At 70.7% G+C, this 57,671-nt stretch carries 37 protein-coding genes and 1 pseudogene (1 of these 38 running past the window's edge); 14 read left to right on the forward strand and 24 right to left on the reverse strand.

Annotated features, from left to right (window positions below; translation table 11 throughout):
• Positions 1–733, reverse strand: a 733-nt coding sequence (locus ABT342_RS26965; protein WP_351579059.1) for an NUDIX hydrolase, incomplete at its 3' end; no start/stop codon positions are given.
• Positions 734–905: 172 nt separating this feature from the next.
• Between ABT342_RS26965 and ABT342_RS26970 the strand changes: the two genes are divergently transcribed.
• A complete protein-coding gene (locus ABT342_RS26970) occupies positions 906–1,907 on the forward strand; it encodes an MBL fold metallo-hydrolase (protein WP_351579061.1) in 1,002 nt (333 codons plus the stop codon).
• A gap of 33 nt (positions 1,908–1,940) precedes the next feature.
• Positions 1,941–3,104: a P1 family peptidase gene (locus tag ABT342_RS26975; RefSeq protein WP_351579063.1), complete on the forward strand. Its 1,164-nt coding sequence runs from the start codon at positions 1,941–1,943 to the stop codon at positions 3,102–3,104.
• A 173-nt stretch (positions 3,105–3,277) separates the two neighbouring features.
• On the opposite strand, the gene ABT342_RS26980 is transcribed toward ABT342_RS26975, so the two are convergent.
• The 4 genes from ABT342_RS26980 to ABT342_RS26995 form a co-directional block, all read right to left on the reverse strand.
• Positions 3,278–4,276, reverse strand: a complete 999-nt coding sequence (locus tag ABT342_RS26980; protein WP_351579066.1) for an MBL fold metallo-hydrolase — start codon at positions 4,274–4,276, stop codon at positions 3,278–3,280.
• A gap of 203 nt (positions 4,277–4,479) precedes the next feature.
• A complete protein-coding gene (locus tag ABT342_RS26985; protein WP_351579069.1) occupies positions 4,480–6,105 on the reverse strand; it encodes a hypothetical protein in 1,626 nt (541 codons plus the stop codon).
• 257 nt (positions 6,106–6,362) lie between these two features.
• A complete protein-coding gene (locus tag ABT342_RS26990) occupies positions 6,363–7,172 on the reverse strand; it encodes an AfsR/SARP family transcriptional regulator (RefSeq protein ID WP_351579072.1) in 810 nt (269 codons plus the stop codon).
• Between the two features lie 164 nt (positions 7,173–7,336).
• The gene (locus tag ABT342_RS26995; protein WP_351579075.1) at positions 7,337–8,986 is read right to left on the reverse strand and encodes a penicillin-binding transpeptidase domain-containing protein; all 1,650 of its coding nucleotides are present in this window, start codon (positions 8,984–8,986) and stop codon (positions 7,337–7,339) included.
• A gap of 471 nt (positions 8,987–9,457) precedes the next feature.
• Here ABT342_RS26995 and argJ point away from each other — a divergent pair, with 471 nt between their 5' ends.
• Complete coding sequence (argJ, locus tag ABT342_RS27000; protein ID WP_351579078.1) at positions 9,458–10,639, forward strand: bifunctional glutamate N-acetyltransferase/amino-acid acetyltransferase ArgJ; 1,182 nt, start codon at positions 9,458–9,460, stop codon at positions 10,637–10,639.
• Between the two features lie 40 nt (positions 10,640–10,679).
• Here the strand turns inward: argJ and ABT342_RS27005 are convergent, their stop codons facing one another.
• From ABT342_RS27005 to ABT342_RS27030, 6 genes are all read right to left on the reverse strand, one after another.
• Positions 10,680–11,084: a hypothetical protein gene (locus ABT342_RS27005; RefSeq protein WP_351579081.1), complete on the reverse strand. Its 405-nt coding sequence runs from the start codon at positions 11,082–11,084 to the stop codon at positions 10,680–10,682.
• Positions 11,085–11,158: 74 nt separating this feature from the next.
• A complete protein-coding gene (locus tag ABT342_RS27010; protein ID WP_351579085.1) occupies positions 11,159–15,178 on the reverse strand; it encodes a GDSL-type esterase/lipase family protein in 4,020 nt (1,339 codons plus the stop codon).
• A 325-nt stretch (positions 15,179–15,503) separates the two neighbouring features.
• Positions 15,504–16,988 carry a peptidoglycan D,D-transpeptidase FtsI family protein gene (locus ABT342_RS27015; protein ID WP_351579088.1) on the reverse strand — a complete coding sequence of 495 codons (1,485 nt, stop codon included), beginning with the start codon at positions 16,986–16,988 and terminating at the stop codon, positions 15,504–15,506.
• Between the two features lie 80 nt (positions 16,989–17,068).
• Positions 17,069–18,514 (reverse strand): MFS transporter, encoded by a 1,446-nt coding sequence (locus ABT342_RS27020; RefSeq protein WP_351579091.1) that lies wholly within the window; start codon positions 18,512–18,514, stop codon positions 17,069–17,071.
• 83 nt (positions 18,515–18,597) lie between these two features.
• Positions 18,598–20,133: an L-piperidine-6-carboxylate dehydrogenase gene (gene amaB, locus ABT342_RS27025; protein ID WP_351579094.1), complete on the reverse strand. Its 1,536-nt coding sequence runs from the start codon at positions 20,131–20,133 to the stop codon at positions 18,598–18,600.
• Entirely contained in the window at positions 20,130–21,329 is a 1,200-nt protein-coding gene (locus tag ABT342_RS27030; RefSeq protein ID WP_351579097.1) for an aminotransferase class V-fold PLP-dependent enzyme, read from the reverse strand. Before ABT342_RS27030 ends, amaB begins: the two co-directional genes overlap by 4 nt.
• 225 nt (positions 21,330–21,554) lie before the next feature.
• Here ABT342_RS27030 and lat point away from each other — a divergent pair, with 225 nt between their 5' ends.
• From lat to bla, 4 genes are all read left to right on the forward strand, one after another.
• Positions 21,555–22,919 (forward strand): L-lysine 6-transaminase, encoded by a 1,365-nt coding sequence (lat, locus tag ABT342_RS27035; protein WP_351579100.1) that lies wholly within the window; start codon positions 21,555–21,557, stop codon positions 22,917–22,919.
• Between the two features lie 61 nt (positions 22,920–22,980).
• Positions 22,981–34,128 carry a non-ribosomal peptide synthetase gene (locus ABT342_RS27040; protein WP_351579103.1) on the forward strand — a complete coding sequence of 3,716 codons (11,148 nt, stop codon included), beginning with the start codon at positions 22,981–22,983 and terminating at the stop codon, positions 34,126–34,128.
• Positions 34,129–34,207: 79 nt separating this feature from the next.
• Positions 34,208–35,197 (forward strand): 2OG-Fe(II) oxygenase family protein, encoded by a 990-nt coding sequence (locus tag ABT342_RS27045; protein ID WP_351579107.1) that lies wholly within the window; start codon positions 34,208–34,210, stop codon positions 35,195–35,197.
• A gap of 66 nt (positions 35,198–35,263) precedes the next feature.
• Entirely contained in the window at positions 35,264–36,217 is a 954-nt protein-coding gene (bla, locus tag ABT342_RS27050) for a class A beta-lactamase (protein WP_502965626.1), read from the forward strand.
• 39 nt (positions 36,218–36,256) lie between these two features.
• On the opposite strand, the pseudogene ABT342_RS27055 reads toward bla, so the two are convergent.
• The 4 genes and pseudogenes from ABT342_RS27055 to ABT342_RS27070 all read right to left on the reverse strand — a co-directional run.
• Positions 36,257–36,447: pseudogene (locus tag ABT342_RS27055) on the reverse strand (diaminopimelate decarboxylase); the annotation flags it as partial.
• A gap of 17 nt (positions 36,448–36,464) precedes the next feature.
• Positions 36,465–36,791: an SAV_915 family protein gene (locus ABT342_RS27060; protein WP_502965624.1), complete on the reverse strand. Its 327-nt coding sequence runs from the start codon at positions 36,789–36,791 to the stop codon at positions 36,465–36,467.
• 35 nt (positions 36,792–36,826) lie between these two features.
• On the reverse strand, positions 36,827–37,654 hold the full coding sequence (locus tag ABT342_RS27065; RefSeq protein WP_351579114.1) for a pentapeptide repeat-containing protein: 828 nt from the start codon (positions 37,652–37,654) through the stop codon (positions 36,827–36,829).
• A gap of 128 nt (positions 37,655–37,782) precedes the next feature.
• Positions 37,783–39,018, reverse strand: coding sequence for a cytochrome P450 family protein (locus ABT342_RS27070; RefSeq protein ID WP_351579117.1), 1,236 nt, complete (start codon positions 39,016–39,018; stop codon positions 37,783–37,785).
• Between the two features lie 216 nt (positions 39,019–39,234).
• Here ABT342_RS27070 and ABT342_RS27075 point away from each other — a divergent pair, with 216 nt between their 5' ends.
• From ABT342_RS27075 to ABT342_RS27085, 3 genes are read left to right on the forward strand one after another with little or no spacing between them, the layout of a single operon-like run.
• Positions 39,235–39,531, forward strand: a complete 297-nt coding sequence (locus ABT342_RS27075) for a hypothetical protein (protein ID WP_351579120.1) — start codon at positions 39,235–39,237, stop codon at positions 39,529–39,531.
• On the forward strand, positions 39,525–40,127 hold the full coding sequence (locus tag ABT342_RS27080) for an RNA polymerase sigma factor (RefSeq protein WP_351579123.1): 603 nt from the start codon (positions 39,525–39,527) through the stop codon (positions 40,125–40,127). Before ABT342_RS27075 ends, ABT342_RS27080 begins: the two co-directional genes overlap by 7 nt.
• Before the next feature lies 1 nt (position 40,128).
• Entirely contained in the window at positions 40,129–41,796 is a 1,668-nt protein-coding gene (locus tag ABT342_RS27085) for an IclR family transcriptional regulator domain-containing protein (protein WP_351579126.1), read from the forward strand.
• Between the two features lie 80 nt (positions 41,797–41,876).
• On the opposite strand, the gene ABT342_RS27090 is transcribed toward ABT342_RS27085, so the two are convergent.
• From ABT342_RS27090 to ABT342_RS27125, 8 genes are all read right to left on the reverse strand, one after another.
• The gene (locus ABT342_RS27090; protein ID WP_502965625.1) at positions 41,877–45,770 is read right to left on the reverse strand and encodes an nSTAND1 domain-containing NTPase; all 3,894 of its coding nucleotides are present in this window, start codon (positions 45,768–45,770) and stop codon (positions 41,877–41,879) included.
• 196 nt (positions 45,771–45,966) lie between these two features.
• Entirely contained in the window at positions 45,967–46,329 is a 363-nt protein-coding gene (locus ABT342_RS27095; protein WP_351579132.1) for a hypothetical protein, read from the reverse strand.
• Between the two features lie 168 nt (positions 46,330–46,497).
• Positions 46,498–47,691, reverse strand: coding sequence for a cytochrome P450 family protein (locus tag ABT342_RS27100; RefSeq protein WP_351579135.1), 1,194 nt, complete (start codon positions 47,689–47,691; stop codon positions 46,498–46,500).
• 111 nt (positions 47,692–47,802) lie between these two features.
• Entirely contained in the window at positions 47,803–48,813 is a 1,011-nt protein-coding gene (locus ABT342_RS27105) for a glutathione S-transferase family protein (protein WP_351579138.1), read from the reverse strand.
• Between the two features lie 211 nt (positions 48,814–49,024).
• Positions 49,025–51,085 (reverse strand): phosphocholine-specific phospholipase C, encoded by a 2,061-nt coding sequence (locus ABT342_RS27110; protein WP_351579141.1) that lies wholly within the window; start codon positions 51,083–51,085, stop codon positions 49,025–49,027.
• 232 nt (positions 51,086–51,317) lie between these two features.
• The gene (locus ABT342_RS27115; RefSeq protein ID WP_351579144.1) at positions 51,318–53,120 is read right to left on the reverse strand and encodes an alpha/beta fold hydrolase; all 1,803 of its coding nucleotides are present in this window, start codon (positions 53,118–53,120) and stop codon (positions 51,318–51,320) included.
• 114 nt (positions 53,121–53,234) lie between these two features.
• A complete protein-coding gene (locus ABT342_RS27120; RefSeq protein ID WP_351579147.1) occupies positions 53,235–53,801 on the reverse strand; it encodes a TetR/AcrR family transcriptional regulator in 567 nt (188 codons plus the stop codon).
• A gap of 45 nt (positions 53,802–53,846) precedes the next feature.
• Positions 53,847–54,449 carry a TetR/AcrR family transcriptional regulator gene (locus tag ABT342_RS27125; protein ID WP_351579215.1) on the reverse strand — a complete coding sequence of 201 codons (603 nt, stop codon included), beginning with the start codon at positions 54,447–54,449 and terminating at the stop codon, positions 53,847–53,849.
• 86 nt (positions 54,450–54,535) lie between these two features.
• Between ABT342_RS27125 and ABT342_RS27130 the strand changes: the two genes are divergently transcribed.
• The 4 genes from ABT342_RS27130 to ABT342_RS27145 all read left to right on the forward strand — a co-directional run bounded on the left by ABT342_RS27130 (position 54,536) and on the right by ABT342_RS27145 (position 57,314).
• On the forward strand, positions 54,536–54,949 hold the full coding sequence (locus ABT342_RS27130) for a VOC family protein (protein WP_351579150.1): 414 nt from the start codon (positions 54,536–54,538) through the stop codon (positions 54,947–54,949).
• A gap of 75 nt (positions 54,950–55,024) precedes the next feature.
• On the forward strand, positions 55,025–55,720 hold the full coding sequence (locus ABT342_RS27135) for an ABC transporter permease (RefSeq protein WP_351579153.1): 696 nt from the start codon (positions 55,025–55,027) through the stop codon (positions 55,718–55,720).
• Positions 55,717–56,385 (forward strand): ABC transporter permease, encoded by a 669-nt coding sequence (locus ABT342_RS27140; RefSeq protein WP_351579156.1) that lies wholly within the window; start codon positions 55,717–55,719, stop codon positions 56,383–56,385. Before ABT342_RS27135 ends, ABT342_RS27140 begins: the two co-directional genes overlap by 4 nt.
• Positions 56,382–57,314: an ABC transporter substrate-binding protein gene (locus tag ABT342_RS27145; RefSeq protein ID WP_351579159.1), complete on the forward strand. Its 933-nt coding sequence runs from the start codon at positions 56,382–56,384 to the stop codon at positions 57,312–57,314. The genes ABT342_RS27140 and ABT342_RS27145 overlap by 4 nt, the downstream gene beginning before the upstream one ends.
• A gap of 20 nt (positions 57,315–57,334) precedes the next feature.
• Here the strand turns inward: ABT342_RS27145 and ABT342_RS27150 are convergent, their stop codons facing one another.
• On the reverse strand, positions 57,335–57,671 hold the 3' portion of the coding sequence (locus tag ABT342_RS27150; RefSeq protein ID WP_351579162.1) for a response regulator. The gene runs 317 nt beyond the window's last position; the window shows 337 of its 654 coding nt (coding positions 318–654); its start codon lies off the right edge, out of view; its stop codon occupies positions 57,335–57,337.

Consider the following 57,671-nt stretch of genomic DNA (forward strand, 5'->3'; position numbering starts at 1 on the left):
ACACGGCCGCGGTCTCGGCGGCGGCGAGTTCGCGCGCGATCGTGCGGATCTCGTCGGCCTCCATGTCGCAGGCGGCGGCGACGGCTTCGGGGGTGTCCACCCGGCCCGTGTCCCAGGGGCGCTCCCACCCCGCCAGCCGCAGCAGCCACGCGACGATGCTGGCGGTGAAGCCCCAGACGAAGAGGTTGCCGGTCACGAAGCCAGGGCCGACGTAGCCCGCCGGAAAGCGCAACCGCAGCCGGCCCGTCGGATCGGCGAGGTCACGGACGGGCACCCGGTGCACGGAGACGATCTCGCTGCCGTCGCCCGCCAGGTCGCCCTCGCCGTCCCACCAGCCGAGCACCGGGGTGACCGCGAACCCGCTCCAGGCCACGTACAACGGGCGCAGCGGAGTGACGACGCACACCGCCGCCGGGTCGAGGCCGGTCTCCTCCGCGACCTCGCGCAGCGCGGTGTGCACCGCGTCGTGGTCGTCCCGGCGGACCGAACCACCGGGGAAGCACACCTGCCCGGGATGGTCGCGCAGTTCACCGGACCGCTGGAGGAACAGCAGATCCGGGCCGTCCGCCCCGGCGCCGAAGAGCACCAGGACGGCGGACGCCCGGTCCCCGGGCGGTTGTCGGAAGGCGTAGCGCTCCAGCTCCGGAGCGCTGTCCCGGGCGGCTCGCCGGCCCACGGCGGACAGCCAGGACGGCACCGCGGGCCCGAGCGTACGTGCCTGGTCGAGAGCCACGGCCGCCAGCGTAGGCGAGCCGCCTTTCCCCGGCTCCCGCCCCGACCGGCATTGGCGGGAAACAGCTGTGCCCTTTGCGACACACCGCGATGCGCGCCAGGCGCCGTCACGGCTGGTGAAGGATGGATCACGCTTCGTGTCGATCGCCACCGAGAGTCGAGGTCCAGCTCCGATGCCCAGCCAGCCCACCCGACCGGCGCTCGCCGCCGCCCGCTCCGGATCCCCCGTGCCCGCCACGCGCACGGGTACGAGCAGACGCCTGCTCGTACGCGGCTCGCTGGCGGGCGCCGCGGCAGCCGTGACCGGGGCACCGCGCACGGCCCTCGCACACGGCGCGGCCCGCCGGGCGGCGGGCGTGACCCTGCGGTGGTTCGGGGCCAACGCCTGGGAGCTGAGCTTCGACGGGCGGACCGTACTCATCGACCCCTGGCTGTCGCGCTTCTCCACCACCGGCCCGGACGGGCGGTTCGACCCCGCCACGCCGCTGTTCGTGGACCGCGCGGCGATCCGCCGGCACCTGCGCGCCGCCGATCTGGTCCTGGTCACCCACGGCCACTACGACCACATGGGGGACGTCCCCCAGGTACTGGAGCAATTCCCCGCGGCCCGCGTGGTGGCCACGCAGACCCACGCCCATCTGCTCACCGCCATAGGAGCACCCGCCGACCGGATCATCTGGGCCCGCGGCGGCGAGTACCTGGCCTTCGGCGGCTACACGGTCCAGGTGCTGCCGAGCCTGCACAGCCTCACCGCCGACTACCGCTACTTCGCCCCCGGGACGTTGACGGCCCCGCCCGGCCGGGTGCGCACCGTCTCCGACCTGGTGGAGGGCGGGACGCTGGCCTACCAGGTGACCACCGCCGACGGGCTGAGCGTGCTCAACATCGGCACCGCCAACCTGATCGAGCGTGAACTACGGGGCCTGCGGCCCGACATCGCCGTCATCGCGGTGCCCTACGGCGGGGCGACGCACCGCTACCTGGAACGCCTGCTGGAGGCCCTGGGCGCCCCGCGCGTCGTGGTGCCCACCCACCACGACGAGATGGACACCCCCCTCGACCGGCCGGTCCGCGCGGACGCCCGCGTGCTCCGCTCCTTCCGCGACGCGGTGCACCGCGTCAGCCCTCGCTCCACGGTGGTCGAACCCCGGTACCTTGAGGCGATCGCGCTGTGAAGTGACGGAAGTTCGTTCGGGGAGGGAAAGCGGATGAGCGAGCGCCAGGGGGCCGACGGGGCCGGAGGGCCGACGACCGGGCCGTTGAACGCGCTGACGGACGTGGCGGGCCTGCGCGTCGGCCACGCCGGACGCGCCGGTGACGGCTGGCTGACCGGCGTCACCGTCGTCCTCGCGCCCGAGGGCGGCGCGGTGGCGGCCGTCGACGTGCGCGGCGGCGGGCCGGGGACGAGGGAGACCGACGCCCTGGATCCCCGGAACCTGGTCCAGCACATCGACGCCGTCGTACTGACCGGCGGCAGCGCCTTCGGGCTCGACGCGGCGGGCGGCGTCGTGGCATGGCTGGAGGAGCGGGGCCGCGGCTTCCGGGTGGGGACCGGGCCGTCCCAGGTCGTCCCGGTGGTCCCGGCGGCCGCCCTCTTCGACCTGGGGCGCGGCGGGGACTGGCGGGCCCGGCCGGGGGCGGACCTCGGGCGCGCCGCCGTCGAGGCGGCGGCCGGCACGGCGGAGGGGGCCGCGGTGCCGCAGGGCTGCGTGGGGGCGGGCACCGGCGCGGTGGCCGGCGGGGTCAAGGGCGGCATCGGGACGGCGAGCGTGGTGCTGCCGTCCGGGGCGACCGTGGCCGCGCTGGCGGCGGTGAACGCGGCCGGTTCGGTACTGGACCCGGCCGACGGGATCCTCTACGGCGCCCGGACGGGCCTCGGCGACGAGTTCCACGCCCGCGGCCTGCCCGCCACGCCACCCACCGGGGACCGGCACGCCCGAGCCCAGGACCGGCTGGCGACGGCCCGTCAGGAGACCAAACGGCGCCAGGCGGACGCGGCGCGTCCGCTCAACACCACCCTGGCCGTGGTCGCCACCGACGCGACACTGACCCGCGCGCAGGCGCAGAAGCTGGCCGGCACCGCCCATGACGGCCTGGCCCGGGCGGTCCGGCCGGTGCATCTGCTCACCGACGGCGACACGGTGTTCGCGCTGTCCACCGGCCGTCTGCCCCTGGTGCCGGAGCACACGCGGGCCCCCGCCGAGGCGGCCGGCACCGGATGGGGCGCGCACATGGAGGCCATGGAGCTCAACGCGGTTCTGGCGGCGGGCGCGGACGTGCTCACCCGGGCCGTGGTGCACGCGGTCCTGTCCGCGCGTGGCGTCGACGGTCCCGGCGGCGACTTCCCGTCCTACCGCGAGCTGTACGGCTGACCGGCCGGTGCCGCACCCGGGACCCCGCGTGCCTTGAACGCCCGTGTGCCCCGGCGGCGCTCGGTGGTGCCGCGCCCCGGACCCCGCGTGCCGCGAAGGCCCCTGTGCCCCTGCGGAGCTCGGCTGTTGGCCCCGGGCCCAGCCCTCTCCGCAGGACGCGCGACGCCGGCGTCTCAGGTGAGCGCGGCGGTGACGTCCAGGGCCGCCAGATGGCGCGGGGCAACCACGCGCGACGCGGGAGCCGCCGCCGCGGAGAGGTGCTCGGCAGCCGTGGCGGGGGTCGCCGCGGCGAGGAGGCCCGGACCGTCGGTGAGGGGGGTGGTCATGTCGTCGTGGTGACACGGGATCAGCAGCGGCGGGTTCCCCAGCCCTTCGAGAAGCCGCTCGACGTAGCGGTGGAGCGCCGAGTGCGAAGTCATCGGTACGACCGCCACGTCGGGCCGGATTCCGGCCAGTTCACGCTCCACGAAGTTGCTCGCGCCCATGAGCAGGATCGTCGGACCGCCGTCCACGGACACCTGGTAGGCGAGCGTGTCGCCCTCGACCAGGTCGCCGAGCACGGTGGGCCGCCGGGGCGGGGCCGACCTCCGGCCCGGGGCGAAGTAGCCGTGGTCGGCCTGCTGGCTGTGCAGGCTGCGGAAGACCTCCACGGTGTACCCGTCGAACTGCAGGTACTCCCCGCCCTTGACCTGGATGACGTCGTCGAGGCGGGACTCGGGCGTCTCCATCGCCGTGAGCAGATGGCGCACCGTCTCGTCGCAGACGGTGCGGATGCGGGCCTTCGCCCAGGCCTCGCGCGCCAGCAGCTGCGGGACGTCCGCCACATGGTCGAAGTGGCCGTGGCTGACCAGGACCAGCTCGGGCGGTACGGCGAGATGCTGTGCGGCCACCCGCTCGACGGCCTCCCGGTCGGGACGCAGCGGCAGGCGCGGGTCGAGGGCGCCCTTGTCGTCCGCGTACGGCATCCGGCTCAGATACGGGTCGAAGAGGAGACTGCGGCGTCCGCCGATGAGGATCTCCCAGCCCGAGACGCCGAGCCAGCGCAGTTGCACGGAGGTGGAGTACGGCTTGCCCCGCCCGGCTGTCGGGGCCGCGCCGGCGAGTACGGCCCCGGACGCCGCCGCCCCCGATGCCGCCAGCACTCCCTTGAGCACCGCACGCCTCCTGGCCATGCTGCCCCACGCTCCCTGTCGACGACTGTGAGTGAGGGGAACGGTACGGCAGGTGAGGGTGCATAGGGCGATTTTCGGTCGCCGGGCCCCGCGTCGTCCGGACGGTACGGGCGCGCCCGGCCGCCGGACGACGACGAGCCGGCGGGGACATCGCCCCGCCGGCTCGCACCGTACGCGCCTGTCAGTTGCCCTTCAGCTGCCCGTCAGCCGGTCGGCGTCGTGCACGCCGTCCCGGTGCCGTCCGAGACGCACGCCCTGACGGACTCGCCCGTGGTCGCGGCGAGCACGCCCGCTTCGGCGACCTTGTGGTACGCACCCCCGGGGGCCTTGTCCTCCAGCCACACCGTCGCGCTGCCGGACGTCTCTGCCCAGGCGTAGAAGTCGTTCACCGACCACTTCGGCAGGCCCGCCTTGAGCGAGACCTGCGCGCCCGACTTCAGCGCGGCGGTCCGCCAGGTCGAGCTGCCGGACCGCCAGGCGGTCACGGACGCGGCGGTGACGCCCGTACAGGGCTGGGCGGCGCAGGGACCCACCGTCCCCTCCACGTCCGTCTGGTACATGTTGTCGCCGTGCTGCGTGACGAACGACCAGTTCTTGGCGTCGTTGACGAGTCCGGCGATCCGCACGTCACCCGGTGCCAGCGGGTCGAGCCCGACCATCTTCGTGGTGCCCGAAGCGGTCAGCGAGGCGCCGGCGATCGGCACCGGCCGCTGCTCACGGAAGTCCACGCCCCTGCTGTCGTGCGTCATCAACTGGGCGCTGACGCCCGCGCGGGGCGGGAGTTCGGCCTTGCCCCAGTAGTACTCGTGGGTCGCGTCCCAGGCCGGACGGCCCTTGTAGATCATGAACCGGCCGCCCTGGTAGATGTTCGCGTCCTCCACCAGCCGGGGCTCGCCGTACGGCATCCACTCGGTGACCGTCGCCGGGTCGATGCCCGTACAGGGCAGGGTGGCGCACGGGGCCTGGGTGGGCTCGGTCGTCTCGGTGCCGTCGTCCGTGCTGCACCGGGTGTTCGTACCGTCCGTCACGCAGGCACGTACGGGGGTGGTCGTGAAGGCGTGGGTGGAACCGTCCGTGGTGCGTGCCGCGTTCGGATCGGTGATGCGGGTGTACGCCTCGCCCCAGCGGCCCGGACCCTGCCACTCCTCAAGCCAGAACCTGCCGCCGGGGGGAAGGTTTCCGCCTTCGGCCCACTCGAAGCGCGACCCCCGGTCCCACTTCGGATAGCCGGTGACGTGCTGGACCCACGCTCCCGACGGCAGTGTCACCTTGCGGTAGTCCGGACGATCCACGAATCGCCACGTCGCCAGGTCCTGCGTGGCCAGATCGATGACCTTGCACACCGGGTCGCACGGCGAGACCGGGCTGATGTCCTTCGCCGACTCCGTGTAGCCGCCGACGCAGGCGGTCTCCGTGCCGTCGGAGAGGCATCCGGCCGCGTCCTCGCCCGCGTTGCGCGGCGACTTCACGAACATGCCCGTGGTTCCGGGGGCGGACCGGTACGAGCGGGGGTGCTCGAGGTTACGGTTGGCAAAGGCGCTCTCGTACACGTTGTACTCGTAGACGAACCAGGTCTTGCCCTGCGCACTGCCGAACTGGCCATCGACCCAGGCGTATTCGGTGGTCGGGTCCCAGGAGGGCTTGCCCGCCCGCAGCGTGACCTTCGCACCTGAGGCGAGGGTGGCCTGGTTCACCACCCGGGGCGCGGTCGCCCACGAGGTCACCGCGGCCGGGTCGACGCCCTCGCACGGAAGTTGCGCGCAGGGCGGCGACGCGGCCGCGGCCTGTGCCGGACCCGTGGCGGCCTGCGCCGGACCGGCCGCGGTCAATCCGGTGAAAGCCGGCAGTAAGGCCAATAAGGCCGCGGCTGTCCGTCTTCTTGTGCTGCGCCACATGAGTGCTCCACTGCCCCGTGATGGAGAGGCCGGCGCACCCGGGGGACAGCGCGCCGGCCCGGGCCGATGTGATACCCAGGGCCTGTTGTCGTTCGGATCAGGCCCTCGGCCACGGGTCATCCAACTCCGGCAGCCTCTTGATCAACTCTCGGTCCGGTCTCAGCGCCCGCCCCCCGGCGCAGCCGGGCGACTCACCCCACGCGTTCACCCGACAGGGGAGTACCGGGGGTTCCGAGGAGGCGTTCGTCCTGCCGCAGGATGGCCTGCATCACCTCCCGCAGCCTCGCCCCAGGATTGATCCCGATCTGCTCCCGCAGGATCTCCTTCGCCCGGTGGAAGACCTGGATGGCGTCGGCCTGACGCCCCTCGCCGTAGTAGGCCTTCATCAGGCCGACGTAGAGGTCCTCGCGCAAGGGGTCGCGGTCGACGAGCTCCGACAGCTGCGCGATCGCCTCGCCGTAGTACCCGAGACCGACGTCGATCAGGGCGCGCAGTTCGGCCGCCGCCATCCGCTCCCTGTCGAGGGCCTCGCCCCTCATGCGCAGACGGGTGGAGGTGACGTCCGTGAGCGCCGCGCCCTTCCACAGGGCCAGAGCTGCGTCGAGCTGCTCGGCCGCGGTCCTGTGCTCGCCGCGGGCATGGAGCTCGCGGACACTGCGTACCGCGTCCCGGAAGACGAATACGTCGATGCGATCGGACGGCACCTGCAATTCGTAACCGAGATCGTGGGAACCGAGCGCGTCCCGGGTGAGCCCTGCTTCCGTCAGGGCCGTACGGATCATCCACGCCGAGGTCTGCAACTGCCCGGAGACGGTCAGGGGCGGCTCACCGTCCCATGAGTCCTCGATGATCGCTTCCTTGGAGATGACCTGTCCGGGTTTCAGCGCGAGAGAAGCGAGGAAACGCCGCTGCCGCTGACCCCGGATGAATATCGGTATGTTGTCTCTTAAGAGGGTCACGGGGCCGAGAAGCTGGATCGTCAAGTTGTTCCTGCTGCTCATGGCGGTTTCCCCTTGTGTGTGTGAATCATCCCAAATGCGCGGTGGTGCAGTTCTGGAGCAGATCGAGATCTGGTCAGGTCGGATCGGCGACTGCATCAACCCCCCAGCGTCAGGAAACTCCCATCGAAAACCATGTGAATTGACATAAGCGGAATCGCGAGGAACTAGGTGAGGTTCTTGAGGAACCTGGCGGCGATGGGTCCGGCATCGGAGCCGCCCGACCCGCCGTCCTCCAGGAGGACCGACCAGGCGATGTTGCTGTCGCCCTGATAACCGATCATCCAGGCGTGCGTGCGAGGCGGGGTCTCGGTGCCGAATTCGGCGGTGCCCGTTTTTGCGTGGGGCGCGCCGGGGATGTCTTTGAGGGCCCAGCCGGCGCCGTAGGTGACGGTCGCGCGCATCATATCGCGCAGGTTGCCGACAACGTTCGCATCGAGCTGGGCAGGGGCTTCGTACTTCTTCTTCACGGCGTCGGGCACCAGGACCGGCTGCTTGAATGTGCCCTCCTTCACCGTGGCCGCGATCGAGGCCATCACCAGCGGTGACGCCTGGAGCCGGGCCTGCCCGATGGTGGAGGCCGCCTTGTCGTTGTCGCTGTTGGCGACCGGGATGCTTCCGTCGTAGGTCGAGGTGCCCACGTCCCAGGTGCCGCCGATCCCGAAGGCCTGGGAGGTGTCGTGCAGGGCCGATCCGGAGAGCTTGCCGCGGGAGTTGACGTAGAAGGTGTTGCAGGACTTGGCGAACGCGTCCTTGAAGGTCGACCCCGACGGCAGGACGAACTGGTCCTGGTTCTCGAAGCGCTGACCGTTGACGTAGGCGAACTTGGGGCAGTCGGCCCGGTCCTTGGGGCTCATGCCCTGCTTCAGCAGGGCGGCGGTGGTGACCACCTTGAAGGTGGAGCCGGGCGGGTACCGGCCCTCCAGGGCACGGTTCATGCCGGAGGGCATGTTGGCGGCGGCCAGGATGTTGCCGTTGGTGGGATCGATGGCGACGATCGCGGCGTTCTTCTTCACTCCCTCCAGGGCTGCGGCGGCGGCTGCCTGCACCTTGGGGTCGATCGTCGTCTTCACCGGCTTGCCCTCGCCGCCGCCGGCGTTGGTGAGCTTCTTCACCACCTGGCCGGACTCGCGGTCCAGGATCACGACGGACTGTGCCGCGCCCCCGCCGCCGGTGAGCTGTTTGTCGTAACGGGCCTCGAGGCCCGAGGTCCCTTTGCCGCTCTTGGCGTCCACCGTGCCGACGAGCGAGGCCGACTGAAGTTCGTCGCCCTTCGCGTCGAGGATGAGAGCGCGGTCACGGGACTTCAGGGCCAGGGTCTGTCCCGGAGTCATCTCGGGGTGAATCAGGGGTGTATGGAATTCAACGGCCCACTTGCCGCTCTTCTTGACAAGCTTTGCCTTCGAGTCCCATGTGTAATCCCCCGCCCCGGAAAGGGCCATCTTCACGGTGAAGGGAATCTCCACTTCCCCTTCCGCTTCCTTCTTCCCGGCGCCGGCGGTGATCTCGGTCTTCGACGGCTTCAGGTTCGTCATGACCGACTTGATCAACGACTCGGCGTTGCCGGGGGTGTCCGTGAGCGCGCCGGCCCCCTTGGCGTCGCCGGTCTCCCACGCGTTGAGGAACTTCGTCAACTGCCCGGCAGCCTCCACCACTTGAGGGTCCTCGCTCGCATCGTCGCCGGTCAGGGCGGTGTATCCCCAGTAGCCGAGCCCGGCGGTCGCCGCCAGTACGACAAGAGTCGAGACGATCACACGGCCGGAGGAACGACGCCTGTCGTGCTGCGAGTAGTTGCCGTAGCTGTCGGAATGCCTCATGTGGCTCAGGTTAAGCGCCTCCCCTCACCTGTCGCTGCGTGAACGCACGGTTCAAGACACGGCAAAGATGAAAAAGGAAGGCATCGGATAGAGCTACGGAGCATCCTGTCCGTTTGCAGCTGGGCGGCGCCGTCCCGGCGGAATACGGTCAGGCTGGCCGAGAACGGTCGATGGTTGTCGGCAATCCGGTCTAGACCACTGGAGAAAATGCTGCTGATATGCCTGTCGGCGCCAGTAATACTGGCTGGAAAATCTCGCCCCTGCGGCCGGGATCCGCAACCCGGTCACGCCAGGTCGATGTGTTGACGGAGCTTAACCGGAGCCTCTTGTTCCGCCGGGCTCGGCCCGGTCGGAGTTGACGAAAACCGTCCGCCGTTGCGCTGCATGAGTATGCTGAGTGGTGGGAAAGAATGCAGCGGCCGGTGGGGTCGCCGCATCTTCGTGCAGTCCTCTTGATGGGAGACGATGACCATGCCCCACACCACATCCCAGACGCCGCGGGGGTTCGTCGTACACACCGCGCCGGTCGGACTGGCCGACGACGGCCGGGACGACTTCACCGTGCTGGCCTCGACCGAACCCGCGAACGTCAGCGCGGTGTTCACCCGCTCCCGGTTCGCCGGCCCCAGCGTCGTGCTCAGCCGGGACACGGCCGCCACCGGCCGGGCCCGGGGCGTGGTGGTGCTGGCCCGTAACGCGAACGTCGCGAACGGACGGGAAGGCGAGGCCAACGCGCGTGAGGTGCGCGAGTCCGTCGCCCGAACCCTCGGTGTGGCCGAGGACGAACTCTTCATCGCCTCCACCGGGGTGATCGGCCGCCAGTACCCGATGGAGAGCATCCGGGAGCACCTCAAGACGCTGTCGTGGCCCTTCCCGGAGGGCGGCTTCGACCGTGCCGCCCGCGCCATCATGACGACCGACACCCGGCCGAAGGAGATCCGGCTGCGGTGCGGCGGGGCGACCCTCGTCGGCATCGCCAAGGGCGTCGGCATGATGGAGCCGGACATGGCGACGCTGCTGACGTTCTTCGCCACGGACGCCCGGCTCGACCCCGCGGAGCAGGACCGTATCTTCCGGCGCGTCATGGACCGCACGTTCAACGCGGTCAGCATCGACACGGACACCTCCACCAGCGACACGGCGGTGCTGTTCGCCAACGGGCTGGCCGGCGACGTCGACCCCGGGGAGTTCGAGGAGGTCCTGCACGAGGCCGCACTGGCCCTCGTCAAGGACATCGCGAGCGACGGCGAGGGGGCGACCAAACTCATCGAGGTCCAGGTCACCGGGGCTCGCGACACCGCGCAGGCCAAGCGGGTCGGCAAGACCGTCGTCAACTCACCGCTGGTGAAGACCGCGGTGCACGGCAGTGACCCCAACTGGGGCCGGGTCAGCATGGCGATCGGCAAGTGCTCCGACGACACCGACATCGACCAGGACGCCGTCACCATCCGGTTCGCGGACATCGAGGTCTACCCGCCCCGTGGTGAGGACGAGCGGGACGAGGACGCACTGCGCGCCGCCGTCGCCGAACACCTCAGGGGCGACGAGGTCATCATCGGCATCGACCTCGGCATCGCGGACGGTGCCTTCACCGTCTACGGCTGCGACCTCACCGAGGGCTACGTACGCCTCAACTCCGAGTACACCACCTGACATCGGCCGGGCCGGGGCGGCGGCCGCGCGCCGCCCCGCCCTAGGGGGTGGGCCGGCCGCTTCCGCGTACCTCGACCATGGCCAGCAGACCGCCGAGCACCGCGAACAGGGCCAGGAACGCGGCGGTCCCCGCGGTGCTGACAGCGTTCTCGACCACATGGCCGCCGACGAAGAGCCACACCACCGTGCCCGCGATCACGAGCAGGTGATTGCCTCGCTCCCGCACCGCGCGCATCCCCGCCCACAGGAGGACCGGCATCAGCGCCACCCCGGCGACCACCGCCATCACCGACTCGGCGGAGCCGGCGAGGATCGCGTCCGGATTCGCCTGCCGCACCCCCTGCGCCCACTCCCTGCCGACCGTCCAGACCGCGTAGCAGGCGCCGGCGGCCACCGCCGACACAGCGGCGCCCTTGGCCCACCGGACGGGTTTGGTCTTCGTCATACCTTCAGCCTTTCATGGTGCGGCGACGGGGACCTGAGTACACGCACTCAGGTCCCCGCCTCGTTACAGCTTTCCTACAGGGAGTGCTGCAGGCTGTCGGCGTACAGCCGTGCCCCCGTGACCTTCGGGTGGAAGGACTTCATGGACGGCGCCACGTTGCCCGGCAGCCAGTCCCAGTCCCGGTTGTCCGCCTGCGAATGGCCGGACAGGACGATGCCGTGCACCGTCTCCGGGTCACCGCAGATCGCCTTGCCGGCGAACTCGTCACGCGGGTCGGAGAAGACCGCGTTCGCGTTGGACTGGGCGTTGGCGTCGTTGACCGCGCCCTGCATCTCATTGGCCAGCGTGTCCGCCATGCTGTTCAGCCACGGTGCCTCCTCGGTACCGATGCCGATGACACACCCGCCGCTGCCCTCCAGGAGCTTCGGGTAGCCCATGAGGACGATCTTCGCGTTCGGTGCCTTCTGGTGGATCGAGTTGAGCATGCCGGCCAGGCGTGGCCGGATCTGCTCCTTGAGCCACTTCGGCGCCCACTGGTCCAGCGGACCGGTCTCCTGGCCGTTCTTCTGCCCGGTGTCGGGGTCGACCGCGTCGATGGAGTTGTTGTTGCACACGGTCAGGGCCGTGATGCACTCCTGGACGATGTCGGCGAAGCGGGCGTCGTTACCACCGACCGACAGGGTGACCAGCGTGGTGTTCTGGTCGAGGTAGCCCTGTTCGATCTGCGGCAGCTCGCTGCTCTGCCCCTGCCGGAGGATGTTGTAGTGGCGGGCACCGGAGCAGGCGACGAACTGGTAGTCCATGTTCTTGTCGCGGTCGTCGGCCATCTGCCCGATCGACTTGCCGTAGCCCGGCAGTGTGGCCTGCCGCGACCAGGCGTGCTTCGACCGGTGGCACTTGTTCTCGGTGTCAGGCTGCTGCTTGTCGTAGTAGTCGGACTCCTTGTAGTAGTCGTCGCCGCCGTTCGTCGAGGCGCCCTCACCGGAGGAGTACGAGTCACCCATGGCCACGATCTGGTTGGTCGGCTTGGAGCCCAGCGGCTCGAAGCCGACGGCGTCCCACGCGACGTCCTCCGTGCCCTTGCCGTCCTGCGTCACGTTCGACAGGGACACCGACGGAGTCCCGGTGAAGTTGAACGCGCCGAGCGACACCCACTTGTTCTCCAGCACCCGCTGCGGTTTCACGCGCTTGGGACTGGAGGAGTTCGTACCGCCCACGGTGTAGGCGGCCTGGCGGGTGTGCGCGCCGTGGTCGGGCAGATGGACCCAGACCCGCATCCAGCCCCGGTCCGCCGTGCCCAGCGTCCAGGTGCCGGTGGCCGCCAGACGGCTGGCGTCGGACGTCCCGGCCTTGTTGGTGTGGGTGAACCAGAAGTGGTTGCCGTAGGCCGCACCGATCTGATGCAGGTCGATCCGGGCCGAGGCGCTGCCGAAGTCGAAGTTGAACGATCCCGAGGACGCCGCCGCACCGCACGACCGGCCCCCGGACCCGACCGGTGTGACACCGTTGGGGATCTCCTCGACGATCTTCGTGCCGGTGGGCAGACCGGACGCACACCGCGGGGGATAGGAGTTCTCGTCGGGTTGCTCGGGATAGGTGCCGTCGAACCGGTGGATCGGGTTGCCGCACATGGCGCTGGTCGTACAGTTCTTCCACGTGGCGGGCTTGTGGAACCAGCACTTCAGGTACAGCGGGTCCGACTCGTTCGGGTCACCGGGCAGCAGGCACGGGCCCCCGCCGGTGTTGTTGTTCGCGCCCTCGCTGATCTTCGACGGGTCGCAGTTGTTGCTGCTGTCGCAGAACGTGCCGATCGGAGGCTTGGCCGTCGTCCGGTACTGCGGGTACGTCCACCACGCGGCACGGTAACCGGGCTGGAAGTCACCGGGCTTGAACATGGCCGCGATCGGCCGGGCCGCCCAGCCGATGACCTTCTCCTCGTACGGCCAGTGCTGCGGGCTCGCGGCGTGGCTGTAGTCGTCACCGCCGGCGGCGTTCTCCAGGAACGGCGTACGGTTCTCCTTCCACAGCGGGTTCGCCGGGTTGTTCGTCCACCCCACGCCCCACTTGCCGGAGGTGCTGCCGGCCGACGACTGCGGGTAGTAGCCGCTGTTGTAGGCCCACAGGGCGTAGAACCAGTTCTCGATGTACTTCGGGTGCCCGTCGTTGATGAGCAGCCCGTCGGCACGGGTCTGGTTCCACTTCTCGATCAGGATGTTCACGCCGGCGGCGATGTTCGCCGCGTAGTCGAGCGCGATGGCCTCCTGCTGCGCCGGAGGCAGCGTCGGCTGGCCCTTGCCCGGAAGCCGCATCCCGTCCGTGACCTGGGTGACGCCGTAGCCGCAGTCGGACTTGGACCAGTCGATCGCCCACGGGTCGGTCTGCTGGCCGTCGGAGGCGTACTTGACGCCGTAGAAGTTGCCGATCAGCGAGTTCGCCGAGACGCCCGGCACCGCGTACCGGGTCGCCTGCCACATGTTCGACTCCTGCGCGGTGATGCCGAGCATCACCTGAGCCGGGACGTGCCAGTCCGCACCGCTGCCGCCGGTCATGGTCCGCAGCGGGAACAGGGTCTGCGGCGCGTACGCGGCCATGCCCGTGTTCTTCCAGTTCGCCGGCCTCGTCACATGCGTGTTGAGCTTGTTGACGACGGCCTGGTCCACGGCCCACTCGATCTGGCGCGGAGTCGGCTGGAACGCCTGCTTCTTCGGGTCGTTCCTCGGCACCGAGCACGTGCGGTCCGCGTCGACCGGCGAGGCCATCGCCGACACCCCGCCGGCCTTCTCGGGCGCGGGTGCGGGCTTGGGCAGGGCCGGGCTCGTCGCGGTCGCCGAGCGCTGGGCGCCGTCGTTGCCGATCCGGTTGCCCGGCATGGCGTCCAGAACCGTCGTCCTGCCCGTGTCCAGGGCCTTCAGCGTGATCCTGGCGGAACGCGCGGAGAAGGAGTCCTTCTGCGAGATCCGCGAGTCCTTGCCGTCCGCCCACGCCGTGGTCAACGCGGCGGCGCCGCGGCTGGAGATCCGCGCGTCCTTGTCGATCCCGCCCGGGTTGCGGACCGCGGCGGGCAGCGAGGCGCTGGTGCGGGCCTGGCCGGTGACGTACACCGCGCCCGAGGGCGTACGCGCCAGGTCGAAGCGGCTCAGCCCGCCCTGTGCGAGCCGTGCCGCCTTCGCCTTGCCGTTCGCCGCCCCGATCGCCTCCGGAGTGACACGGGAGACGGCGGCCTGGTCATCGGCCGCGGACTGCTTCTTCCCGCCGGGGAGGCGGTCGATGAAGGTGACGCCGCCGTCGGCGTCCGGCTTGAGCTGGAACGGAACGGCGTGCGTACGGGCCACCGTCTTCACCGTGGACCCGTCGATCCGCACGATCTGGTGGCCGCGCGCGCCGACGATCCGGCCGTCGACCGGAACGGCCGAGGTGACCTGACCGGCGATCGTCGCCTTGTCGGACGATCCCGTACGGGCGTCGACCGTGATCAGCCGGGTCTCGTTCTTCTTCGACGTGTTCTCGTCGGTGAACTGCGAGAAAACGATGTCATCGCCCGTGCCGCAGCCCGGCGAGAAGTAGCCCAGCGTGGCCTGGAACGGCAGCTTCCGTACATTCCCGTTGGTCAGATCCACGACGGCGGTGAACGCGCCACGGCTCATCAGTTCGGGCTTGTTCGTGAACGTACGAGGCGCGTACGCCACCGCGGCGTACTTCCCGGACTCCGTCACACAGGCGTTGCCGATCCAGGCGTCCGTGTCGAAGCCCGGCTCGCTCAGCGAGGCGGCGGTCTTCCACGCGTAGCCGTTCTTCTCGTCGGCCACCATCAGGTGGAAGCCCGTGCCGTCACCGGAAGTGGTGAACGCCTGGTCCGACGACGACTTGTAGCTCTTGCCCAGCACCGCGGCGCGCTTGTCCTCGGGAACCGCGCTGGGCTTGGTGCCCGGACCGGACCCGTCACCCGAGCGCGCGGTCGGTGCGGACCATCCGTTCGCCGCCCCTGGCGGGACTGCGGCTGCGTACGCCTGCGTGGTCCCGACACCGCAGGCCACCGCGAGTGCGACGGCCGTGGCGATCGGGACACGCGCATACCTGGTTAGGCTGCGTCTCAACTTCCTGTCCTTCTACTGGGGATCACGCCCAGGTCAGGGCGTGGAACCGCACCCAGGAACCGGCGTCCGGAGGCAGACGAGAGCAGGTTTCCCGGTGCGGAGACCTAGTGGCGGGAGGTCGGCACGACCTCGACCGCGGGGTGGTTCGTCATCCTCTGCTTCCATGCGGCTGTCGCTCGTACCGCACCTGCACCGCGCAACCCCCCTCAATGGAAAGACAGGATGGCTCCCACCCCTTTGCGGGGGCGGGAGCCATCCTGTCACCGGGCGCTCTTCTGCCGATCTCCACCGCATCACCTGTCCGGGTGATGCGGCCTCGGCCGGCTCACTTCTGGAGGACCGCCTTCATCACGTTCCGCGCGATGGGGGCGCCCAGGCTGCCGCCGGAGATGTCCTCGCGCGAGATGTCCATGTCGGTGGGGTCGATGAAGACGGCCACGGCCACGGACGTACCGTCGGACTTCTTGCCGTACGAGACGAACCAGCCGTAGGGAACCAGCTTCTTCACGTCCACGCCGCGCTGCGCCGTCCCGGTCTTGCCGCCGACGGTGATGCCGTCGATCTGGGCCTTCCTGGCGCTGCCCTCTCTGGCGGTGTGCTCCATCATTTCCTGGACCTTGCGGGCGGTCTCGGCGGAGACGGCCTGGCTCATCTCCCGGGGCTCGTGCTTCTCCACGGTGCTCAGACCGGGGGACTGCAACTCGTCGACGATGTACGGCTGCATCAGCTTGCCGTCGTTGGCCAGCGCCGCGGTCACCATGGCCATCTGCATCGGGGTGCTGGTGAGGCTGCCCTGCCCCATGCCGGTCAGCGCGGTACCGGGCTTGTCCAGGTTCTGCGGGTACAGGCCCTTGACGGCCCGCAGGTCACCGAAGTCGTCCGAGTAGACGTCCTTGTTGAAGCCGAACTTCTCGGCCGTCTCGCGCATCTTGTCCTGCCCGAGCTTCGCCGCCGCGTCGAGGAAGACGTTGTTGCAGGAGTGCTGCATGGCGGTCTTCAGGGACGCCTTGTTGCACACGGCGTCGCCGGCCTCGCTGCCGACCTTGTGGGTCGACTGCGGCAGCTTGTACGGAGACGCCACGCCCGAAGGGGCGTCGATGTCCGTGATCACACCGTGTTCCAGGGCCGCCGTGGCCGTGAGGATCTTGAAGGTGGAGCCGGGCGGGAAGGTCTCGCGCAGCGCGCGATTGGCCAGCGGCTTGCCCTTGTCCGCGTTGAGCGCCTGGAACTTGTCGCTGTCCTTGAACATGTTCCCGGCGAAGGACGCGGGGTCGTAGGACGGCGTCGAGACCAGCGCGAGCACCTTCCCCGTCCGCGGGTCGAGCGCCACGACCGAGCCACGGGCGTTCAGGTCGGTGAGTCCCTTGTACGCGGCTTCCTGCGCCTTGGGGTCGATCGTCGTGATCACGGCCCCGCCGCGCCGCTCCTTGCCGGTGAGGACGTCCGTGAAGCGCTGGAACGCGAGCCGGTCGTCCTGGCCGCTGAGCACGCTGTCGTACGTCTTCTCCAGCAGGGACATGCCCACCGCCTGGGAGGCGTATCCGGTGACCGGGGCGTACATGGGGCCGTTCTTGTACGTGCGCCGGTACATGAACTCCGCGCCGTCGACCTTCTGCGAGCCCGTGATCGGTGCGCCGCCCACGATGATGTCGCCGCGTGGCGTCGCGAACTGCTCGATCTGCACGCGCCGGTTGTTCTTGTGCGTGGCGAGCTTCTCGGCGTCCACGTACTGGAGCCAGTTGGCCCGGAGCAGCAGCGCGAGCATCAGAAGCCCGCAGAAGATGGCTATGCGCCTCAGCGGCTTGTTCACGAGGCACCACCTCCGATGATTCCTTCTAACGGAGCTGATCGTGCCTGGGGCGGCGGAGTGGAAAGCACCATGCCAGCACTTTAGTTGAGCAAGCTGTGGTCCTCGTCGGCGGAGCTGCCCACCGGCCCCGCCGTGCTCCGGGTCAGATGGCGCTGGGCGGGCAACACGGTCGCGAGCGCCGCGAGCGCCAGCATGATGACGGCCATGGCCCGGAACGCGTTCGCGTAGCTGTCCACGAGCGCGGCGGGGGAGCCGGCCGTGTCGTCCGTGGTGAGGGTGAGCAGCACGGCGAGGCCGAACGCTCCGCCGAACTGCCGCGTCGTGTTCACCAGCCCGGACGCGGCACCGGCCTCGGTGGGCCCGACCCCGGAGGTGACGGTGGTGGTCAGCGGGGTGCTGACCAGCCCGGCGCCGAACGAGATCACCACGGCCGGGCCGAATATGCCGTCGAGGTAGCCGCTCTGCGGAGTGATGCCGCTCTGCCACAGGAAACCGACCGCGGCGATGAGCGCGCCGACGGCTATCAGGGTCCGCGCCTGCGCGTACCGCATCAGCCTCGGCGTCACGAACAGCCCGACCAGCAGCATCACCACGGTGTGCGGCAGGAACCCCAGGCCCGTCTCAGCGGCGCTGTAGTGCAGTACCCCCTGCATGGTCAGGGTCAGGAAGTACCAGATCGGAATGTGGAAACCGGCCCCGGCCAGCATCATCGCCAGGTTGCCCCAGCCGACTCCGGGCAGGGTGAACAGCCGCGGCGGGATCAGCGGCTGTGCGGCGAACCGCTTCTCGACGACCACGAACGCGGCGAGGGCGACGGTCCCGCCGGCCAGCGGCAGGGCCGCGGCGGGGTCGGTCCAGTCGTGCGAGCGGGCCTGGGCGATGCCGAGGGTGAGCAGGGCCAGCCCGGCGGTGGCCAGAACCGCGCCGGGCAGGTCGAGCCGGCCCTGACGTCGTGGACCGTCACGCCGGGCGAGCCTCCGGGCGGCGTACAGCAGTACCGGAATCCCGATCGGCACATTGATCAGCAGAACCGACCGCCAGGACAGGTACTCGGTCAGTACGCCGCCGAACACGTTGCCCGACGCCCCGCCGACCAGGCTCACCGCGGTCCAGAGCGCCAGCGCCCTGGTCCGCCGGTGACCCTCGGGGAACGTGGTGGTCACCATGGTCAGGGCCAGCGGGGCGAGTACGGCCGCGCCGACGCCCTTGGCCGCCCGCGCCGCGATCAGCGTCGCCGGGTCGGTCGCGAGTCCGCCGATCACACCGGCGACGACGAACACCGAAAGACCGCCGACGAAGACGCGCCGGTGCCCGTACAGATCGCCCAGTCTGCCGCCCAGCAGCAGCAACCCCGCGAACGCGAGGGCGTAGCTGCTGACCACCCATTGCAGGTCGGCCGGGTCGAAACCGAGATCGGTCTGCATCGAAGGCAACGCCACGGTGATCACCGAGACGTCGAACAGCACGATGAACTGCGCCGCGCACGCGAGCGCCAGCGTCGTCGTGGCCGTCGCTCCGCCACGCATGTCGTCCCCCAGACAGAATCGTTTCCGCCATCGCGGTGCCGAGTTGCTCCCCCGACCCCTCCGCACGTTCCCGCCGTTCGGCCCTACTGGGAGAAGTCCACCCCCTGCGCCAGCGCCACCTGCCCGGAGTAGTTCACCGTGTTGGTCGCGCGGCGCATGTAGGCCCGCCAGGCGTCGGAGCCGGACTCGCGGCCGCCGCCGGTCTCCTTCTCGCCGCCGAACGCGCCGCCGATCTCCGCACCCGACGTACCGATGTTGACGTTGACGATGCCGCAGTCCGCGCCGTCGGCGGCCAGGAACCGTTCGGCCTCGCTCTGGTCGGAGGTGAAGATCCCGGACGACAACCCCTGCGGTACGTCGTTGTGCAGCCGGATCGCCTCGTCGAGGTCGCTGTAGGTGAGGACGTACAGGATCGGCGCGAAGGTTTCCTCACGTACGACGGCGGTCTGTGCGGGCATGCGGACGATGGCGGGCCGGACGTATCCCGCCTTCGGCGCCGCCTCGACGAGCTCCCGTTCGCCGCCGGTGCACAGGGTGCCGCCCTCCTCGGCCGCGCGGTCGAGGGACGAGCGCATCCTGGCGCGGGCCGCTTCGTTCACGAGCGGCCCGACCAGGGTCGTGTCCTGGAACGGGTCGCCGACCGGAAGCCGGGCGTAGGCGGCGCAGAGCCGTTCGACAAGGGTGTCGGCGACGTCCTCGTGCACGATCAGCCTGCGGAGCGTGGTGCACCGCTGGCCCGCCGTGCCCGCGGCGGCGAACACCGCGGCGTTCAGGGTGAGGTCGAGATCCGCCGACGCGGTCACCACGGCCGCGTTGTTCCCGCCGAGTTCCAGGATGCTGCGCCCGAACCGGGCAGCCACCCGGGGCCCCACCGCGCGGCCCATGCGGGTCGAGCCGGTCGCGCTGATCAGCGGCACCAGCGGCGAGTCCACGAGCCGCGTGCCGGCTTCCGCCGCACCGAGCACGACCTGGTTGAGGTTCGCCGGGGCGCCGGTCTCGGCGATGGCGCGGTCGAGCAGCGCGGTGCAGGCCAGCGCGGTCAGCGGGGTGAGCTCGGACGGCTTCCACACCACGGTGTCACCGCAGACCAGGGCCACCGCGGTGTTCCACGCCCACACGGCGACAGGGAAGTTGAAGGCACTGATCACCCCGACCACGCCCAGCGGATGCCAGGTCTCCATCAGCCGGTGGCCGGGGCGCTCGGACGGCATGGTGCGGCCGTAGAGCTGCCGGGACAGACCCACCGCGAAGTCGCAGATGTCGATCATCTCCTGCACCTCGCCGAGTGCCTCGGAGCGGATCTTGCCGGCCTCGACGGTGACCAGGTCGGCGAGGGACTGCTTGTGCTCCGTGAGCAGCTCGCCGAGCCGCTTGACCAGCGCGCCCCGCACCGGTGCCGGGGTCGTCCGCCAGGCGTGGAACGCCGCCTGCGCGGTCTCGACGGCCCGGTCGACGCCCGCCGGGGTGTCGGCGCGCAGGCCGAACAGGTCCTCGCCGGTGATCGGCGTACGGGCGGTCAGGGCGTCGCCCTTGAACGTGGAGAGTGCGACTCCACAGTGCGCCAGAGCGGCCTCCGCCCTGGCGCGGATGTCGTCGGTACTGCTGACGGACCGGGTCATGGGTTCCCCATCAATTCCTTGAGCGCTGCGGTCAGGACATCGATCTCGGCTTCGGTGTTGTAGAAGTGCGTCGAGACCCGGAGCAACGGCTGATCCGGCCGCTCGACGACGGACGTCTCGATACGGAAGCGCTCCCAGAGCCCGCGGCGCAGTGCGGCCGCGTCCGTTCCCGCGGGCAGGCGGAACGCCACCATTCCGCCGGACAGATCCGTCTGCTCCGGGGTGACCGGTTCCATTCCCTGCCAGCCGGTGAGGCGTTGGCGGGAATAGTCCGCCAATGCGCGCATGCGCGCACGGATCCGGTCGTGCCCGAGGGCCGCCTGGAAATCGATGGATTCCGGCACCGCGAGCCACGGGCAGATGTCGCGGGTTCCCTCGCATTCGAGCCTGCGCAGCCGCGGTGTACTGCCGAATTGATCGCGCTCGTCGGCCGGCCCGCTCCCCGGCGGGGGCTGATACGCCCAGCTCACTTGCATCGGCCGGAGACTGTCCTCACGGCCGGCGCCGATGTGCAGAAAGCCGACACCGGTGGGCGCCAGCAGCCATTTGTGCCCACTGCCCGCATAGAAGTCGCACGGTATGTCGGCCAGATTCAGGTCGGTGAACGCCGGTGCGTGGGCGCCGTCGACCACGGTCACGATTCCGCGGCTGCGGGCCTCTTCGCACAATTCCTTGGCGGGCAGGACGAGTCCGGTCGAGGAGATGACGTGGCTGAAGAACAACAGCCGGGTCCGCGAGGTCATCGCGGCGGTCGCGGCGTCGACGATCTCGCCGGGAGCGTCGGGCCGGGGCGGCAGGCGAAAGGTCTTGAGTTCCAGTCCGTACTGGTCGGCCATTCGCTCCCAGCACCACCGCATCGGCGTGTACTCGTGGTCGCTCAGCAGGATTTCGCCCGGCGCCGCGAGCCGCAGGGACGACGCCACCAGATTGACGGCCCCGGTCACGTTGGTGGTGAAGGCGAGCCGGTGCGGATTTCCCCCGAGGAAGCCGGCCAGGCGCTCGCGTGCCTGCCACAACAGCGGAGGAACGCGGCGTAACAGGAAGTCCATCGGTTTATGGGCGAGGTGGCCGCGGAGGCTGGTGACGCGCTCGAAGGCGCGGCGGGGCAACGGCCCGCCGGAGCCGGTGTTGAGGTTGACGACGGTGGGGTCGAGCAGCATCTGTTCACGGGCACTGCCCCAGTCAGCTTCGGCCATGCCGGTGATCATAACTGTTTTACCTGTTTCTGGAATGTAACGCGAACAGTTCTCCGGTTGGCGTATCTGTGCAGGTTGCGGCCTTTCGCAAGAGAATCCTGAGAGTTGTGGAAGAGGGCTGCAAGAGTTGCCGAAGAGGGTCGTGAGAGTTTCCCGGCGAAGAATGTGTTGACCGGTCATGCCACAGGAGTGTTCACGCAGCACATCCAGCGAACTGGAGGGGCCATGTCTCTCGAAGGCCATCCCGACTACGACATTCCGGCAACACCAGACCTGGAAGCACGGGACGTGCATCGCGCGCTTGAGCCCCATGTACTCGTGGACGGCTACGAGTTCGTTCTCGATTTGTCCGCCAGTTCAGGCGGCTGGCTTGTCGACGGTGTCACCGGAAACCGATATCTGGACCTCTTTTCCTTCTTCGCGTCGGCGCCGCTCGGTATCAACCCGTCCTGCATTGTCGACGACCCGGAATTCATGCGGAAGCTTGCTGCGGCAGCCGCGAACAAGCCGTCCAACCCGGACCTGTACACGATTCCGTACGCCGAGTTCGTCAGGACGTTCGCCCGGGTGCTCGGTGACCCGCTGCTGCCGCACCTGTTCTTCGTGGACGGCGGGGCGCTGGCCGTCGAGAACGCCCTCAAGGCGGCATTCGACTGGAAGGCGCAGAAGCTGGGCCTCGACGAGCGGGCCGTCAGCGACCTCCAAGTACTCCACCTGGAACGGTCGTTCCACGGCCGCAGCGGTTACACCATGTCGCTGACCAATACCGAGCCGATGAAGACCGCCCGCTTCCCCAAGTTCAGCTGGCCACGGATTCCTTCCCCCGCTCTCCGGTATCCGCTCACCGAGCACGCCGACACGAACCACGAGGCCGAGCGGCGGGCACTGGAGGCCGCCGAGGCGGCGTTCCGCGCCGCGAACGGCATGATCGCCTGCTTCATCGCCGAACCGATCCAGGGCGAAGGCGGGGACAACCACCTGAGCGTCGGCTTCCTCCAGGCCATGCAGCGTCTCTGCCACGAGAACGACGCCCTGTTCGTGCTGGACGAGGTCCAGAGCGGCTGCGGGATCACCGGCACCGCGTGGGCCTACCAGCAGCTCGGCCTGCGGCCCGACCTGGTGGCGTTCGGCAAGAAGACCCAGGTGTGCGGCGTCATGGGCGGCGGCCGGATCGATGAGGTTCCCGACAACGTTTTCACCGTCTCGTCCCGGATCAGCTCGACCTGGGGCGGCAACCTCGCCGACATGGTCCGCGCCACCCGGATACTCGAGACGATCGAGCGCACCGAGCTCCTCGACGCCGTCGGCCGGCGCGGCAAGTACCTGCGTGACGGCCTCGAAGCCCTGGCCACCGAGCACCCCGCCGTCGTGACCAACGCCCGTGGCCGCGGTCTGATGTGCGCGATCGACCTGCCGGACACCCGGGTCCGTGACGACGTCCTGCGCCGGATGTACCAGGAGCACCAGGTGATCGCTCTGCCGTGCGGCGACCGCAGCCTTCGGTTCCGCCCGCCGCTGACGATCAGCGAGAGCGAGATCGACCGGGCTCTCGAGGCACTGGCGCGCAGCGTCGAGATGCCCACCGCCTGACGCACCACGCGTAGCCCGCGTTCATATCCCGGCACGACGGAGAGCCACGGAGAGCCTACGTATGATGTCAGCACGGTACCCGACGACAGCCGCGGACTGGTCCGCCCGCATTGATGGCGTATCGAGCGAGCGCTGCGATCTGGAAATGCTCCTCAAGGACGAGTGGCGCAACAAGATCGCGGTACGGGACGACGATCCTGGAATTCGGGCGACGAAGCACCAGGAATTGATTATCGGCGGGCAGGACTACACCACGCTGAAGGAGTCGCTGCGCGACGACAGCGAGGTGTCGATCGGTGCGTTCGCCCTCGCCGCGCTGCACAGCGTCATCCGCGCCTACGGCCACGGAAGCCGGACGGTCGCCGCGCTCGTCGACACCGTGGGAGTGGCCGAGGTGCGGCGTGCCCGCGTCCTGCCGGTCGTCGTCGACCACGACGAGCAGGCGGCGCTGACCTGTCGCGCGGCGGTGCGGGAGCTCGACGCGTCGCTGCGCCGCAAGGACGCGTACGTGCGCGTCGACGAGGTCCTTCAGCGGGGCCTGTTCGACGCTCTGCTCGTGCTCGCCGATCGCGAACCGGCCCTGGCAGAACTGCCGTCGACCCCGCTCGCCCTGATCGTGCGGGACGACGAGGCGGACGGGTGCCTGCGGTGGACGATGTGCTACGCCGAGGACCTGTTCGAGGACAAGACGATCGCCGGCGTGCTCGACGTCGTGCGCGAGGTGCTCGGCCAGTTCGTCGGCCGGCCCGGACAGCGGGTCGCGGAGATCGAGCTGGTCTCGGAGGCGCAGCGGGAGCAACTGCACAAGTGGAACGCCACCGACGGGGACTTCCCCGTGGGCAAGCGCCTCAACGAGCTGGTCGAGGACGCCGTACGGCGCTCGCCGGACCGCGAGGCCGTCGTCTTCGGCGACACCCGGCTGACCTACCGCGAGGTCAATGAGCGCTCCAACCAGGTGGCGCACTGGCTGATCGGCCCCGAGGTGGGCGTGCGCCGCCAGGAGCTGATCGGGCTCTACCTCGACAAGAGCGACCTGGGCGTCGCGGCGACGCTGGGCATCTGGAAGGCCGGCGCCGCCTACGTGCCCATCGACCCCGCCTACCCGGCCGAGCGCGTACGCTTCGCCGTCGCCGACACCGGGCTCTCCGTCATCGTGACGAACCGCCACCACTCCGCGCGCCTGAGGGAGCTGCTCGGTCCGTCGCACACCGATGTGCGCCTCGTCGAGGTCGAGACCGTACTCGAGCGGCAGGCCGGCGCCGGAAGCGCGGTGCGGGAGAACCCGCGACTGTCCCTGGAAAGCCAGGACCTCGCCTACCTCACGTACACCTCCGGCACCACGGGTGTGCCCAAGGGCGTCCCCAAGTACCACGACAGCGTGGTCAACAGCATCACCGACCTGTCCGAACGCTACGACATGCGGCGGCCCGGACAGGAGCGGGTCGCGCTCTTCGCGTCGTACGTCTTCGAACCGCATCTGCGCCAGACCCTGATCGCGCTCATCAACGAGCAGACCCTGGTGATCGTCCCCGAAGAGGTCAGGCTCGACCCGGACCGCTTTCCCGAGTACATCGAGCGGCACGGCGTCACGTACCTCAACGCCACGGGATCAGTCCTCCAGCATTTCGACCTGCGCCGCTGCACGAGCCTCAGGAAACTGCTGCTGGTCGGCGAGGAGCTGACGGCGGCCGGGCTGCGCCAGCTGCGTGAGCGGTTCTCCGGGCGCATCGTCAACGAGTACGCCTTCACCGAAGCCGCCTTCGTCACCGCCGTCAAGGAGTTCGCCCCCGGGGTGACCGAGCGCAGGGACCGAAGCATCGGCCGGCCGGTGCGGAACGTCAAGTGGTACGTCCTGAGCCAGAACCTCAAGCAGCTGCCGATCGGCGCCATCGGCGAGCTCTACATCGGGGGCAACGGCGTCGCCCCCGGCTACCTCAACCGCGACGACCTCACCGCCGAGCGGTTCACGGCCAACCCGTTCCAGTCGGAGCAGGACCGGATGCGTGGGCAGAACGCCCGCATCTACAAGACGGGTGATCTGGCCCGCGTACTGCCCTCCGGGGAAGTCGAGTTCATGGGCCGCAGCGACTTCCAGCTGAAGCTCAACGGCGTACGCGTGGAGCCCGGCGAGATCGAGGCGCAGGCGACCGAGTTCCCGGGTGTGCGCAAGTGCGTCGTCGTGGCCCGCGAAGGCGCGAACGGCGCGGGCGACCGTCATCTGGTCGGGTACTACCTGACCGAGCCCGGGGCGGAGGTGACCGAGGACGAGCTGCTCGGGTTCCTGGAGCAGCGACTGATACGGATCATGGTCCCGGCCCGGATGGTCCGTCTCAGCAGCATTCCGGTCAACGTCAACGGCAAGGTGGACTGGCGTGCGCTGCCCGACGTGGACATCGTCCGCGCCGCGCCCGCCGCTGCGCAGGCGAGCACGTCCGGCGGTACGACCGACGCGCTGCGCGGGATCTGGAGCGAGGTCCTCGGCCTCCCGGCCGAACGGATCGGCGACCGGGACGACTTCTTCCGGCTCGGCGGCCAGAGCATCTCCTGCATCCTCCTGATCGCGCGCGTACGGCAGAGGCTGGGCGTCGCGGTCGGCGTCGAGGACGTGTTCACACTCAGGACACTGGGCGGGCTGGCCCACCACCTCGACCAGCAGCGGCGCAGCGAGCCGGAGACCGGGCAGCCGCCGGTCACCGAGGACGTCGCGGCCGGGGGCGAACCCCTCACGCTGCGCGCCAATGGTCTCCAACAAGGCCTGCTCTACCACGCGTTGAAGAGCAGGAACGGCGACGACGCCTATGTGATGCAGTCGGTGCACCGCTACCGGTGCGCCATCAGCCCCGAGCTGATGCGGGAGGCGTGGCAGCACGCCCGGCGCAAGTACCCCGCGCTCCGGCTGCGCTTCGAGTGGGCCGAGGAACCGCTGCAGATCATCGACCACGACGACAAGCCCTTCGACTGGCGGTACGTCGACCTGAGCGGCGTGGCGGACCCCGCCGAGCAGGACGCGCGGATCAAGGAGCTGCAGGAGCGGGACCGTACCGAGCCCTACGAGCCCGCGGCCGGCCGGATGTTCCGCGTCTACCTGGTCCGGCAGCGCGAGGACCTGTACTCGCTGATCTTCAGCTGCCACCACCTCATCCTGGACGGCTGGAGCTTCCCGGTCCTGCACGACGACGTGCACCGCATGTACCTGCGACTCGTCCAGGGCGGCACGATCGAGCCGGAGACGGACCGCGCGTACGTGGCCGCGCAGCGCCACTGGGAGGCGCACCGGGACGACCACGTGGAGTACTGGACACGCCAGATCGAACGCGTCGACGAGCGCGGCGACTTCGGCGGTCTCGTCAAGGAGGACATCCGCTACCAGGTCGCGCTGAGCGACTACGACCACATCCGCGAGCACCGCACCAAGAAGCTCGGTCTCGGCGCGGAGCTGACGAACGCGCTCAAGGCGGTGTGCGCCGAGGGCTCCGTGACCCTCCACTCGGTGCTGCAGTTCGTGTGGCACAAGGTCCTGTACGCCATGGGCGGCGGGAACACCACGGTGGTGGGGACGATCGTCTCCGGCCGGGACCCCCACATCGACGGCATCGAGAACTCGGTCGGCCTGTTCATCAACTCGCTGCCCCTGATCGTCGACCACGACGACCAGGCCGCCAAGAGCGTGGGCGCGGCCATCACCGAGATCCAGTCCGCTGTGAACACGATGAACAGCAGGAGCGTCGTGGAGCTCGGCCGGCTCCAGACCGGCGGCATGAAGCGGCGCCTGTTCGACACCCTCCTGGTCCTGGAGAACTACCCGCGCCTGCTCGCCGAGGACGAGGAGCTGGAGCACGACGCGCTCCTGCGCTTCGAGAAGGGGTACGACGCCGACAAGGTCGACTACCCGCTGGCCGTCGTGGCACGCGAGGAGGGCGACGAGCTGACCGTCACCCTGTGGTACGCGGGCGAACTGTTCGAGGACAGCACGATCGACACCCTGCTCGACACGACCCGCACACTGTTCTCCCAGGTGGCCGAGGACGTCGCGCGGCCCGTCGACGACCTGGAGTTCGTGTCGCCGGCGATGATCGAGACCTACGACGCGTGGAACCGTACGGAGACCGCGTTCCCGGCCGACAGGACGCTGCACGGGATCTTCGAGGAGATGGCGGCGGCCTGGCCGGACGAGATCGCGGTGGTGTACCGCGACATCCGCCTGACGTACCGCCAGCTCAACGAGCGCGCGAACCAGTTGGCCCACCACCTGCGCTCGGTCGCCGAACTGAGGCCGAACGACCTGGTCGCCCTCGTGGTGGACAAGAGCGAGCTGATGATCACCGCGATCCTGGCGGTGTGGAAGACCGGCGCGGCGCACGTGCCGATCGACCCGGCCTACCCCGACGACCGCATCGCGTTCATGTGGCAGGACACGAACGCACGACTCGTCCTCACGGGCGAGGCCCACGGCGAGCGGCTGCGCGGCCTCGCGGACCTGCCGGTCCTCGACATCGAGCGACTGCCGCTGGACGAGCAGCCCGCGCACGACCCGGTCACCGACGTCACCAGCACCGACCTGGCGTACGCCATCTACACCTCCGGCACCACCGGCCGGCCCAAGGCGGTCCTCGTCGAGCACCAGGGCGTGGTCAACCTCCAGGTCTCCATGGCGAAGCTGTTCGGCCTGGAGAAGAGCAGGCGCGACGAGGCCCTGCTGTCCTTCTCGAACTACGTCTTCGACCACTTCTACGAGCAGATGACCGACGCCCTGCTCAACGGCCAGAAGCTGGTGGTCCTCGACGACACCATGCGCACGGACGCCGAGCGGCTCTACCGGTACATCAACGACGAGCAGGCCACCTACCTCTCCGGAACGCCGTCGGTGCTCTCGCTGTACGACTACTCGACGACCCCCTCCCTGACCCGCATCGACGCGATCGGCGAGGACTTCACCGAGCCGGTGTTCAACAAGATCCGGGGCACGTTCAAGCGCACCATCATCAACGGGTACGGCCCGACCGAGATCTCGATCACCAGCCACAAGCGGCTGTACGGGGTGGACGAGCGGCGCGCCACCAAGAGCATCGGCCACCCGGTCGCGAACACCGCCTGCTACGTGCTCAACAAGTCGATGAAGCGGGTCCCGGTCGGCGGCATGGGCGAGCTCTACATCGGCGGTGTCGGCGTCGCACGGGGCTACCTCAACCGGGACGAGCTGACGGCGGACCGGTTCCTGGACAACCCGTTCCAGACGCCCGAGGAGCGCGAGGCAGGGCAGAACGCGCGCGTCTACAAGACCGGCGACCTGGTCCGGTGGCTGCCGAACGGAGAGCTGGAGTGCCTCGGCCGTACCGACCTCCAGGTCAAGATCCGCGGACAGCGCGTCGAACTCGGCGAGGTCGAGGCGGCCCTGTCGTCGTACCCCGGCGTGACCCGGTCCCTGGTGATCGCCCGCGAGCACCGCTCGACGGCGTCCGCGGTGTCCCAGAAGTACCTCGTCGGGTTCTACGTCTGCGACCGCGACCTCGACGAGCAGGACGTGAAGCACCGGATGCGGGAGAAGCTGCCCGAGGCCATCGTGCCCGCCCGCATCCTGCGGATCACGGACATCCCGGTGACACCGAGCGGAAAGCTGGACACGAAACGGCTCCCGGAGACGGACTTCGGGGCGGGCGACAGCACCGATTACGTCGCCCCCGCGAACGACGTCGAAGTCAAGCTGTGCGGTATCTGGTCCACGGTGCTCGGCGTGGCCCCGGACCGCATCGGTGTGCACGACGACTTCTTCGCACTCGGTGGCGACAGCATCCGCGCGATGGCGCTCGCGCAGGCCATCACCACCAGCTTCGGCCGCGGCCTCGGCGTCGCGACCGTGCTCCAGCACACGACCCTCGGGGCACAGGCGAAGCACATCCAGCAGGCGGCCGCACACGCGGACGACGAGCACATCGAGGCGGCGGCCGGACGCGTCTCGGGCGAGTCACTCGTGTCGCTCGCGCAGGAGCGTCTGCTGTTCATCGACGAGTTCGAGGGCGGCACCGCCGCCTACAACATCCCCTTCGTCCTGCGCCTGGAGACCGACGAGTCCGTCTCGCGCGAAACGCTCGACCGGGCCCTGCGTACGCTGCTGCGCCGCCACGCGGCGCTGCGCACCCTGCTCGGCATGGGCGAGGACGGGGTCCGGCGGCCGTACGTGGTCCCCGAGGACGACGCCTCGGCGATGTTCGGCGTCGGCGAGCACGTGGTGGACGACGTCACCGAGCTGGACGCACGGCTCGTGGAGCACGCCGGTCACGTCTTCCGGTTGGACGAGGAACTCCCCTTCCAGGCCGCCCTGTTGACGCTCGCCGAGGCTCCCGGAACCGTCTACCTCAGCCTCGTCCTGCACCACACGTGCTTCGACGGCTGGTCGTGGAACGTGTTCCGCGAGGAGCTGGCGGCCCTGCTGCGGGGCGCGGACGAGTCGGAGCTCGCGCCCGTCCGCGCCACGTACGCCGACTTCGCCGTGTGGCAGCGCCAGTACCTGACCGGGCGGCGCGTGGAGGCGCTGACCGCGTACTGGACCAAGGCGCTGGCGGGCTTCGAGACCGTACGGCTGCCGCTGGACCACCCGCGTCCGCCGCGCTTCGACCACCGGGGCCGCGAGGTCGAGTTCGCCGTCGACAGGGCCACCAGCGAGGCGCTGCGGGGCCTCGCCCAGTCGGCCCGGGTGAGCCTGTACAGCGTGCTGCTCGGCGCGTGGTGCCTGATGCTCAACGCGTACACGGGCCAGGACGACTTCGTCGTCGGCACCCCCTCCGCCAACCGCGGCCGCCCCGAGTTCGACCGCACGGTCGGCTTCTTCGCGAACCTGCTCGCGCTGCGCGTCGGCGTCGACGCGGACGCGCGCCTGCTCGACTACGTACGGTCGGTCGGCGAGGGCGTCGTGGCGGCGCAGGTGAACGGGGAGCTGCCGTTCGAGCAGCTCGTCAAGGAGCTGGACCCGGACAAGGACCCGAGCCGCCACCCCGTCCTCCAGATCAACTTCACCCTGCAGAACGTGACGGACGGCCCCCTCCGCGCCCTGGAGTACAAGCCGGACGCCGGGGGCTGGACGGCCACCAAGTTCGACCTGTCGGCGACGCTGACCGAGACCCCGGAGGGCCTCGCGGGGAACCTGACCTTCGCCGCCTCGCTCTTCGAGGACGCGAGCGTGGACGGTTTCGTCGCCACGTTCCGGCACGTCCTGACCGAGTTCGCACGCCTCGCCCCGCTCGGGGACGGGGCCCGGCTCGCGGACGTCTCGCGCCTCGACGCGGCGGGCGAGGCGGAGCTGCTGGCCGACGCCGGGAACGAGGAGGCGCCGGCCGGTCCCGCGCGCACCCTGCATGCGGTGTTCGAGGAGATGGCCGGGACCTGGCCGGACGAGATCGCGGTGGTCCACGGCGACACACGGCTGACGTACCGCGAACTCAACGAGCGGGCCAACCGGCTGGCGCACTACCTGAGGTCCGTCGTCCAGCTGCGGCCGAGTGACCTGGTCGGCCTGGTGCTGGACAAGAGCGAGCAGGTGATCATCGCGATCCTCGCGGTGTGGAAGGCCGGGGCGGCGTACGTGCCGATCGACCCGGGCTATCCCGACGAGCGGGTCGCGTTCATGCTGGAGGACACGCGGGCCCGGCTCGTGGTGGCCAACCGGACCCATGGCGAGCGCCTGCGCCGTCTGCCGTGCGCGGCGGAACTCCACGTGGTGGACATCGACCGGCTCCCGAAGGGCTACCGGTCCGCCGAGAACCCCGTCACTCCGGCGACCGCTGCCGATCTGGCGTACGCGATCTACACCTCGGGCACCACCGGCAAACCGAAGGCCGTACTCGTCCCGCACCGCGCCGTGGACAGCTTCCGGGAACAGCTGCGCGGACGCTACTTCGGGAGCCCCGACCAGTCCCGGCACGGGGTCCTGTTCCTCGCGAACTACGTCTTCGACTTCTCCGTCGAGCAGATGGCGCTGTCGATCCTGGCCGGCCACACGCTCATCGTCCCGCCGGCCCCACCCGCGCACGACGACGGCTTCTACGACTACGCGAACCGTGCCGGGCTGACGTATCTGAGCGGTACGCCGACGCAGATCCAGCAGTTCGACCTCGCGCGCCTGGAGCATCTGCGCTGTGTGCTCGTCGCCGGAGAGGCGTTCAACGAGCCCCACTTCGAGAAGATCCGGCGCGAGTACTCCGGACCGATCATCAACGCCTACGGGACCACGGAGACGGCCGTCTACAACACGGGCCGCCGCTTCGAGCCCGGTGAGCCCTACCGCAACACCTTCGGCAGGCCGCTCGGCAACACCCGCCTGTACGTGCTCGGCGACTCGATGCGGCTGCTTCCCCCGGGAGCGGCCGGAGAGCTCTGCATAGCCGGGGAATGCGTCACGGACGGGTACCTCAACAGGCCGGACCTCACGCGGGAGCGGTTCCTGCCGAACCCGTTCCGGACCGAGGACGAGCGCCGTGACGGCCGGTGCGCGGTCGTCTACCGCACCGGTGACCTCGTCCGGCGGACCCGCGACGGCGAGATCCAGTACATGGGACGCAACGACGCGCAGGTCAAGATCAACGGCCTGCGCATCGAACCCGGCGAGGTGGAAGCGGTCCTGGCCGCCTGTCCGCAGGTGCGGGAGTGCGCCGTCATCGCGGCGGCGGACGAGCGCTCACCGGACAGCAAGCGGCTCGTCGCCTACTACGTGACGGAGGCGCACACGCCCGTCGACGAGGACGAGATCTTCACCACCCTGCGTGCGAAGCTCATGCCCAGCATGGTGCCGTCGCTGCTGGTGCGACTCGACGGGCCGCTGCCGATGACCGTCAACGGGAAGCTCGACACCAAGGCCCTGCCCCAGGTGGGCCTCGCGGCGAAGCGGGCGGCCTACGCGGCTCCGCGCAGCCGTACCGAGGCCCGGCTGTGCCAGCTGTGGAGTGCGCAGCTGCCCGGCGGCTCGGTGGGCATCGACGACGACTTCTTCCGCTCGGGCGGCGACAGCATCAGCGCCCTGCACCTGGCGAGCCAGGTGCAGCGGGAGGTCAAACGCAAGGTCGGCGTCAAGGACATCTTCGACTTCCCCACCGTCCGGCAGCTGGCGGACAACGTACTGGCCGGACCGGAGCGCGGGCACGGTACGGCGGCGGACGACGGTCGTGAGGCGCCCGAGCAGGGCCCGCTGAGCGGCGACTGCCCGCTGCTCCCCATCCAGGAGTGGTTCTTCGCGAAGCCGCTCGCGGACCGGGGCCACTGGAACCACAACTTCGCCGTCAGGACCCCACCGCTCGACCTGGCGAAGCTGCGCCGGGCCATGACGAAGCTCGTCGGCCACCACGACGCGTTCAGCCTGCGGTACTCCGGGTTCGACGGCGAGGGCGCAGGAGTCACCCAGACCTACGGCGACCGCCGCCCGGACATCGAGCTGCACGAACTCGACGTGACGGGCATGCCGGACGAGGAGATCAGCCGTCGGCTCATGGCGTGGCAGAGCGGTTTCGACCTCGAACACGGCCCGACCGCCTGCGCGGCGTACCTCCACGGGTTCGACGACGGCACCGCGCGGGTCTGGTTCGCCATGCACCACCTGATCGTCGACACCGTCAGCTGGCACGTCCTCTCCCAGGACCTCGAGATCCTGTATCACGACGGTGAGCTGGAGGAGAAGACGAGCAGCTACCGGCAGTGGGCCAGGGCTCTTCGCCGGTACGTCCCCGGCGACGACGAGCGGCGACTGTGGGCGGAGATCACCGAGGGCATGGCATCGGCGGCCCCGGGCGAGCTGTCGGTCCGGTCGCCCGGCGCGGCCACGCACCGCGAGGAGTTCGCGCTGAGCCCGTCGGACACCCGGGCGCTGCTCACCGAAAGCCACTGGGCCTACGACACCACCATGAACGACCTGCTGCTGACGGCGACCGGATGCGCGCTGCGCTCGATCACCGGACTGGCGACGAACCACATCACGGTCGAAGGACACGGCCGCGAACTGTTCGAAGGAGCACCCGACGTCCGGGACACCGTCGGATGGTTCACGACGATGTACCCGCTGGCCGTCGAGGTGGACCACCAGGACCTCGGCCGCAGCATCCTCGGGACGAAGGAGGCCTTCCGCCGGGTGCCGCACCACGGAGTGGGCTACGGTGCCCTCTTCGGCAGGTACGGCAGCGAGCGGGCGCCCCTTCCGCCGGTCAGCTTCAACTATCTGGGGCGGTTGTCCGACGAGGGCGGGCCGGCGGCGCCGGAGCAGCCGGCCGGCTGGCAGCTCGACTCGGCGATGTCGGGCAGCAACATCTCCGACCGTAACCGGGGAGCGGACCAGTTCAGCGTCGACGTGACGATGAGGTGCACCGGCGGCCGTCTCGTCACCGTCGTCGACAGCCGCCTGGACCAGGCCACCACCCGGCGGTTCGCGACCGAACTGAAGGCGTGGCTGGAGCGGTTGGTCGCGCACACGTCGACCGTGGCGCCGGGCGGATCACGTCACGCTCAGGCAGGCCCGCGGACGGCACCCGAGGACGCCTTCGAGCCGTACATCCTCGTCGACGAGGACAGCGCGGAGCACACGCTCTTCGTCTTCCCGCCCGGCGAGGGCGGGGCCGAGAGCTACCTGAGCAACATCGCGCAACGGCTGCCCGGACACCGGCTCGTGCTGTTCAACAACGTGCACCTGCACTTGCCCATGGAGTCGTTCGAGGCCCTGGCCCGGTACTACCTCGACCACATCCGGGAACTGCAGCCGTCCGGCCCGTACAGCTTCCTCGGCTGGAGCTTCGGAGGGGTCCTCGCCCTGGAGGTGTCACTGCAGCTGGCACGCGCGGGCGAGAAGGTCGACAACCTGCTCCTCATCGACTCGTACTTCAACATGCGGCACGCGTCGGCCGCCATCGGGCTCCCCGGTGTCGAGGACATCCTCGATCCGATCAACTACCACTACGTACCGAGCCGGGCGGATCTGGAGGGCCTGGGCGCGGGCATCGGAAACCTGCTGATGTTCAAGGCGGGCGAGCCGAACGAGATCGTCCGCGACGACCAGCAGCGCCGGCTGTTCGACTTCTACCAGCGGTCGCCGTACAACGGCCTGGACACCCTCCTGCCGGCCGAGTCGATCGAGATCCATCCGCTGCGCGGTGAGACCCACCATTCGTGGGTACGCAACGAGCGGCTGGTCGCCGATATGTGTGAACGGATCTCGGCGACGCTGTCGGATGCCTGGTGAACAGGCCGAGCCACGCGCCGCGTCCAGACAATGTCCAGCCACCAGCGCCAGCGCTGGGTGCCGAGTCCATGGAGGTCTCATGCCAGTTCTGATGCCGTCGGCGGAAGTTCCGACCATCGACATCTCGCCGCTCTTCGGCGATGACCCGAACGGGAAGGCGCGCGTCGCGCAGGAGATCAACAAGGCGTGCCGGGGCTCCGGCTTCTTCTACGCGTCCCACCACGGCGTGGACGTGAAACTGCTCCAGGACGTGGTCAACGAGTTCCACCGGACCATGACCGACGAGGAGAAGCACGACCTCGCGATCAACGCGTACAACAAGAACAACCCGCACGTGCGCAACGGCTACTACAAGGCGATCAAGGGGAAGAAGGCCGTCGAGTCCTTCTGCTACCTCAACCCGCTGTTCGGCGACGACCATCCGATGATCAAGTCGGAGACGCCGATGCACGAGGTGAACATCTGGCCGGACGAGGACCGGCACCCGCGGTTCCGGCCCTTCTGCGAGCAGTACTACAAGGAGATGTTCCGGCTCTCCAAGGGGATCATGCGCGGGCTCGCGCTGGCCCTGGGCAAGCCCGAGCACTTCTTCGACGCCGGGCTCGGGGAGGCCGACACGCTCTCCTCCGTGTCGCTGATCCGCTATCCCTACCTGGAGGACTACCCGCCGGTGAAGACGGGCCCGGACGGCACGAAGCTGAGCTTCGAGGACCACCTGGACGTGTCGATGATCACCGTGCTGTACCAGACCCAGGTGCAGAACCTCCAGGTCGAGACGGTGGACGGCTGGCAGGACCTGCCGACGTCCGAGGAGAACTTCCTGGTGAACTGCGGCACCTACATGGGCCACATCACGAACGACTACTTCCCGGCCCCGAACCACCGCGTGAAGTTCGTCAACGCGGAGCGGCTGTCCCTGCCCTTCTTCCTCAACGCGGGACACAACAGCGTGATCGAGCCCTTCGCGCCCGAGGGCATGGACGGAAAGAAGCTCAACCCGCCGGTCTCGTACGGCGAATACCTGCAGCACGGGCTGCGCGCGCTGATCGTCAAGAACGGCCAGACCTGAGGCCGAACCGCCGAGAGGACCGGTGACCCGGATCGGCACGAGACTGCGCATAAGGTGTGATCCATGCTGCGTACTCGTGCCCGGCGCGCCGTACTTGGCGCCCTCGCCGCGCTTGCCGTCCTCCCGCTGACGGCCTGCGGTCACGGCGGATCCCCGGCCTCGTCCTCCCCGTCGTCCGCCGTGTCGGCCTCGTCGTCCCCGCTCGCGGCGGCGACGGGGCCGGGCACGGCGGTGAAGTCGTTCGACCGCGACTTCACGGAGCTCGAGCGGAAGTTCGACGCACGGCTGGGTGTCTACGCGGTCGACACCGGCACCGGGCGCGAGGTGGCCTACAACGACGGTGAGCGGTTCGCCTACGCCTCCACGTTCAAGGCACTGGCCGCCGGAGCCGTGCTGCGCAAGTACTCCCTGAGCGGGATGGACCGGGTGATCACGTACTCCCGGGACGATCTGGTCGCCCACTCCCCGGTGACCGAACAGCACGTCGGGACCGGGATGAGCCTCGGCGCACTGTGCGACGCCGCCGTCCGCCTCGGCGACAACACCGCGGGCAACCTGCTCTTCGACCAACTGGGCGGCCCCCGGGGCCTGGACGCCGCACTCGAGGAGCTCGGCGACGACGTCACCCGCATGGAGCGCCGCGAGACGCAGCTGAACGAATGGTCCCCCGGCTCCACGCGCGACACGAGCACGCCGCGCGCCCTGGCCACGGACCTGCGGGCGTACGTCCTCGGCGACGTCCTCGGCGAGGGCGAACGCGCGCAGCTCACGAAGTGGCTGCGGAGCAGCACCACCGGCACCGAGCTCATCAAGGCCGGCATGCCCAAGGACTCGGTGGTCGGCGACAGGACCGGGGCAGGGAGCACCTACGGCATCCGCAACGACATCGCCGTGGTGTGGCCCCGTGACGGCGCCCCCGTCGTCGTCGCGATCATGTCGAACGGCACCAAGGAGGACGCCGAGCACAACAACCGACTGGTCGCGGAAGCGGCCTCCGTGGTCGCCGAGGCGCTGCTGTAGGCCTCAGGGGCCTGTGTCGCGGCGGCTCGTGTCGTCGAGCCGATGGCGGGCGGGCACGATGGCGGCCGGCCGGGCGATCCCGGAGGTGCTGTCGACGACGATACGGCCGACGCCGAGGCGGACGCCGGAGTCCAGGTCGTCCGGGCTCTTGGCGTCGCCGTGCATGACGATCTTTTGACGGCCAGGGCCGGCTCACCGGCGGAGCAGACGTCCAGGCCCAGGCCCTCTTCCCTTCATGGTGGCCCCCTCAGCCGCGCAGCAGGGTCAGGCACGCGACAACGGCAGCGGCACCGATCACCCGCAGGGTGCCGATGTGCTGCGTGTCCCGGTCGCGCCGGGATTCCTCGCGTGCACGGTTCCCACGGCCCTTGGCCGGCGCCGTCGCGGAGAACTGCGGGTCGACGGTGACCGTCGTGACGCCCAGCGGCGCGGTGAGCGCGCGCAGCGCGGGCTCGGAGAGCCTGATGCGGGGCTGGTCCTCGCCCAGCGTGGCGGAGAGCCTCTCCGCAGAGGTGAAACCGACGGCGCTGCGGCCACCCGGAGGGGTGCGGAACAGACGGGCTGAGCAGCCCACGGGTCTGACGGGGCAGTCCGGAGCCTTCCTCTGGATCAGGCCGCCCAGTGGTCCGGGCGCTGGAGGGTCGCCGGGATCCTGGTCGTGCGGTCGCCCCGGGCGGCGTTGAGCTGGGGCTGGGTGAGGAACAGCGCGCCGGTCAGGTCGGCGCCGCACAGGTTCGCGTCGCGCAGGTCGGCGCCGATGAGGTCGGCGGTGCGCAGGTCGGCGCCGGAGAGGTCGGCGCCGATCAGATAGGCGCCGCGCAGGCTGGCGCCGCGCAGCTTGGCGCCCCGCAGGCGGGCTCCCATGAGGTCGGCGCCGCGGTGGTTCTTCTTGCGGCCCGGCACCTCGGCGCGGGCGAGCTCACTGGCGCGCAGCAGCAGCTCGTTGACCTCGCCGCGCAGGGCCGGCACGTCCACGGCGAGGAGGGTCCCGGCGCTGTCGCGGGTCAGGGCGTCGATACGGTCGTAGGCGCGTCGCAGGTCCTTCGCGACGGGCCGGGCCGCCGTGAGGTCCATCGCCTCGGCGGCGTAGCGCAGCAGCTCGTGCAGCTGCCGCATGACCGGGAAGACCTCGTACATCGTGCGGGCCGACGCGGGCTCCTCGCGCCAGCTGCGGCCCTTGAAGGTGACCTGGGAGACCTTCTGGCCGGCTCCGAAGCAGTCGAAGACCGTGCAGCCGTTGTAGCCGCTGTCGCGCAGCCGCTCGTGGATCCTGCAGCGGAAGTCGTCCTGGAGGTTGCCGCACGGGGTGCCCGCGGCCTTGTTCGCGGCGAAATCGGCCGAGCGTGCGAAGGGCAGTGCCACGCAGCAGAGGCCGGAGCAGTTCCCGCAGTCGGCCTGCAGGTCGGGGTGGGCGGCGTGCGGGATGTGCTGGGGCAAGACGGTGCGCTCCTGGTGCGGCGGGGGCGGGCGGGTTCCGCCTTCTGCCCCCGCAACAGCGTCCTATCGTATACCGTGCGGTAGGTCTAGACCACTTGTCGATCGGCGTGGAATGCGGTCCGGAACCGTCACCAGGCCGCGGGGCCGAGGAGGACCGGAAGCTCCTGGTGGCCGTTGCTGATCAGTGAGGGGCCGGGCCGGAGCTCTTCGGCGGCCACCGCGAGTTCGATCCGCGGGAACCGGCTGAAGAGTGCTTCGAGCGCGGCGACGACCTCGAGGCGGGCGAGCGGGGCGCCGAGGCAGAAGTGGACGCCGTAGCCGAAGGAGAGGTGCTCCTTGGCGACCCGCGTGACGTCGAACTCATCGGCGTCGGGGCCGTGCCAGTCGGGGTGGCGGTTGGCCGCGGCGTAGGAGGCGAGGATCGCCTCGCCCCTGGCGATGGTCCGGCCGTCGGGCAGGGGGATGTCGGCGACGGCGAAGCGCAGGGGCAGGTGCTTGACGGCCGGCTCGTGGCGCAGGGTCTCCTCGACGACGTCGTTCCAGCCGACGCGGCCCGCGCGGACGTGATCGAGCTGGTCGGGGTGGGTGAGCAGCGCGGTGACGGCCTGGTCGATGACGTTGACCGTGGTCTCGTAGCCGGCGCTGATCATGAGCAGGAGCGTGTCGCGCAGTTCGTCCTCGGTCAGTGCCGACCCGTCGCCGTCCTCGTCGCGCGCGGCGATGAGCAGGGACGTCATGTCGTCGCCGGGCTCCTTGCGCTTGGCGGCGACGAGGTCGCCCAGGAGGCCGTAGAGCCGCGCGGTGTTCGCGGCGGCCTGGTCGGAGCTGAGCGTGGTGTCGAAGACGTTGTCGACGAGGGCGCGGAAGTCCGTGTGCGCGCTGTCGGGCAGGCCCATGAGATGGCCGATGACCGCGATGGGCAGCGGGTGGGCGAGGGCCTCGCGCAGGTCCGCGGGCTCGCCGGGCGGGGTGGCGGCCAGGCCGTCGAGGAGGCGGGTGACGATGTCGTCGACGGTCGTCTTCAGCGCGGCGACGCGCCGGGCGCTGAACGCGGGGGCGACCATGCGGCGCAGCCGTCGGTGGTCCTTGCCGAAGGCGGTGAACATGTTGTTCACCGCGACCCACAGGGCGAGCGGCCACGTCGGAACGACGGCGTCGAACTCGGGCCAGTGGCGGCGGGCGTCCTTGGACACGTCCGGGCTGGTGAGCAACTCCTTGAGCAGGGTGGGATCGGTGATGGACCACGCCTGGACGCCGAGGATGTCGACGCGGGCCGCCACCCCCTGTGCGCGCAGCAGCCGGTGCTCGGTGTGCCGGTCGGCGCCGGCGGGGTCAAGGACGAACGGCGCGGTCGGCTGGGCCACGGTGATCTCCTCAGGGGGGTGGGGGGAAGGTCGACGGCCAAGCCTACTGGGCCGATCAGCATGCGCATCTGGCCGAACAAGGCACGTAACAAAGGCGCCTGACTTTTGATCAGTTGCGGACTGTACTGATCCGCTGTTAATTTCCGGCCCCCGTGATGCGTCAGTGGGTGACGGCGCGTTCAGCGTCGCCCTCTACGGAAGATCGGGAGTCCTCGCATGACGTCGTCCTGGGAGTGGGTCGGGTACGTCCCGGCCGCATGGAGCGCGGTCCACGCGCTGGGCGCCGTGTGGCGCCGGTCCTGGGCGCCCGGTTCGCGCGGGCGGTCGGCCCGCCGTACGCCGGCGGGCGAGCCCGCCGAAGCGGGCGGCACCGGGGTGCCGGGGCACCGGCCGTGTGGCTGCGCGCCGGCGTGGGTCGTCCGGTACGAGGCCGCGGACGGCAGTGTGCTGACCGTGTGGGCCGAGAGGCCGGACCCGGCGGCAGCGTGCCGCGAGGAGCCTGGTCTGTGGTAGGCGAGGGATCGTCCGGCGACGCGCTGCGACTGGAGGGCGGGGTCGGGCAGAGGCTGCTGGACATCTACCCGGCCTATCTGGACCAGGCGCCGCGCATCCTGCGCATGCGCTTTCCCGGCATGTCGCTGATGCAGTGTCAGGATGTCGCCCAGGAGGCCTTCCTGAGGACCGCCCGCAAGTGCCTGGAGCGGCACATCGGTCCGGGTCCCAACCTGATGGGCTATCTGCTGGTGGCGGCCCGCAACCTGGCCGTCGACCGGCTCCGCGAGGACCGCGTACAGCTGGTCGGGATCGAGGTCCTGGACCGGCTGAAGGCCCAGCGCGCGGCGCGGCTCGCCGAGGACCGTCATGTGCTGCGGGACGTCGTGATCGCCGCGATCGAGGAGATGGACGACACCCAGCGCCGCCGCGTCGTGGACCTGCAGAGCCGTGGGCGCACCGACGCGGAGATCGCGGATGAGCTCGGGATCTCGCTGGAACAGCTCCGGGTGCAGCGTCACAGGGCCATTGTGGAGCTGAAGCGCAAGCTCCGTGGGCATATTCACCGGGGATGGCGGAACACACAGCGTTGCGGGGAAAAGGAATCAGGTGAGTGATGTGAGCAGGTACGACGGCCACCGCGGCAGGCGCCCGGAGCCGGCGGTTCCAGCGGGGCTCACCGAATTGCTGTCGCGGCTGGAGGGCCCGCCGGACTTCTGGGACCGGCCCCGCGGGGACTGGGGCGCACCGCCGACCGGGGACGGAGAGGTCTGGCGCGAGGAGCGGGCCCACGCCAACTCCTGCTACCGGCTGGGATCCAAAGCGCTGCGCCGGGGTGAACTGAGCGCGGCGGCGGACTGGCTCGGCAGGGCCGGCGAGCAGGAGCATCCCGGAGCGCTTTTCCGCCTCGGTGTCGTGATGCACCGTCAGTGCGGCGACGACGGCGGGGAGGACGTCCTCTTCCTGGTGGTGGAGGCGGCGCGGCTCGGACACGGCGACGCCCGCGTCCTGCTCGAGGAGAGGGCCGCGGGGCCCGGATACGAAGCCGCCGCTGCCGGGCCGGTGACGGTGCAGGACCCGGAGTTCGTCGATGAGATCCGCGCCGCCATCGGCATCCCGGGCACCCCCGTCGCGACCGTACCGGGCCGTTGCCCCGTGCCCGGACCCCGGCGGGCGGGCGAGGACCGGCCGCACCACGGGACCGGCCCCGCCGCGGGCACCGGCGAGGCGCGCGCCGACGACGCCACGGCCTCGGAGGAGGAACCCGACCCCGGACAGGAGTGGTGCACGACACCGGAAGCCGGCCACACCGCCGGCCTGCCCAACGCGCCGGGACAGAGCAGGCTGTGGTCGCCGGCCCCGATGCGCCCCGCGTCCCTGACCGACATGGCCCGGCAGGTCCCCGAGGAGCCCCGCCCGGTGGAGCGCTGGGAGTCGGCGCTGCGGGTCCTGGACGTGCTGGGCACCATCGCGGACGCGGACCGCCCGATCAGCGCGGAGCAGATCTCCCGGGCGACGAGCCTTCCCCACCAGGTCCTGGAGCGGCTGCTGCTCTGGCTGTGCGAGCAGGGCCTGGCCAGCTCGCTGATCGACGGCGGCTACACCGCCGGCCCGGTCCTGCGCATGATGTCCGGGCGCGAGGCCGAGGCGCCCCAGCAGGTCCTCCAGCAGGCCCTGACCGGACTGCGGGACGCCGTCGGCGCGGCCGTGTACGTGAGCAGCTACACCGACGGGGAGGTGAAGATCTCCCAGTACGCGGACGGGCCCACCACACCCAAAGTGCACGAGTGGGTCGACTTCCGGGCCTCGGCGCATGCCAGCGCCGTCGGCAAGAGCCTGCTCGCCCAGCTCGATTTCGAGGGGCGCATGGACCACCTGTCGCGCCGCAGGGCCGTGCGGCTCACGTCGCGGACCATCACCGACCACCACGCGCTGTTCCGTGCCCTCGACGGGCCCGGACCCCAGGCGGCGCAGTTCGACCTGCTGGAGTACTCCACGAGCTCGGTGTGCGTGGCGGTGCCGCTCGGCATCGCGGGCCAGGCCGGATGCGTGGCCCTGTCGCTGCCGGTGACGCAGCGCCACCGGCTGGTGGAGGCGGCCCGGATCCTCAGCAGCCGCTCGGCGGGCCTCCTGCTGTCCCTCCTCCTGGCCGCGGGCCCGGCGGTCCGCGAACCCGCCACGCAGAGCGCGGACGGTCTCGTCTTCCCGCACCCCGCGCTGTTCGAGCCGCCCACGCTGGAGCATCCCGCTCCGCGCATCCGGCACCTGGTCAGCAGCGGCCGCTGACCCGCCCGGTCCCGCGCCGGTGGCCGCACCCCCGAGGCGGCCACCGGCGCGGGCGGCGCGCGGCGACGGCGCCGCCGGGGTCAGCGACGGCCGCAGGCGGTGCCGGGGGAGACGGGGACACCGGGCACGAGCGTCCCGCGCTCCCTCGGGCCGATGCTCGTGCGCAGCCGGCAGATCTCCGCCAGCCGCGCCCTGACGTCCAGGTTCCACAGCCGTACGGTGCCGTCGTTGCTGCTGCTGGCCACCGACCGCCCGTCGGGGGAGAAGGCGATGCCCCACACCGAGTTCGTATGGCCCGTCAACGCGGCCCACAGCCGGTGCCCGGCCACGTCCCACAGCCGTACCGTACGGTCGTTGCCGCTGCTCGCCAGCGTCCTGCCGTCGGGGGAGAAGGCGATGCCCCGCGCGGAGCCGGTGTGGCCCGTCAGCGCCGCCACGGGGCGCCGCCGCCCGGTGTCCCACAGCCGTACGGTGCCGTCGTTGCCGCTGCTCGCGAGGGTCCGCCCGTCCGGGCTGAACGCCACACCCCGCACCGCGCCCGTATGCCCGGCGAGCGTGGCGGGCGGGCGGCGTCCGGCGACGTCCCACAGCCGTACGGTCAGATCGTCCCCGGCGCTCGCCAGGGTCCGCCCGTCGGGGCTGAACACGACGTCGTTGGCGAAGTCCGTGTGGCCGGTGAGGGTGGTGAGCGGGCGGCGTGCGGCCACGTCCCACAGCCGTACGGTGCCGTCGGATCCCGCCGAGGCGAGCGTGCGTCCGTCCGGGGCGAAGGCCACCGAGAACACGATCTCGCGGTGACCCGCGAGGGTGGTGAGCGGGCGGCGTGCGGCCACGTCCCACAGCCGTACGGTGCCGTCGGATCCCGCCGAGGCGAGCGTGCGCCCGCCCGGGGCGAAGGCCACCGAGAACACCGTCTCGCGGTGACCCGTGAACGTCGCCAGGACCCGGCGCCCCGCCACGTCCCACAGCCGCACCGTGCGATCGCCGTCGGCGGTGGCCAGGAGCTTCCCGTCCGGGCTGTACGCGGCCTGCCAGACCTCGGTGAACGGACGCGACGTCAGCACCGAACCCCGCAGGTCCCAGAGCACCACGGACTGGTCGAACCCGCCGGTGGCCAGCACCGTTCCGCCGGAGTCCACGGCCACCGCGAGCACGTAGTCGGTGTGGCCGGCGAGGGTCGCGGTCGGCCGACCGCCGCGCACGTCCCACAGCCGGGTCGTGCCGTCGCCGCCCGCGCTGACGACCGTCGTGCCGTCGGGCGTGTAGGCGACCGCGTTGACGTCGTCGCTGTGGCCGGTCAGCGTCGCGGTCGTCCGGCGGCTCGCCACGTCCCACAGCCGTACGGTCCGGTCCACACCCCCGGCGGCGAGGGTCCGCCCGTCCGGAGCGAACGCCGCCCCCAGCACCTCGTCGGTGTGCCCCTCGAGCATGCCGAGCGGACGGGCACGTACCGCGTCCCACAGCCGAACGGTCCCGTCGGAACCGGCCGAGAGGAGGGTCCGGCCGTCCGGGGCGTACGCCAGGGCGTTGACCCGCCCGGCGTGGCCGGTGAGTGACGCGACGGCCCGGTGGCCCGGCGCGGTGTCCCAGAGCTGGACCGTACCGTCGGTGGCCGCGGTGGCCATCGTCCGTCCACGCGGGTCGAAAGCGACCGCCCGCGCGCCCTTCGTGCGCGCGGGAAGAACCGCCGCCGCACGGCGCCCTGCGGTGTCCCAGAGCCGTACGGGCCCGTCCGTGGAGGTCGCCGCGAGGGTGCGGCCGTCGGGGCTGAAGGCCACGGAGCGTACCCGCCCGGGGACGGTGAACGTCGCGGTCGTCCGACGGTCGGCCACCCGCCGCAGCATCACCTTCCCGTCCGAACCGGCCGTCGCCAGCAGCCGGTTCCCCGGCGCGAAGGCCACCGCGTTGACCGCCCCGCGGTGCCCGCCGAGCCGGGCGGAGAAGGGCTGCGCCTGCGTGCTCAGGAGGGCCCCGCGCGCCTCGGTCGTCGCCTCCGTGCGGTACGCCTCCTCGGCGAGCAGCATCGATGCCTCCGGCTGACCCGAGGCCAGGGACGTCGACTGCACGGCGAAGGCCCGCGAGAGGGCGACCCGCTCCTGGGCGAGCGCGCCTTCACGCTGCTGGTGGGCCAGGCCTCCGGCGCCCAGGGCGACGAGCAGCAGGACGACGAGCGTGGCCAGTATCCACTGCCGCACCCGGACCTGACGCCTCGCCAGCCTCTCCCGGCCGGCCTCCTCGGCCTGGCTCGCCCGGAGGAACGCCTCTTCCTGAGGGCTCAGCCGGCTCCAGCCGTCGAGCTCGTCGGCCCATGAACGGACCGTGTCCAGCCGGGTGCCACGGTAGAGAACCGACGGATCGCGGCCCTCGCGCTCCCATTCCCCCGCGGCGTGGGCCAGCTGCTGGTGTATCAGCAGTCCGGCCCGGTCCGCGTGGATCCAGCCGTGCAGCCGTGGCCAGGCATGGAGGAGTGCCTCATGCGTGATCTCGACCGTGTCACTGTCCATGGTGATCAGCCGGGCCCGTACGAAGGCGTCGAGCGCGGCCCCGGCACCGTCCGCACCGCCCAGCTGCTCCATCAGGGCGGTCCGGCTCATCCGGCGCCGCGTCGCCCCGGTGCCGTCGGCGACATGGACCAGCCGCACCAGGATGCGACGGATCGTCCGCTGCTCGGCCGGGTACAGACGGGCGAACACGTTCTCGGCCGTACGCGCGATCGCCCCCTGGATACCCCCGATGTGCTCGTACCCGGCGACGGTCAGCGTGGCGCCCTCGCGCCGCTGCCAGGTGGCCAGCAGCGCGTGGGACACCAGCGGCAGCACACCGGACGGTGTCCGGCCACCCGCCGCCGAGGGGTCCACCGAGCCGGGATCGTCGCGCAGTCCGGCATCGCGCAGGAGCAGGGGGACCAGCCCCGGTTCGAGCGTGACGCCGGCGAGCTCCGCCGGACGCGTGATCGACTCCCGCAGCTCCGCCACGGACATCGGGCGCAGCACGAACAGCCCGTCGGTGAAGACCGAGGCCAGCTCGGGGAGGTCGAGACAGCTCCCCGAGAAGTCGGCCCGCACGCCGAGCACCACGACGGCGGGATCGTGCCCGCCCGCCGCCGGGTGGGAGGTGGCCACCGCGCGGAGCACACGGACGAAGTCCCGCCGCTCGTCCTCGTCGGAGCAGAGGGTGAACAGCTCTTCGAACTGGTCGATGAGCAGCACCGGCCGGACGGGCGGAGGCCGCCGGACCGAGGGTCCCGGCGGGGTGTCGTGGTGGAGCCGCTGGACCGCTTCGAGCAGGGATTCCGGCCGGTCCCGCAACTGCCCCGCGGTGAGGCCGAGATCGCTGCCCAGGACCTTCGCGGCGCAGTCCAGTAGCTCGTCCAGCGGATGCGCGGAGGGCGTGAAGGTCACCACCGGCCAGGTGTCGGCGCCCGGCATCGGGAACCCGCCGCGGCGCCGGAGAGCCGGTACGAGACCGGCGTTGAGCAGGGACGACTTCCCGGCGCCCGACGGGGCGACCAGCATCAGCGGCCCGGTCCCGATCCGCTCGAAGACCCGCTCGGCCAGCGCGGCCGTCGCGTGCTCACGGCCGAAGAACCATCCCGCGTCCTGCGGGGTGAAGGCCGAAAGACCCCGGTAGGGACATTCCCCGTCCGACTGCGATCCGGGCGCGTCGTCGGCCCCGGCCCCGGCCCCGGAGGCGGAGCCGGGTGCCGGGGCCTGCCGGACGACCAGCCGCAGCAGTTCCCCCTCCGCCCGCAGCACCTGGTCGCAGCGGCGCGCCACGTCGACGGTCACGCGCTTCACGCCGGTCTCGATCTTGCTCAGATAGCCCTTGCTGTAGTGCGTCTGCCGGGCCAGGTCGGCCAGGGACAGCCCACGCCGGGTCCGAAGACGTCTCAGCTGGGCGGGAAAGGACACCGTGGCGGTGTCGGGAGCATCGTGCTGGTGATCGGTCGTCCGTCCGCGGTCCGGATCCCCCAAAGCATCCCCCATGGCAAAGCGCGCCCAGGCTGAATGACGGCAGATGCCCAGGCTACAGCGGGGATCGGACGGACCATCAGGCTTCGCGTCCGGTGTCACGCGGACGGGGGTACCTTCCTCCGGTGTCACGCGGACGGGGTACCTTCCGGAGCCGCGGAATCGCGGCTCCGGAAGTCGGCCCCACGCAGGGAGGTGGTCAGGGCCGGTACAGGGTGATCGAGTTGATCGGCGTCAGGTCGGCGTACACGCCGGTGTCCGCGGCGATCCGCTCGCCGCAGCCCGACCCGCCCGAGCCGGTGCACAGGGCAGCGGTCGCTCCGCCGGTCTGGTTGTTGAGAACCCAGTGGTTGCCGAACTGGTTGCTCAGGTTGTGGGCTCCGTAGCTGTAGAAGATGTCGCTGGGCTTCTGTGCCGGGTCCTGGTCCTGCGGGTAGATGCAGACCGCCCCGTCCGGGCATCCGGCCCAGTCGGCCGGCTTGGCCTCGGCCGCGCCGCCGAACGCCAGGACCGCCGCGACCGTGGTCGTGAGCGCGGCGAAGCCGTGGAACACCTTGCGCATGATTCCCCCTTGCGGGTCTTGCTTCGTGCTGACGGCTCCAGCCTTGCCCGGGGCTCCCACCGGGGTCCACGGGTTGCCCGTTGCCCGTCGGGTGAGCGGCCGGGAAACCCTCTGTGAGCAGGGGTTTTACGGGACCACGGGCAACCCGGCCATGCTCCCGCCACTCGCTCAGGCCGGTGAGAACCGGACCGGCAACGCGACCAGTCCGCGGGCCCGCATCGACGGCCGCCAGCGCAGCTCGTCGCGCGGCACGTCCAGCTCCAGGGCGGGGAACCGTCGCAGCAGCGTGTTCACGGCGATCTGCGTTTCCAGCCGTGCCAGAGGGGCGCCCACGCAGTAGTGGATTCCGTGGCCGAGAGCCACGTGCCCACCGTCCCGCCTTCCCAGGTCGAGGCGGTCGGGATCGGGGAACTGGCCGGGGTCGCGATTGGCGGAGGCCAGCGACAGCATCACGGTCTCCCCGGCCGGAATCGTCACCCCGTCGATCTCCATGTCCTCGACGGGGAAGCGGCGGATGGCGAGGGCCGCCGGGCCGTCGTAGCGGGCGAACTCCTCCACGGCGGCTTCGATCACGGCCGGGGCGTCGCGCAGCGCGGCCAGCTGCTCCGGGTGGTCGAGAAGGGCCAGTACGGCGGTGCCGATGAGTTGCACCGTGTTCTCGTAGCCGGCGAACAGGATGAGGAAGGCGAGTGAGGTCAGCTCGTCCTCGGTGAGCTCGTCCTCGTCGTCGCGCACTCTGATCAGATCGGTCAGCAGGTCGTCGCCGGGCATGCGGCGCTTGTCGGCGATCAGCCGGGGGAAGTACGACAGCATGGCGGCCACGGCACGCTTCGCGGCGCTCGGATTCTCCGGATCCGGGGCGACCAGCGCATCGGTCCAGTCCCGGAAGTTCGGGCGGGAGTCCTGCGGCACACCCAGCAGATCGCAGATGACCGTGATGGGCAGCGGCGCGGCGAAGTCGGCAACGAGGTCGGCGTGTCCTCGGCCGGCCACGTCGTCCAGCAAGCGGTCGGCCAGGGCCTGAATGCCCGAGCGCATCCGCTCGACCCGTCCGGCCGTGAAGGCTTTGGTGACGAGGCGCCTGATGCGGGTGTGGTCCGGCGGGTCCATGTTCAGCAGGTTGGCGTCGAGGACCGGGGGTAGCGAGAAGCCGCGGTAATTGCCGGGAAGCCGATGTGTCTTGTCCAGGGAGAGCCGCGGGTCGGCGAGCAGTCGCCGCACGTCGGCGTAGCGGGTGACGATCCACACGGGCAGCCCGTCCGGCCCGGTGACGCGATGCACCGGTCCGGCCTCCCGAAGCCGGGCATACGACGCGTGGGGGTCGGAGACCAGTGCGGGCAGGTCGGTATACGCAGTAGCCATGATCGGCAGCCTAAGCCGCCGGTACGCGACCGGGGTCGCACACGAGCTCGACGGCGGAACGCGATCGAGCCGATCGAGCCGACCGGGCCGACCGGGGCTGACCCTGCCGACTCAGGGGGACAGCGGCGTATGACCGGCCGGCACCGCTTCCTCGGGCGCCGTCGGCAGGGGTGGCGTGCCGTCGCCGAACGGCCGCCCGCCCAGCGCCGCACGGTCATGAGGATCGAGCCAACGCGACAGGTCCGGTCCGACCGGCACGATCCCGGTCGGATTGATGTCGCGGTGCACCCGGTAGTAGTGCTGTTTGATGTGGTCGAAATCGACCGTGTCGCCGAATCCGGGGGTCTGGAACAGGTCTCGCGCGTACGCCCACAGCACCGGCATCTCGGACAGCTTCCGCCGGTTGCACTTGAAGTGACCGTGGTAGACGGCATCGAAGCGCACCAAGGTCGTGAACAGCCGCACATCGGCCTCGGTGATCGTGTCGCCGACGAGGTAGCGGGAGCCTTCGAGGCGCTCGGCGAGCCGGTCCAGCTGGGCGAACAGGCGCTCGTACGCCTCGGCGTAGGACTTCTGCGACCCGGCGAACCCGGCCCGGTAGACCCCGTTGTTCACGTCCTTGTAGATCACCTCGTTCACCGCGTCCATCTCCGACCGCAGCTCGGGCGGGTAGAGCGCCGGCGCACCGTCACGGTGATACGGCGTCCACTCCAGGGACATGTCGATCGTGATCTGCGGAAAGTCATTGGTGACGACCATGCCCGTCGGCACGTCGACGATCGCCGGCACCGTGATCCCGCGGTCGTAGCCGGGATCGCGGGCGAGGTACGCCTCCTGGAGCCGTTCGATGCCGAGCACCGGGTCGCGGCCGCCCGGGTCGAGGTCGAACCTCCAGCTGCGCTCGTCGTGCGTCGGCCCGGCGATGGCCATCGGCAGGGCACGCTCCAGCCCGAGGAGCCGCCGCACGATCACCGCCCGGCTCGCCCACGGACAGGCACGGCTCACCACCAGGCGATAACGGCCGGGCTCGACGGGGAAGCCGTCCCGCCCGTCGGCGGTCACCCGGGTGGTGAGGTAGCGGATGTCGCGCGAGTACTCCCCGCCGGGACTCACGTAGCTCATCTCGTCGCTCCCTGACAGCGTTCGCCGACAATGCCAGAGTGCCATGTCGCCCTCCGCGTACGGAGCCGTTCGCCGGGTGCCCGGACACGCCCACCCGGGGAAAGCAATGGCCCGATGCCGGGTGCGCCGCAAGCGGGCACCGCGCACGCGCCGCCCCGGGCACCTGGTGGTGCCGGCGCGGCGCGTGGCGGAACGGATCGACGGGCGAGGCTCAGGCCGTGAGGATGCCCGGGTCGGACACGCCCGCGGCGCCGGTCTCGACGTGGCCCGCGAGGCGGCGGAGGAAGTCGGCCGGGGTGGTGGAGGTGATCGTCACGTCGTACCAGTTGCCGCAGGAGCGCAGGTCGACGGAGTGCGTGACGGTCGCGCCCCTGCGGACCGTGAAGGTCTGGGGGGCGCCGCCGTAGGCGTTGGTGACGGTGAGGTGGGCGTCGGCGGTGCCGGCGTTGGTGAAGGTCAGGTCGAGGTTGCCGGTCGTCGCGTTGTGGCGGGCGGTGACCTCGGGCCCCGCCGTCTTGCCGGGGTTGCGGAAGCGGCGCAGGAATCCGTTCGGACCGTGCACCGTCAGGTCCGTGACGCCCTTCGAGTACTGCGCGTTCCAGCTGTCCGCGATCGACTTGCCCGCCTCGGTCGTGTACGTCCAGGGCGCGTCGGTGCGGTTCGCCGAGGTCACGTAGAACTGGGCACCGGCCGTCGGGCCACCGCTGAAGGTGAGCCGGTACCTGCCGGCGGCGATGTCGGCGGAACCGTCCACGTACGGCGCGTACGCCAGCGGGCGGGTGGGCTTGCCGCCCGGCTCCTGCCGGGGCATCGTGCCGACGGCCGGGGCGGTGGGCCGGAAGTCGGGGTGGCGCTCGCGGTCCGGCGGGTAGTACCCGGCGGTCGGCGGCAGTTCGGCCGGCGTGGTCTGCGTACGCGCGAAGTCGAACGCGGAGGTCAGGTCGCCGCAGACGGCGCGGCGCCAGGGGGAGATGTTGGGCTCCCGCACGCCGAACCGTTGCTCCATGAAGCGGATGACCGAGGTGTGGTCGAAGGTCTCGGAGCAGGTGTAGCCGCCGGTGCTCCAGGGGGAGACGACGAGCATGGGCACACGGGGGCCGAGGCCGTACGGTCCCGCGACGTAACCCGTCTTGCCGGGGAAGTGGTCGAGCGCGGTCGGGGTCGTCGACAGGCCCTGGGCCGTACCGGACGGCGCGTACGGCGGCACGACGTGGTCGAAGAAGCCGTCGTTCTCGTCGTACGTGATGAACAGGGCGGTACGGGCCCACACCTCGGGGTTCGACGTCAGTGCGTCCAGGACCTGCGAGATGTACCAGGCGCCGTAGTTGGACGGCCAGTTCGAGTGCTCGGAGAAGGCCTCGGGGGCGGCGATCCAGGAGACCTGGGGCAGCCGTCCCGCCTGGACGTCGGCGCGGAGGATGTCGAAGAAGCCGTCGCCCTTCGACGCGTCGGTGCCGGTGCGGGCCTTGTCGTACAGCGGATTGCCGGGCTGGGCGGACCGGTACGTGTTGAAGTACAGCAGGGAGTTGTCGCCGTAGTTGCCGCGATAGGCGTCGTTGATCCAGCCCCAGGAGCCGGCGGCGTCGAGGCCGTCGCCGATGTCCTGGTAGACCTTCCAGGAGATCCCGGCCGCCTCCAGGCGCTCGGGGTAGGTGGTCCACCCGTACCCGGCCTCGGCGTTGTTGAGGACCGGTCCGCCGCCCGTACCGTCGTTGCCGGTGTGGCCCGTCCACAGGTAGTAGCGGTTCGGGTCGGTGGAGCCGATGAAGGAACAGTGGTACGCGTCGCAGATGGTGAAGGCGTCGGCGAGCGCGTAGTGGAAGGGGATGTCCTCGCGGGTCAGGTACGCCATGGTGGTGGCGGTCTTCGCGGGCACCCACTGGTCGTACTTGCCCTGGTTGAACGCCTTCTGGCCGCCGGCCCAGTCGTGGTTGAGGCCCTGGAGGAACTCCATGCCGAGGTCGTCGCCCGGCGGCCGGAACGGCAGGGTCACCTTCTTGTTCCCGTCCGCCTGGTTCCAGACGGACTTGCCGCTGGGCAGGGTGACGGGGCGGGGGTCGCCGAAGCCCCGTACGCCCTTCATCGCACCGAAGTAGTGGTCGAAGGAACGATTCTCCTGCATCAGGACGACGATGTGCTCGACGTCCTGAAGCGTGCCGGTGGCTCCTTGGGCCGGGATGGCGGCCGCCCGGGCGATGCTGTCGGACAGCATCGTGAGCGCGGTGGCGCCCCCGGCGAGCTGGAGGAAGCGGCGGCGGTTGAGTTCTGCCATGGGTGGGTGACCTCTGCAGGCGAGAAGGGGAGGCGAGGGGCGACCCAAGGACAGCGTGCGCGGGGGATCGCCCGGCGGACGTTCTATGACTGCCCGCCGTACGTCAGGCGAACGCCCGGCGCCGCCCCTGATTCCGCTCGCCTCCGACGGCCGTTGCCTCCGCCTTGATTGGCCTCCGGCGGCCGCTGTCCCCGCCTCGATCAGCCTCCGACGGCCGCCGTTTCCGCCTCGATCAGGCCTCCGACGGCCGTTGCCTGCACCCTGATTGGCCGCCGAAGGCCGCCGCCTGCACCTCGATGATCGCGAGCGTCGCCGCGGCCGGGTCATCCGCGGAGGCCTGATCGGCGAGGAGGCGTGCCACCGCTTCGGGGTCGGTGAGCTGCGGGTAGTGCCCGGCGGCCGGGACGGTCACGGTCGGCAGGGACACCCGGACGGCCAGCGGGTCGGATTCACCGGCCACGACGGTGACGGGCACCCGTACCTGTCCCAGTGCCTCCCGCAGCGACGCGCTGTCGGCACGTGCCGCGCGAAGCGCCGTCATCACCCGCCGGGCCGCGCCCGGTCGGTGCAGTGCCGTCGCCGCGCTGTGGACGGCGGGTCCCAGAGGGACGCCGAGGGTGTCGGCGAGCCGGGCGGGGGACATCCGCCGCAGGGCCATGGCGGTGACCCGGGCCGGTCGCCGAGGGGCAGGGCTGTTCTGCAGGAAGGCGGGTGCGATCAGGACCAGGCCGCGGATCCGGTCGGGGTGACGCAGCGCGTAGCGCAGGGCCGGGCCGCACGCGAGGGAGTGGGCCGTCAGGAGCGGGCGGCCGGTGACGGGTTCCATGAGGTCCGCGAGCCAGTCGTCCGTCGTCGCGGCGGTGGCGCCGGAGCGGCCGAGGCCGGGCAGGTCCGCCGCCAGGGTCCGGGCTTCGAGGTGCCGGGTCACGTCCGTCCAGGAGTCGGCGTCCAGCGGCAGCCCGTGCAGCAGCACGTGCTCGGGCGAGCGCCGGTCCCCGACGAGCCAGGTGCGGCTGCCGGCGATCTCGTGGAAGCCGTGCGGCTGCCGCGGGGCGCTCGCAGCGCCGAAGCGGGTGGCGACCAGGTGGTCCGCCCAGTCGCGCAGGGCCTGCTGGACGGGCGGCATGCGCAGTTGGTGGGCAGCGGCGAACGCGGAGGCGGACGCGGTGGGGTAGCGGTCGGTCGAGAGGAAGGAGAAGGTCTCGGGGTCCGCCCCCGTGAGGGCGCGGGGCAGCAACCGCAGCAGTGGTACGGGAATGTGCCCGCGGGGCGGACGTACGCCGGTGTGCGCGGCGACGAGCCGGAGGAGGGCGGGGAGTTCGGGCGTGGCGTCGTCGAGCACCCAGTAGTCCTGGCCGGCGGCGCCGGGGTCTTCGGGGAGCGCGGCGAGGAAGCGGGCGAAGTGGTCGAGGGTGACGACGGGAAGGAAGGTGCCGGGGCCGCCGGGGACGGCGGGCAGCCGTCCGTGCCACAGGTCGCTCACGATCGACGCGAGGCCGATGAACTGGCCATGGCCTATGACGCTGGCCGGGTTGGCGACGGTCAGTGGCACCCCCAGTTCGGCGGCGCGGCGGCGTACGGCGGTGTCACCCTCTTGCTTCGAGGCCTCGTACGCGCCGAGCCGCCGGTAGTCGGGGGTGTCGCTCTTCGCGCCGACGCGGTATCCGCTGAGATGGACGAGTCGCCGGGGGGAGTTCCTGGCCGCGGTCCACTCGAGCACGTTGAGCGCTCCGGTGACGTTGACGGCGCGGGCGTCGGCGGGGTCGAGGCCGAAGGCGAAGCGCGCCGCGCAGTTGTAGACGTCACGGACGTCGGGCAGATCGCCGGGCGGAAGGCCGAGTCCGGGTTCGGTGATGTCGGCGGTGACGACGCGCAGGTTCGTGGTGTCGGCGCCCGCGCCGGCGAGCCATGAGGTCAACGGGGCGGCGGAGCCCCGCACCGCGGCCGCCACGTGCCGGCCTTGGCCCAGCAGTTCCGCGACGAGCGCGCGCCCGATGAATCCGGCGGCGCCCAGGACGAGGGAGTCGGTGCTCACAGAGAATGACCTTTCACTGAACTGATTTCACTGGACCGGTCTACATATTTTTTGGGCAGGGAATCGCCCGCCCCTGCGGGCGGGCGCGGTGGTGGGCGAGGGCGGGGAGGTGGGTCAGAGGAGCAGGGAGACGGACTGGGCGGCACGGTCGAGCGGCTCCCGGCTGTGATGGGCCCGTGCGAGCACCAGCGCGCCCTCGATCAGGGAGAGAACGGCCGTCGCCGAGCGGCCGGGTGAGGGATTGCCGTCGGCCGTGAGGCGTTCGGCGAGTGCGGTCTCCCAGGTCCGGTACACCTCGGAGCACACCTGCTGGAGCGCGGGGTTGGCCGCGGCCATTTCCAGGGCGACCGTGGCGACCGGGCACCCCTTGCGCCAGCCGGACGCCTCGAGCCGGTCGGCGAGGACCCCCAGAAGGGCGATGAGCAGGTCGGCCGTGCCGCCGGGTCCGGCGTCGTGGCCGAGGTCGGCCAGGAGCTGTTCGATCTCACGGCCGCCCTGCCGGACCGACTCCTCCACCAACTGGTCCTTGCCGCCCGGGAAGTGGAAGTACAGCGATCCCTTCGGCGCTCCGCTGGTGGCGATGACCTGGTTGAGTCCGGCGCCGAAGTAGCCCCCGGACTCGATGAGTTGCTGCGTCGCGGCCAGCAGGCGGCCACGGGTTTCCTCGCCCTTCTGTCCCATGGGGAAAAACTAGACCGGTCTTCATATTTTTGCAAACGGGCGCCTTCATCCGCCCGGCGGAGCGGCGCGCAGCGCCTCCAGCATCCGGGACAGGGCGGCCCTGGTGTCGGCCAGATCCCCGGGCTCCGCCGAGGCCGCGAGCCACAGGGCCGCCTCGTTCATCGCGCCCGAGAGCAGGCGCGTCAGTGGGGCGACCGGCTGCGGGGCGATGACGCCCTGCTCGATCAGCGCGGAGAGGGCCTCGCCCAGATGGCGGGCCGAGTTCGCCTCGTCCAGGGCCCGCCACTCGTTCCAGCCCAGCACGGCCGGCCCGTCGACGAGCATGATCCGCTGGATGTCGGGGTCGGTGGCGGCGGTGAGGAACGCCTGGCAGCCGGCCGTCAGCTCGGCCCACGGGTCGTCCTCTGCCTCGGCGGCTTCCGCCACCCGTCGTCCCACCTCCCCCTGGACCTCCTCCAGTACGGCCCGGAACAGCTCCGCCTTGCTGTCGAAGTGGTGGTAGAGCGCGCCCTTGGTGACCCCGGCGGCGCGGACGACCTCCGACAGTCCCACCGCGCCGTAGCCCGCCGTCGCGAAGAGTCGTCTGCCCTCGCGCAGGAGTGTCCGCCTGGTCCGCTCCCGCTGCTGCGTTCTGGTGCCGTGCGGCATCGGGTCCGCACCCCCTTCCATTGACATACCGATGGTATGCGAATAGCTTCTTCGCATACCAATGGTATGCGAAAGGGAGAGGTTCCATGCTGACCAGCTTCTATCCGGTGATCTGCACGTCCCGGCTCCAGGAGTCCCGCGACTTCTACACCGGACTGCTGGGGTTCGAGACGACGTTCGAGGCCGACTGGTACGTCAGCCTCAAGCGCCCCGGAACCCTGCCGTACGAACTCGCCCTCCTCGACCCCACCCATCCGACGGTTCCGCCGGCCTACCGCGCCCCCGTGCGCGGGCTGCTGCTCAACTTCGAGGTGGAGGACGTCGACGCGGAGTGGGAGCGGCTCGTCGTCCTCGGCGGGCTCACGCCCGAGCTGGAGCTGCGCAGTGAGGACTTCGGACAGCGGCACTTCATCGTCGCCGACCCCAACGGGGTCCTGATCGACGTCATCACACCGATCGCACCGACCGAGGAGTTCGCCGAGCAGTACGCCGCGCCGTAAAGCGGCGGGACGGGAGGCACCCGGACAGGTGAGCACAACGCGCGCACCGCCCGCGCCCCGGGCTGGAATGAACGGGTGACCGCGAATCGGTGGACCACGGCGCCCGACGACTGCCTCGCGCGCAACGACTGGATCTGCGGCGAGTACCTGTCCACCCGCCGCGAGATCCTCACCGACGCGGTCCTCCAGCACCTCCAGCTGACCTTCGTCCCGGTGGCCCTGGGGCTGCTCCTCGCCGTGCCGCTCGCCGTCGCGGCCCGTCGCTGGCGGTGGGCCGCCGGGCCGGTGCTCGGGGTGACGACGATCCTCTACACCATCCCCTCGCTCGCGATGTTCTCGCTGCTGCTGCCGTTCTACGGGCTGTCCGCGTCGCTCGTCATCGCGGGGCTGGTGCTGTACTCGCTCACCCTATTGGTGCGTAACATCCTCGCCGGCCTGCGCGCGGTGCCCGAGGACACCCGGCAGGCGGCGCGCGGTATGGGGTACGGGCCGGTGCGGCTGCTCCTCACCGTCGAGATGCCCCTCGCGCTGCCGGCCGCGATGGCCGGGCTGCGGATCGCGACGGTCTCCGCCGTCTCCCTCGTCACCATCGGCGCGATCGTCGGCTTCGGGGGCCTCGGCAACCTCATCTACTCCGGGATGAACACCTACTTCAAGGCCCAGGTGCTCACCGCGTCCGTGCTCTGCGTCGTCATCGCCGTCGTCGCCGACCTCGTACTCCTCGCGGTCCAGCGGCTGCTGACCCCCTGGGCGCACCGGGCCGCCACGTGAACACGCTCTCCCAGGCCTGGGACTGGCTCACCACATCCGCCAACTGGTCGGGCGAGGGCGGCGTCTGGAACCGGCTGGTCGAGCACCTGTTCCTCACCGTCGTCTGTCTGCTGCTCAGCTGTCTGGTCGCGCTGCCCGTCGCCCTCGTCCTCGGACATCTGGGCAGAGGCGGCGCGCTCGCGGTCAACATCTCCAACGTCGGCAGGGCCGTGCCCACCTTCGCCGTGCTGGTCCTGCTGCTGCTCAGCCCGATCGGCTCGTACGGATACTGGCCGACCGTCATCGCGCTCGTCCTGTTCGCCGTGCCGCCGCTGCTGACCAACGCCTACGTCGGCATGCGCGGCGTCGACCAGGACGTCGTACGGGCAGCCCGGGGCATGGGCATGACGGGCACCCAGATGCTGCTGCGGGTCGAGCTCCCGCTCGCGATGCCGCTCATCCTCACCGGCGTACGCATCGCGGCCGTGCAACTCGTGGCCACCGCGACCATCGCCGCGCTGGCGGGCGGCGGCGGGCTCGGCCGGATCATCACGGCCGGCTTCAACCTCGCCTCCACCCCGCAGGTCGTCGCCGGGGCCGTGCTCGTCGCCGCCTTCGCGCTGCTCGTCGAGGCGGTCTTCGTGGGCGCGGAGCGGCTCGCGCCCTCGTGGGGGAGACGCGGATGAGGTGGCTTCGTACCCTCCTCCTGGTCCTCGCCCTCAGTGGCTGCACCACCGGACCGTCCCTGGAGAACCGGGGCCAGGTGACCGCACCGCCCGGCGACAGCAGACACCTGACCATCGGCTCCGCCGGCTTCACCGAGAGCGATCTGCTCGCCCAGATGTACGCGCTGCTCCTCGAACACGCCGGCTACCACACGGAGATCATTTCCGTGACGAACCGGGAGATCTACGAACCCGCGCTGGAGAGCGGCCAGATCGACGTCGTACCGGAGTACGCGGCGACCTTCGCCGACTGGCTGAACGCCAAGGCCAACGGCCCGGACGCGCCGACCGTCGGCTCGCCCGACCTCGCCACCACCATGACCGCCCTGCGCTCCCTGGCCACCCCGCGCGGACTGACCGTCCTCGACCCGGGCAGGGCCGTCGACCAGAACGCCTTCGCCGTCACCTCCGCCTTCGCCCGCGAGCACGACCTGCGGACCCTGAGCGACCTGGGACGCTCGAAACTGCCCGTGCGGCTCGCGGCCGGCGACGAGTGCGTCCAGCGCCCTTACTGCGCACCCGGGCTGACGAAGACGTACGGCATCGACATCACCGGAATCGACCCCAAGGGCGTCGGCACCACCCAGGCCAAGCAGGCCGTCCAGTCGGGCCAGGACCAGATGGTGCTGACCACGACCACGGACGCCACCCTCGACGACTTCGGCCTGGTGCTCCTCAAGGACGACAAGCACCTGCAGAACGCCGACTACATCGTCCCCGTCGTCAACCGCTCCCGGGCGGGCGGCGCGGGCGTCACCGAGGTGCTGGACAAACTCAACGCCGTACTGACGACGGCGGACCTGGCGGCCCTCAACGAGCAGGTCGACAGCTGGCGCAGGCTCCCGCAGGACGTCGCCCGGGAGTACCTGGAATCCAAGGGCCTGCTGTGACGATCGGCGTCCCGGCGTGATCAGCGCTGCCGCGCATCGCCCAGGATTCCCCGGTCGTACGCCGCGGCCACCGCGGCCGCGCGGTCGTTGACGCCCAACTTGGCGTACAAGTGCGTGAGATGGGTCTTGACCGTGGCCTCGCTGATGAACAGGGTGCGGGCGATCTCCCGGTTCGCGGTGCCCTTGGCGACCAGCGCGAGGACTTCGCGCTCGCGTGCGCTCAGGGAGGTGCGGGTGGCCGACGGGGCGCGGACCTGGGAGACCAGACGGGACGCGACTGCCGGGGACAGGACCGTGCGGCCGTCGGCCGCGGCGCGTACCGCCGTGAAGAGGTCCTCGCGCGGGGCGTCCTTGAGG

The sequence above is a fragment of the Streptomyces sp. NPDC000410 genome, from assembly GCF_040300305.1.
GTDB lineage: Bacteria > Actinomycetota > Actinomycetes > Streptomycetales > Streptomycetaceae > Streptomyces.

What these genes read in the sequence shown, in the direction of transcription:
- ABT342_RS27125 (WP_351579215.1), bottom strand. Translation starts at nt 54,449, where the DNA reads ATGCCGCACGGCACCAGAACGCAGCAGCGGGAGCGGACCAGGCGGACA.
- ABT342_RS27075 (WP_351579120.1), top strand. Translation starts at nt 39,235, where the DNA reads ATGACGTCGTCCTGGGAGTGGGTCGGGTACGTCCCGGCCGCATGGAGC.
- ABT342_RS27095 (WP_351579132.1), bottom strand. Translation starts at nt 46,329, where the DNA reads ATGCGCAAGGTGTTCCACGGCTTCGCCGCGCTCACGACCACGGTCGCG.
- argJ (WP_351579078.1), top strand. Translation starts at nt 9,458, where the DNA reads ATGCCCCACACCACATCCCAGACGCCGCGGGGGTTCGTCGTACACACC.
- ABT342_RS26975 (WP_351579063.1), top strand. Translation starts at nt 1,941, where the DNA reads ATGAGCGAGCGCCAGGGGGCCGACGGGGCCGGAGGGCCGACGACCGGG.
- ABT342_RS27020 (WP_351579091.1), bottom strand. Translation starts at nt 18,514, where the DNA reads ATGCGTGGCGGAGCGACGGCCACGACGACGCTGGCGCTCGCGTGCGCG.
- ABT342_RS27100 (WP_351579135.1), bottom strand. Translation starts at nt 47,691, where the DNA reads ATGGCTACTGCGTATACCGACCTGCCCGCACTGGTCTCCGACCCCCAC.
- ABT342_RS27045 (WP_351579107.1), top strand. Translation starts at nt 34,208, where the DNA reads ATGCCAGTTCTGATGCCGTCGGCGGAAGTTCCGACCATCGACATCTCG.
- lat (WP_351579100.1), top strand. Translation starts at nt 21,555, where the DNA reads ATGTCTCTCGAAGGCCATCCCGACTACGACATTCCGGCAACACCAGAC.
- ABT342_RS26970 (WP_351579061.1), top strand. Translation starts at nt 906, where the DNA reads ATGCCCAGCCAGCCCACCCGACCGGCGCTCGCCGCCGCCCGCTCCGGA.
- ABT342_RS27120 (WP_351579147.1), bottom strand. Translation starts at nt 53,801, where the DNA reads ATGGGACAGAAGGGCGAGGAAACCCGTGGCCGCCTGCTGGCCGCGACG.
- ABT342_RS27005 (WP_351579081.1), bottom strand. Translation starts at nt 11,084, where the DNA reads ATGACGAAGACCAAACCCGTCCGGTGGGCCAAGGGCGCCGCTGTGTCG.
- ABT342_RS27130 (WP_351579150.1), top strand. Translation starts at nt 54,536, where the DNA reads ATGCTGACCAGCTTCTATCCGGTGATCTGCACGTCCCGGCTCCAGGAG.
- ABT342_RS26990 (WP_351579072.1), bottom strand. Translation starts at nt 7,172, where the DNA reads ATGAGCAGCAGGAACAACTTGACGATCCAGCTTCTCGGCCCCGTGACC.
- ABT342_RS27110 (WP_351579141.1), bottom strand. Translation starts at nt 51,085, where the DNA reads ATGGCAGAACTCAACCGCCGCCGCTTCCTCCAGCTCGCCGGGGGCGCC.
- ABT342_RS26995 (WP_351579075.1), bottom strand. Translation starts at nt 8,986, where the DNA reads ATGAGGCATTCCGACAGCTACGGCAACTACTCGCAGCACGACAGGCGT.
- ABT342_RS27030 (WP_351579097.1), bottom strand. Translation starts at nt 21,329, where the DNA reads ATGGCCGAAGCTGACTGGGGCAGTGCCCGTGAACAGATGCTGCTCGAC.
- ABT342_RS26980 (WP_351579066.1), bottom strand. Translation starts at nt 4,276, where the DNA reads ATGGCCAGGAGGCGTGCGGTGCTCAAGGGAGTGCTGGCGGCATCGGGG.
- ABT342_RS27105 (WP_351579138.1), bottom strand. Translation starts at nt 48,813, where the DNA reads ATGAGCTACGTGAGTCCCGGCGGGGAGTACTCGCGCGACATCCGCTAC.
- ABT342_RS27040 (WP_351579103.1), top strand. Translation starts at nt 22,981, where the DNA reads ATGATGTCAGCACGGTACCCGACGACAGCCGCGGACTGGTCCGCCCGC.
- ABT342_RS27145 (WP_351579159.1), top strand. Translation starts at nt 56,382, where the DNA reads ATGAGGTGGCTTCGTACCCTCCTCCTGGTCCTCGCCCTCAGTGGCTGC.
- amaB (WP_351579094.1), bottom strand. Translation starts at nt 20,133, where the DNA reads ATGACCCGGTCCGTCAGCAGTACCGACGACATCCGCGCCAGGGCGGAG.